This is a genomic window from Arthrobacter stackebrandtii, assembly GCF_017876675.1.
GTDB classification, from domain to species: Bacteria; Actinomycetota; Actinomycetes; order Actinomycetales; family Micrococcaceae; genus Specibacter; species Specibacter stackebrandtii.
On record NZ_JAGIOI010000001.1, the window covers coordinates 3,777,605 to 3,835,275 of the forward strand.

Annotated in this window: 47 protein-coding genes (2 of these 47 running past the window's edge); 32 read left to right on the forward strand and 15 right to left on the reverse strand. The window is 66.7% G+C overall.

Annotated features, from left to right (window positions below):
- A protein-coding gene (locus JOF48_RS16545) for an SDR family oxidoreductase (protein WP_209682447.1) crosses the window boundary here: on the forward strand, positions 1-820 show its 3' portion. Its footprint begins 32 nt before the window's first position; only the last 820 of its 852 coding nucleotides appear in the window; the start codon falls outside the window, past its left edge; its stop codon occupies positions 818-820.
- 229 nt (positions 821-1,049) lie between these two features.
- Positions 1,050-3,383 (forward strand): RNA polymerase recycling motor ATPase HelR, encoded by a 2,334-nt coding sequence (gene helR / locus JOF48_RS16550; RefSeq protein WP_209684690.1) that lies wholly within the window; start codon positions 1,050-1,052, stop codon positions 3,381-3,383.
- 82 nt (positions 3,384-3,465) lie between these two features.
- Here the strand turns inward: helR and cyoE are convergent, their stop codons facing one another.
- On the reverse strand, positions 3,466-4,458 hold the full coding sequence (gene cyoE, locus JOF48_RS16555) for a heme o synthase (protein ID WP_209682450.1): 993 nt from the start codon (positions 4,456-4,458) through the stop codon (positions 3,466-3,468).
- A gap of 222 nt (positions 4,459-4,680) precedes the next feature.
- Here cyoE and JOF48_RS16560 point away from each other — a divergent pair, with 222 nt between their 5' ends.
- Complete coding sequence (locus JOF48_RS16560; RefSeq protein WP_209682453.1) at positions 4,681-7,386, forward strand: DUF222 domain-containing protein; 2,706 nt, start codon at positions 4,681-4,683, stop codon at positions 7,384-7,386.
- A 127-nt stretch (positions 7,387-7,513) separates the two neighbouring features.
- Here JOF48_RS16560 and JOF48_RS16565 read toward each other — a convergent pair whose 3' ends face one another.
- Together JOF48_RS16565 and JOF48_RS16570 are read right to left on the reverse strand one after the other, a co-directional pair.
- Complete coding sequence (locus tag JOF48_RS16565) at positions 7,514-7,936, reverse strand: pyridoxamine 5'-phosphate oxidase family protein (protein WP_209682456.1); 423 nt, start codon at positions 7,934-7,936, stop codon at positions 7,514-7,516.
- A 41-nt stretch (positions 7,937-7,977) separates the two neighbouring features.
- Positions 7,978-9,051, reverse strand: a complete 1,074-nt coding sequence (locus tag JOF48_RS16570; RefSeq protein ID WP_209682458.1) for a LacI family DNA-binding transcriptional regulator — start codon at positions 9,049-9,051, stop codon at positions 7,978-7,980.
- 305 nt (positions 9,052-9,356) lie between these two features.
- On the opposite strand from JOF48_RS16570, the gene JOF48_RS16575 reads away from it, so the two are divergent.
- The 3 genes from JOF48_RS16575 to JOF48_RS16585 are packed head-to-tail and all read left to right on the forward strand — an operon-like array spanning position 9,357 to position 12,621.
- Positions 9,357-10,490 (forward strand): Gfo/Idh/MocA family protein, encoded by a 1,134-nt coding sequence (locus JOF48_RS16575; RefSeq protein WP_209684692.1) that lies wholly within the window; start codon positions 9,357-9,359, stop codon positions 10,488-10,490.
- A gap of 2 nt (positions 10,491-10,492) precedes the next feature.
- On the forward strand, positions 10,493-11,716 hold the full coding sequence (locus tag JOF48_RS16580) for a dihydrodipicolinate synthase family protein (protein ID WP_209682461.1): 1,224 nt from the start codon (positions 10,493-10,495) through the stop codon (positions 11,714-11,716).
- Complete coding sequence (locus JOF48_RS16585) at positions 11,713-12,621, forward strand: sugar phosphate isomerase/epimerase family protein (protein WP_209682464.1); 909 nt, start codon at positions 11,713-11,715, stop codon at positions 12,619-12,621. Before JOF48_RS16580 ends, JOF48_RS16585 begins: the two co-directional genes overlap by 4 nt.
- Before the next feature lie 3 nt (positions 12,622-12,624).
- Here the strand turns inward: JOF48_RS16585 and JOF48_RS16590 are convergent, their stop codons facing one another.
- Both JOF48_RS16590 and JOF48_RS16595 read right to left on the reverse strand, forming a co-directional pair.
- Positions 12,625-13,755 carry a PQQ-dependent sugar dehydrogenase gene (locus JOF48_RS16590; RefSeq protein WP_209682466.1) on the reverse strand — a complete coding sequence of 377 codons (1,131 nt, stop codon included), beginning with the start codon at positions 13,753-13,755 and terminating at the stop codon, positions 12,625-12,627.
- A gap of 50 nt (positions 13,756-13,805) precedes the next feature.
- Positions 13,806-14,564: a helix-turn-helix transcriptional regulator gene (locus tag JOF48_RS16595; protein WP_209682469.1), complete on the reverse strand. Its 759-nt coding sequence runs from the start codon at positions 14,562-14,564 to the stop codon at positions 13,806-13,808.
- Positions 14,565-14,737: 173 nt separating this feature from the next.
- Here JOF48_RS16595 and JOF48_RS16600 point away from each other — a divergent pair, with 173 nt between their 5' ends.
- Positions 14,738-14,932, forward strand: coding sequence for a DUF1059 domain-containing protein (locus JOF48_RS16600; RefSeq protein WP_209682472.1), 195 nt, complete (start codon positions 14,738-14,740; stop codon positions 14,930-14,932).
- Between the two features lie 183 nt (positions 14,933-15,115).
- On the opposite strand, the gene JOF48_RS16605 is transcribed toward JOF48_RS16600, so the two are convergent.
- Positions 15,116-15,751, reverse strand: a complete 636-nt coding sequence (locus JOF48_RS16605) for a uracil-DNA glycosylase family protein (RefSeq protein ID WP_209682475.1) — start codon at positions 15,749-15,751, stop codon at positions 15,116-15,118.
- Between the two features lie 250 nt (positions 15,752-16,001).
- Here JOF48_RS16605 and JOF48_RS16610 point away from each other — a divergent pair, with 250 nt between their 5' ends.
- A complete protein-coding gene (locus JOF48_RS16610) occupies positions 16,002-16,802 on the forward strand; it encodes a nucleotidyltransferase domain-containing protein (protein WP_209682478.1) in 801 nt (266 codons plus the stop codon).
- Positions 16,803-16,961: 159 nt separating this feature from the next.
- On the opposite strand, the gene JOF48_RS16615 is transcribed toward JOF48_RS16610, so the two are convergent.
- Positions 16,962-17,231, reverse strand: coding sequence for a GlsB/YeaQ/YmgE family stress response membrane protein (locus JOF48_RS16615; protein WP_209682481.1), 270 nt, complete (start codon positions 17,229-17,231; stop codon positions 16,962-16,964).
- A gap of 184 nt (positions 17,232-17,415) precedes the next feature.
- Between JOF48_RS16615 and JOF48_RS16620 the strand changes: the two genes are divergently transcribed.
- The 9 genes from JOF48_RS16620 (at position 17,416) to JOF48_RS16660 (ending at position 26,842) form a co-directional block, all read left to right on the forward strand.
- Positions 17,416-19,230, forward strand: a complete 1,815-nt coding sequence (locus tag JOF48_RS16620; RefSeq protein WP_209682482.1) for a long-chain-fatty-acid--CoA ligase — start codon at positions 17,416-17,418, stop codon at positions 19,228-19,230.
- Between the two features lie 68 nt (positions 19,231-19,298).
- The gene (locus JOF48_RS16625; protein ID WP_209682485.1) at positions 19,299-19,679 is read left to right on the forward strand and encodes a VOC family protein; all 381 of its coding nucleotides are present in this window, start codon (positions 19,299-19,301) and stop codon (positions 19,677-19,679) included.
- A gap of 99 nt (positions 19,680-19,778) precedes the next feature.
- A complete protein-coding gene (locus JOF48_RS16630; RefSeq protein ID WP_209682488.1) occupies positions 19,779-20,822 on the forward strand; it encodes an LLM class flavin-dependent oxidoreductase in 1,044 nt (347 codons plus the stop codon).
- A 151-nt stretch (positions 20,823-20,973) separates the two neighbouring features.
- Positions 20,974-21,351: a PadR family transcriptional regulator gene (locus JOF48_RS16635; protein ID WP_209682490.1), complete on the forward strand. Its 378-nt coding sequence runs from the start codon at positions 20,974-20,976 to the stop codon at positions 21,349-21,351.
- Positions 21,348-22,298 carry a permease prefix domain 1-containing protein gene (locus JOF48_RS16640; RefSeq protein ID WP_209682493.1) on the forward strand — a complete coding sequence of 317 codons (951 nt, stop codon included), beginning with the start codon at positions 21,348-21,350 and terminating at the stop codon, positions 22,296-22,298. Before JOF48_RS16635 ends, JOF48_RS16640 begins: the two co-directional genes overlap by 4 nt.
- Positions 22,299-22,493: 195 nt before the next feature.
- Positions 22,494-23,663 carry an ABC transporter ATP-binding protein gene (locus tag JOF48_RS16645; protein WP_245346585.1) on the forward strand — a complete coding sequence of 390 codons (1,170 nt, stop codon included), beginning with the start codon at positions 22,494-22,496 and terminating at the stop codon, positions 23,661-23,663.
- A complete protein-coding gene (locus tag JOF48_RS16650; RefSeq protein WP_425353744.1) occupies positions 23,581-24,297 on the forward strand; it encodes an ABC transporter permease in 717 nt (238 codons plus the stop codon). The genes JOF48_RS16645 and JOF48_RS16650 overlap by 83 nt, the downstream gene beginning before the upstream one ends.
- A gap of 107 nt (positions 24,298-24,404) precedes the next feature.
- Positions 24,405-25,646 (forward strand): pyridoxal phosphate-dependent aminotransferase, encoded by a 1,242-nt coding sequence (locus JOF48_RS16655; protein WP_209682498.1) that lies wholly within the window; start codon positions 24,405-24,407, stop codon positions 25,644-25,646.
- Between the two features lie 152 nt (positions 25,647-25,798).
- Positions 25,799-26,842, forward strand: coding sequence for an LLM class flavin-dependent oxidoreductase (locus JOF48_RS16660; RefSeq protein WP_209682500.1), 1,044 nt, complete (start codon positions 25,799-25,801; stop codon positions 26,840-26,842).
- 98 nt (positions 26,843-26,940) lie between these two features.
- Here the strand turns inward: JOF48_RS16660 and JOF48_RS16665 are convergent, their stop codons facing one another.
- Positions 26,941-27,942 carry a pirin family protein gene (locus tag JOF48_RS16665; protein WP_209682503.1) on the reverse strand — a complete coding sequence of 334 codons (1,002 nt, stop codon included), beginning with the start codon at positions 27,940-27,942 and terminating at the stop codon, positions 26,941-26,943.
- Positions 27,943-28,235: 293 nt separating this feature from the next.
- Between JOF48_RS16665 and JOF48_RS16670 the strand changes: the two genes are divergently transcribed.
- Both JOF48_RS16670 and JOF48_RS16675 read left to right on the forward strand, forming a co-directional pair.
- Positions 28,236-29,627 (forward strand): inorganic phosphate transporter, encoded by a 1,392-nt coding sequence (locus tag JOF48_RS16670; RefSeq protein WP_342591283.1) that lies wholly within the window; start codon positions 28,236-28,238, stop codon positions 29,625-29,627.
- Positions 29,624-29,878 (forward strand): hypothetical protein, encoded by a 255-nt coding sequence (locus tag JOF48_RS16675; RefSeq protein WP_209682508.1) that lies wholly within the window; start codon positions 29,624-29,626, stop codon positions 29,876-29,878. The genes JOF48_RS16670 and JOF48_RS16675 overlap by 4 nt, the downstream gene beginning before the upstream one ends.
- Before the next feature lie 159 nt (positions 29,879-30,037).
- On the opposite strand, the gene JOF48_RS16680 is transcribed toward JOF48_RS16675, so the two are convergent.
- Complete coding sequence (locus JOF48_RS16680) at positions 30,038-30,496, reverse strand: hotdog fold thioesterase (protein ID WP_209682510.1); 459 nt, start codon at positions 30,494-30,496, stop codon at positions 30,038-30,040.
- A gap of 115 nt (positions 30,497-30,611) precedes the next feature.
- Here JOF48_RS16680 and polA point away from each other — a divergent pair, with 115 nt between their 5' ends.
- Entirely contained in the window at positions 30,612-33,266 is a 2,655-nt protein-coding gene (gene polA, locus JOF48_RS16685) for a DNA polymerase I (protein ID WP_281068088.1), read from the forward strand.
- Positions 33,267-33,281: 15 nt separating this feature from the next.
- Positions 33,282-34,625, forward strand: a complete 1,344-nt coding sequence (locus tag JOF48_RS16690) for a GNAT family N-acetyltransferase (protein WP_209682514.1) — start codon at positions 33,282-33,284, stop codon at positions 34,623-34,625.
- Here the strand turns inward: JOF48_RS16690 and JOF48_RS16695 are convergent.
- The gene (locus JOF48_RS16695) at positions 34,622-35,392 is read right to left on the reverse strand and encodes an ABC transporter permease (protein ID WP_209682517.1); all 771 of its coding nucleotides are present in this window, start codon (positions 35,390-35,392) and stop codon (positions 34,622-34,624) included. The genes JOF48_RS16690 and JOF48_RS16695 overlap by 4 nt on opposite strands.
- A gap of 280 nt (positions 35,393-35,672) precedes the next feature.
- Between JOF48_RS16695 and rpsA the strand changes: the two genes are divergently transcribed.
- Positions 35,673-37,151, forward strand: a complete 1,479-nt coding sequence (gene rpsA, locus JOF48_RS16700) for a 30S ribosomal protein S1 (RefSeq protein WP_209682520.1) — start codon at positions 35,673-35,675, stop codon at positions 37,149-37,151.
- A 233-nt stretch (positions 37,152-37,384) separates the two neighbouring features.
- The gene (locus JOF48_RS16705; RefSeq protein ID WP_245346587.1) at positions 37,385-38,089 is read left to right on the forward strand and encodes a DUF805 domain-containing protein; all 705 of its coding nucleotides are present in this window, start codon (positions 37,385-37,387) and stop codon (positions 38,087-38,089) included.
- Between the two features lie 5 nt (positions 38,090-38,094).
- Here JOF48_RS16705 and JOF48_RS16710 read toward each other — a convergent pair whose 3' ends face one another.
- On the reverse strand, positions 38,095-38,808 hold the full coding sequence (locus JOF48_RS16710) for an IMPACT family protein (RefSeq protein ID WP_209684695.1): 714 nt from the start codon (positions 38,806-38,808) through the stop codon (positions 38,095-38,097).
- An 86-nt stretch (positions 38,809-38,894) separates the two neighbouring features.
- Between JOF48_RS16710 and JOF48_RS16715 the strand changes: the two genes are divergently transcribed.
- From JOF48_RS16715 to coaE, 3 genes are read left to right on the forward strand one after another with little or no spacing between them, the layout of a single operon-like run.
- Positions 38,895-42,032, forward strand: a complete 3,138-nt coding sequence (locus JOF48_RS16715; protein ID WP_209682523.1) for an ATP-binding protein — start codon at positions 38,895-38,897, stop codon at positions 42,030-42,032.
- Between the two features lie 51 nt (positions 42,033-42,083).
- Entirely contained in the window at positions 42,084-43,499 is a 1,416-nt protein-coding gene (locus tag JOF48_RS16720; protein WP_209682526.1) for an FAD-binding oxidoreductase, read from the forward strand.
- A gap of 49 nt (positions 43,500-43,548) precedes the next feature.
- Positions 43,549-44,589: a dephospho-CoA kinase gene (coaE, locus tag JOF48_RS16725; protein WP_209682529.1), complete on the forward strand. Its 1,041-nt coding sequence runs from the start codon at positions 43,549-43,551 to the stop codon at positions 44,587-44,589.
- Between the two features lie 80 nt (positions 44,590-44,669).
- Here the strand turns inward: coaE and JOF48_RS16730 are convergent, their stop codons facing one another.
- Positions 44,670-45,128 (reverse strand): DUF4190 domain-containing protein, encoded by a 459-nt coding sequence (locus JOF48_RS16730; protein WP_209682532.1) that lies wholly within the window; start codon positions 45,126-45,128, stop codon positions 44,670-44,672.
- Between the two features lie 160 nt (positions 45,129-45,288).
- On the opposite strand from JOF48_RS16730, the gene uvrB reads away from it, so the two are divergent.
- Complete coding sequence (gene uvrB / locus JOF48_RS16735) at positions 45,289-47,370, forward strand: excinuclease ABC subunit UvrB (RefSeq protein WP_209682534.1); 2,082 nt, start codon at positions 45,289-45,291, stop codon at positions 47,368-47,370.
- Between the two features lie 122 nt (positions 47,371-47,492).
- Positions 47,493-47,837, forward strand: coding sequence for a VOC family protein (locus JOF48_RS16740; protein ID WP_209682537.1), 345 nt, complete (start codon positions 47,493-47,495; stop codon positions 47,835-47,837).
- 46 nt (positions 47,838-47,883) lie between these two features.
- Here JOF48_RS16740 and JOF48_RS16745 read toward each other — a convergent pair whose 3' ends face one another.
- From JOF48_RS16745 to JOF48_RS16755, 3 genes are read right to left on the reverse strand one after another with little or no spacing between them, the layout of a single operon-like run.
- Positions 47,884-49,167, reverse strand: coding sequence for an alpha/beta fold hydrolase (locus JOF48_RS16745; protein ID WP_209682540.1), 1,284 nt, complete (start codon positions 49,165-49,167; stop codon positions 47,884-47,886).
- Complete coding sequence (locus JOF48_RS16750) at positions 49,164-49,676, reverse strand: GNAT family N-acetyltransferase (protein ID WP_209682542.1); 513 nt, start codon at positions 49,674-49,676, stop codon at positions 49,164-49,166. Before JOF48_RS16750 ends, JOF48_RS16745 begins: the two co-directional genes overlap by 4 nt.
- Positions 49,677-49,697: 21 nt before the next feature.
- The gene (locus JOF48_RS16755; protein ID WP_209682545.1) at positions 49,698-52,235 is read right to left on the reverse strand and encodes a DEAD/DEAH box helicase; all 2,538 of its coding nucleotides are present in this window, start codon (positions 52,233-52,235) and stop codon (positions 49,698-49,700) included.
- A 115-nt stretch (positions 52,236-52,350) separates the two neighbouring features.
- Here JOF48_RS16755 and JOF48_RS16760 point away from each other — a divergent pair, with 115 nt between their 5' ends.
- The 4 genes from JOF48_RS16760 to JOF48_RS16775 all read left to right on the forward strand — a co-directional run.
- The gene (locus tag JOF48_RS16760; RefSeq protein WP_209682548.1) at positions 52,351-53,178 is read left to right on the forward strand and encodes a trans-aconitate 2-methyltransferase; all 828 of its coding nucleotides are present in this window, start codon (positions 52,351-52,353) and stop codon (positions 53,176-53,178) included.
- Entirely contained in the window at positions 53,175-53,873 is a 699-nt protein-coding gene (locus JOF48_RS16765; RefSeq protein WP_209682551.1) for a PIG-L deacetylase family protein, read from the forward strand. Before JOF48_RS16760 ends, JOF48_RS16765 begins: the two co-directional genes overlap by 4 nt.
- A gap of 193 nt (positions 53,874-54,066) precedes the next feature.
- On the forward strand, positions 54,067-55,824 hold the full coding sequence (locus JOF48_RS16770; protein WP_209682554.1) for an ABC transporter ATP-binding protein: 1,758 nt from the start codon (positions 54,067-54,069) through the stop codon (positions 55,822-55,824).
- Positions 55,821-57,671, forward strand: partial view of an ABC transporter ATP-binding protein gene (locus tag JOF48_RS16775; RefSeq protein WP_209682557.1) — the 5' portion only. The gene runs 84 nt beyond the window's last position; only the first 1,851 of its 1,935 coding nucleotides appear in the window; it begins with the start codon at positions 55,821-55,823; its stop codon lies off the right edge, out of view. The genes JOF48_RS16770 and JOF48_RS16775 overlap by 4 nt, the downstream gene beginning before the upstream one ends.

A 57,671-nucleotide genomic window follows, 5' to 3' on the forward strand; every position in this document is an offset into this window, starting at 1 on the left:
CGGCACACTGGGCAGGGAACTGCTGCCCCGGCTGCTCGGGGCCGGAAGGACAGTGCGGGTGTTGAGCCGCACCGCAGGAGCCGGCTGGGCCGGCGGCAGCACCGGCGTCGAGCCTGTGATTGGCGACTTGTCCACCGGTGAAGGGCTCGATGCCGCCGTTGCGGGAATTGAAACCGTCATCCACGCCGCCGGCAGTGCCAAGGGAGACGCGGCCAAGGCTGCCCGCATGGTCGATGCCCTGCAGCGGGCCGGGACCGCACGCCACCTGCTCTACATTTCCGTGGTTGGTGCAGACACCACGCCGTTTGAAGGCCGCATCGACCGGGCGACGCTGGGTTACTTCGAGGAGAAGCGCCAGGGGGAGCTGGCCGTTTCCGGTGCGGGGATTCCGTGGACCATCCTGCGAGCCACCCAGTTCCACGACTTCATTGCCGCGTTTGCCGACACGGGGATGAAGCTGCCCGTCATGCCCTCGTTCGCGGTTTTCCGGTACCAGCCGGTCGACGTGCGCGACGTGGCGGAACGGCTCGTGGAGCTGGCGCTGGGTAAGCCGGCAGGCATGGTGCCCGCCATCGGCGGCCCCGAGGTCTTTCCCATGGAAGAACTGCTCAAGGGCTACCTCCGGGCTGTTGGGCGCCGGCGCCTGGTGCTGCCGGTGCACATCCCCGGCAAGGCGGCCAAGGCGCAGCGCAATGGCGCAAACCTCGCATGCGACCGCGCCGTGGGAGTGCGGACATGGGCGGGGTTCCTGGCCGAAAAGCGGGCCGGCGCCAGGGAACCAGGCAGTGCCGGTGCCCGGGGACGCACAGGGACTGCATGATCCCGCATTTTCAGTTTATCCCGGGCAGGGGGCCTTGCCGCAAGGCCCCCTGAAGGGCGCACAATGGGTGGCTGCACTGAAGAAAAGCCCGAGCGAAATCATGATGGAGGCCCACGCCATGGCTGCTGATTCCCACCCTGCCGAAACCAACCCTGCCTACACTGAGTCCCCCAATTCCAACTGCGTCCCCGCCGGAACGGACCCGGCCGGCGTCCCCGCCGTCTCACAGATGGAGAGCCCGTTCAGGCTTCCGGCCGGCAGGGCGGCCAAGGCGGACCCGGCCCTTGTGTCCGCCGATGAGATCCACTTTGCCGCCATGTCTGCGTCGCTGGCGCAGGCCCGGTGCCGGCTTTCCGACCGGCTCGTGGCTGTCCGGAAGGAGCCGGCCAGGATGGGGCAGGAAGCCGTGGAACGGGACGTCGAGGTCCGCCGCCTGTCCTCCCGCCTGCGTGCCCTTGAACGATTCGGCCTGGATGCTTGCCTGGGCCGGATCGACCCCGCCGACGGCTCGGCCCCCGTGTACATAGGCCGTTTCGGCCTCACAGGCGCATCCGGCGGCAGCCTGCTCACCGACTGGCGGGCGCCGGCGGCCGAACCATTCTTCGGTGCCAGCCACGCCAACCCCATGGGCCTGGCCGGGCGTCGCCGCTACCGCTGGTCGCAGGGGTTCATCACCGACTACTGGGATGAGCGTTTCACCCTCGGCGGCGGCCCCGGAAGCCCCCTGCAGGGCACCATCGGGTCTGCAGGCATGGGCACCCCCGCCGCGACGGACGCAGCGCTGGAGGACCTCTCGGCGTTCATCGCCAGCCTGGGCGTCAGCCGCGCCGCCGCCATGCACGACGTCCTCGGCACCATCGCCGCCGACCAGGACGCCATCATACGGTCACCGTCCCGCGGCACCCTGGTGGTCGACGGGGGTCCCGGAACCGGCAAGACGGTTGTGGCGCTGCACCGAGCTGCCTACCTGATCTACGCCGACGCGCGCGTGGGCCGGCACCCGGGCGGTGTGCTGTTTGTCGGCCCGCACCAGCCCTTCCTCAACTATGTTGCGGATGTGCTGCCCAGCCTTGGCGAGGAGGGCGTGCAAAGCTGCACGCTGCGGCACCTCGTCCCCGAAGGGGCCGCGGCCGTGACGGAACGGGACCCCGACGTTGCCCGCCTTAAGCAGGGCGTCGGCATGGTTGAGGCGATAGAGGCCGCCGTTGCGTTCTACGAGCGACCGCCCGCCGGGAACGTACTCATCGAGACGCCGTGGGCCGACATCCGCCTCACCCCCGCCGACTGGGCCGAGGCTTTCTCCGCGCCCGCGGCCGGCATCCCGCACAACGAGGCCCGCGGCGAGATTTGGGAAACCCTGCTGGACATTGTCGAGGCCAAGTTCCACGCCGGAGGCGAAGCGCCGGATGGCGTGATGGGTGACGATGAGGGTTGGGAGGCCTTCAGCAGCGAAACGCGGGACCTGGCCATGCCCGACGGCGCCCGGCCCGCCCCCGGTGCCTTCCGACGTGCCGCGGCGAGCAGCCGGGCGCTGGTGGAAGCCCTGAACAGGGCCTGGCCGCTGCTGAAGTACACCGACATTGTGGGCGACCTGTGGAGGGTTCCTGCATACCTGCGGTTGTGCGCACCCTGGCTGGACCGCGGTGACGTTGGCCTGCTGCAGCGGGCCGATCCCGCGGCATGGACTGTGGAGGACCTGCCCTTGCTGGATGCTGCGAAGACGCGGCTCGGCGACCCGGAGGAAGAACAGCGCAAGCGGCGGCAGCGCGCCGTCGTGCGTGCCGAAAAGGAGTTGATGGACACGGTGGTCGACGACCTGATCGCCGCGGATGACTCCGAGCTGCTGGTCATGACCTCCCTGCGCGGGGGCGACATGTCGGACAAGCTGCTGGGGCAGGAGGCGGTGCCCGTGCCGGAGCCGGACATGCTGGCCGGGCCGTTCGCGCACATCGTGGTGGACGAGGCCCAGGAGCTCAGCGATGCGCAGTGGCAGATGCTGCGGGCGCGGTGTCCGTCGCGCAGCTTCACGGTGGTGGGGGACCGGGCGCAGGCGAGGGGCGGCTTTGCTGAATCGTGGCAGGAGAGGCTGGCGCGGGTGGGGCTGGGGGAAGTGTCGATGGCCGGCCTTGGCGTCAATTACCGCACGCCGCGGGAAGTCATGGAGGAGGCGGCGCCGGTGATCCGGGAGGCGCTGGCGGACGCCAATGTCCCCACGTCCATCCGGAGCAGCGGCCTGCCCGTGCGGCACGGGGCCGTATCGGAACTGGAGACCGTGGTGGAGGGCTGGCTGGCCGCCCACTCGGAGGGCACTGTCTGCATCATCAGTGCTGAGGGCACAAGCACACGTCGAGACGGTCCGCGTGTGCGCACCCTGACGCCCGTACTGGCCAAGGGGCTGGAATTTGACCTGGTGGTGCTGCTGCAGCCTGAATCCTTTGGTGCTGGTGCTGGTGCTGGTGCTGGTGCTGGTGCTGGTGGTGCGGATGCGGCCGGCACGACCCGTGCCGTGGACCGCTATGTTGCCATGACCCGGGCAACGCAGGAGCTGGTGGTCCTTGGCTGAGCCGGCCCCACACCCGCCGGGGCCGGAAGCAACAGGAGGGATCGCCGTCGGGCGTGATTCATCTTCTCCGGCTGTAGACGCCTCAGGGCAGGCGGGGCCCCACTGCAAGCATGACGGAGATGGCGCACATCATGATGAGTGCGTAGCGGAACATGAGGCGGGCCCAATGGTCGTAGTTGCCGGCGGCGCGCAGGCCGCGCACTGCCAGCACGATCCACCCGGCACCCAGCAGCCCCATGACAACCGTGTAGGACCATCCCGTGTAGCCGAACGGCTGGGGCAGCAGCGACACCGCGACATACGCCACCGTGTAAACGAGGATTTGCACCACCGTGTTGGGGATGCCGCGGACCACGGAGATGACCGGAACCTTGGCGCGGGCGTATTCATCGCGCCGGTAGACCGCGATGGAGTAGAACGCCGGCATCTGCCAGAAGAAGAGGATCAGGAACGCAATGGCTGCGCCGGCGTCGAGTGCGTTGCTGGCGCCCACATAGCCGCCCAGGATGGGCGCCGCGCCGGAAATGCTTCCCACGAGTGTCCCGTGGATCGAGAGCCGCTTGGACAGCATGCCGTACAGGACAACATAGGCCAGGAATCCGCCAACGCCCACGGCCACCACCAGCGGGTTGGTCCACGCCACGAGGATCGCCATGCCGCCCAGGAACAACACGGCAGAGTAGATGAGCGCGTTCCGTGCACCCACCCCGCCCGTCACAGTGGCACGCTTCTTGGTGCGTGCCATGAGGGTGTCGATGTCGCGGTCCAACACGTTGTTCAGCACGCACGCGGAGCCGATCACCAGTGTGGTGCCGATGCAAACCGCCAGGAACACCGGCCAGTCGATGCCCCCGGGGCTGGCAAACAGGAACCCGGCCGCTGCGGTCAGGACATTGCCGTACAGAACCCGCGGTTTTGTCAGGGAGTAGTAGCGCAGCAGCGTGGACCGCCATGACGCATCCGTGGCCCGGGCCGCCAGGGCACTGTCCTTGCCGTCGAGCGGGCTGGCTGCGCCACCGTCTTTTTTCGGCACAGGGCCGGGCCCAAGCGGTGTGGACGAACTGCGCGAGGTCATGGGGGAGCTCCAGGGGTGGGTTGTGGCTGCATCCAGCTTATCGCCGAATGTCCGGCCGCCAGGCCTTGGGTGAGTGGTGCATCGTTTACCCGGCAGCTCGGCAAGCAGCTCCTCCGTGCCTGACGGAACTGCTCGATTCCAGCCATGCCCCACCTTCCCCAGGTGGCCCGTGGTGCGACAGCTGTCCCAGTTCCGGCAACAGCCGCGTGCCGGCAACCATGTGTGGCACTCCTTCCATTGGGCCGCCACCGCACTTTAGAAGAAGTGTACTATAACTTTGAGAAAAGTGTTGAGCTTCACAAATTTGTGATCTATAATTGTGGTATGGGCAATTCAGAAGAGTTCCCGACGGATCGGGATGGCGCATCCACCACAACGGCTGTGGCGGACTTCATCGATGCCCTGTCCTTTCCTGTTATTGAACCACTGGCCGCTGACATCCAAAGCCTTGCGGACCTTCCACCCCTTCCGGAGCCGGGTGTCCACGCTGGAGGTGACTCCTTGCAGGGTGGCGGAGCAGGCTGTAGTTCCACCGAACGTGTAAAGAGTGCGGCATCCCAGTTGGACGGAGTTCGTGCGTTGATGGATGCCTGTGGGGATGCAGTTGCAGCACTCCGCCGGCATCAGAACAAGAGTGCCGCATTGATGGCCGTCATGGTTGAGCGGATGGAAGTCACTGCGGTGTTGGAAGGCGGGCTGCTCAACCTTGATTCCTGGCAGCAAGGATGTTCCGTTGACCAGATTTGTGCTGAGTTGGCCGTCATACTCCATGTGGCTGAAGGGGCGGCCCGGCGTTTTGTGGGTCAATCGGTGGAGCTCGTGCGGCATCTGCCGGAGACCTTGGAAGTTATGGCTGGCGGGGAGCTCGGTTGGGAACATGCCGTCGTTATTGCTGAAGAAACCAGTCTGCTGCGCTCGGCCGGACTGCCGCAGGAGGCCATTGATGCTTTCGAGCGGAGGCTGCTGGTCCAAGCTGAAAAGAGGACGTTGGGGAGCTTTCGCTCCACGGCGCGGCGCATGCGTGAACGCAGCCATCCGGAAACCATTGTGCCCCGCACCAAGCGCGCCTATGCGGACAGAAACCTTCGGATCAGCCGTGGTGAGGACGGCATGTCGTGGATGAGCCTCTATGCGCCAGCACCCACCATCGAGGCCATTTGGGATCAATGCACCTACACCGCCCAGGCGGCGCGGGGTCCGCACGAGAAGCGCACCATCGCGCAGCAGCGCGCCGACATTGCGGCGGCCCTGCTGCTCGGGCTGCGTCTGGGGGAGAGCGGCGTCCATGCGCCAGCCCCCGCCCCCGCGCCAGGATTTGACCCGGTTCCGGCGCCCGCACCTGACGCCGAGCCAGGTCCAGACCTGGCACCGGATCCCGGCCTTGCCGCTGATGACGGCTCCCGCACCAATGCAAGTGCCGATGCTGGGGCAGATCGTTCAGGCTCTGCCGGGCCTGCGCCCGTGCGGCCATCCAGCGTAGAGCCTGGGCCCGCGTCGTTCCCCGAAGCCGCTGCCAATTCTGCCGCCGGCACGCAGGAACCCGCTGAAGTCCATTCCAGCGTTTCGGCCAATGACGTGCATGCGGCCAACCCTGCGCAACCAGCCGCGTCCTCAACCGGACAGGGATCCGCCGCTGCGACATCCGGGATGGCCGATTCCGGCCGTGGCGAATGGGTTCCCGCCCCTGAACCCGATCCGTGCCCCGATGGGGCCTATCCGGATCCAAAGCGATATGGGACTGCCTTCTATCCCTGGCAGCTGCCGCTGTTTGACGACCCCAACTACCGGGATCCATCATTCCGGGAGCCGGACCCGCGCAATGAACCCGACTGGCATCCCACCGCGCAGCTCCCCATGCTGAATGCGGCCCAAACATTCCCCATGGGTGCAAGTTTTGGACTGGCCGATCTCTCCGGCACGGCAGCATCCGACGGATCCGGTGCAGCCGCTTCGGCAGCGCAATGCGGCCCCATGACAGCTGCGGGGGAGCCGTGGCCTACATTGCCCCAGGTTCTTCCCGTCGTTCTCATCCCGGCGATTTCCCTGCTGGGGGGCACCAATGAGCCCGCGTGGATGGAAGGGGTCGGTCCCATGAGCATGGAGGTGGCCAAGCACCTGGCATCCCATGCTCCGAGCTTCCTGCGAGTGCTGGTCGACCCGATCAGCAACGTCCCATTGGACATCGCGCCCGAGCGCTATCGGATCACCCAGGCCATGCGGACCATGCTGCGGATCCGCGACGAATACTGCCAATTTCCGGGCTGCCTGGCCAAGGCGGTCAATTGCGACGTTGACCATATCAAGAGATTTGAAACCGGCGGCCGCACCATTTATAACAACCTCGAGAACCTGTGCGCCCATCACCACATCTTGAAGCACTTCAAGGATGACAAGGACCGGTATGGCCGCCCGCGCTGTCTGGCCGAACCTGAACGGCAGACCCTGACATTGCGAGGATGGACCCCCACCATGGAAGAAAGTGGCCGGATCTCCTGGACCTCACCGTCCGGCAGGTACCTCCCGCCGGAAGAATCGGAGATGCTGCCACCCGCGTACCCCGAGTGGCTCAAGAAGTACATCGACGATGTCGTTGCCAGGCAGCCAGGAAACAAGCCGGCGCCGATGCCGGATGCCATGACGCCAGGTGGCGGAGGCGATCAGTCAGGTGGTGGCGGCGGTTCCGTCCGGGGAGTGGCTGGCGTTGGTCTGGCGGGTAGTTCCGGCCAGGCAGCCCCGTTGGTGCAATGGGTGGAGGAAGCTGCAGCTCAGCTTGCAGAGATGGTCGGGGCAGAGGATGGCGAATGGGATGCAGGGAACATGCCGGAGCCCCCTGTCGAGCTGACATCCGACACTGAGGCTGATGAGGTGCTGGATCAGCTGGCGGTTGAGCATGCACTGCGGCATCCGTATTTGGGCCTTGCAGCCTAGGCTTCCCCGTTCGCGAGACCCCAATGCGGGTCTCCACTGTCTCACCGCCAAGTGAAACTGGCTGGCTGCACCTTGCAAGTGCATTGCATCAGAAGGGGCTTCAAGGCAACGGAGCCGAAGGTGGCGATCAGTATCGTTCGGGCTCGCTGCCCAGCTTGAAGCGCACGCCCCGGACACTGGTCGGTGTGATTTCAACGAAGGTGTACTTGAGCGTCTTCAGCCAAGGCGCCAGGGGGAGTTCGATGGCCGCGTCGATTTCACGCTGGGACTCCAGCACCCGGGCGGTGCCCTTCAGTACAACACTCCACGCCTCATCCTCTGCCAGGCCGTCAATCTCAAAGGCGACGGAACTGTTGATCGTCAGTTCGGCAAGCTTGGTGCCTGGATTCGTGCGCATGAGCAGCTTTCCATCATGCGCAAGGTAATTGATCGGGAAAATATCGGGCTCATTGGCGACGCTAAGCGCAAGGCGGCCAAAGCGGGTGTGTTCGAGGAAGCGCCAGGCGTCTTCCGTGGTCATGTTTTGGCCGGGCTGCTCTTCAGTAGTCATGCTGTGATTATGCCGCATTGCGGTGGCCGGCGCCGTTGCGGCTACTGCCCGCCTGCACTCTCCCGAAGCACCACACGTCCTGTGACGCTCGCGGACGTCTGCCCGGCTGGGGAGAGCGCCAGCTCCGCAGCCAGCCGGCCCATCTCCTCGAGGGGCAGCCGGTACGTGGTCAGGCCGGGGAAATGGTCGCGCAATGTCGGAATGTCATCAAAGCCAGCCACCTCCACATCGTCCGGAATCGTGAGCCCGCGCGACCGCAGTGCGGCCATGGCGCCCAAGGCCATGACGTCGTTGGCTGCCAGGATGCACAGCGGGCCGCCGTACTCTGAGCCTCCGGCGCCGCCTGAATCCCCGCCGGAACTGAGAAACCTTCCTTCATTGGAGTCAAGGAGTTCCACCGTGGCGTCGTAGCCGCCCTGGCTGGTGAATGCTCCGTGCACGACGGTGAGCGGCTCAAGTCCTGCTTCCGCCAAGCCGTCGGTGAAGCCGGCGACGCGGATGCGGGCAGTATTGCGTTCACGGGGCCCTGCGAGGATGGCGAATCGCCGGCGGCCGCGTTCCAGCAGCGCACCCACCAAGGCCGAAGCGCCGTCGTGGTTGTCAACGCTGAGCACTTGGGCCTTCGGAATATCGGTTGCGCCGATGGCCACCACGCGGCCGCCGTTGCCGATGTACTGCGCCAGCGCCTTGCTGAGCCGGGGATCCTCATCCAAAAGGCGGGAAGCGGCCAGGATGATGGCGTCGGTGCGGTAGGAAATGAACGCATTCACTGCGGCGAGCTCGGCGTCGCCAGGGGCGCCGTCTGCGGTTTCCAGGTCTGTTCCGGCCAGCAGGACCTGGTGGCGGGCGGCAAGGGCCGCCTGCTGCACGCCGTGGGCGATGGTGGAGAAGTAGGGGTCGGCAATGTCGTGGACAACCAGCCCCACCAGGCCTGTCGACTGGCGCGCCAGGGCCTGCGCCTGGGCATTCGCCACATAACCAAGTTCGGCGGCCGCGGCCTTCACCTTCTCTGCGATGCCTGCCGCAGGAGTGCGGCTGGAACCGTTGAGTACACGCGATGCGGTGGCGAGTGACACGCCGGCATGGCGGGCGACCTCGGAAAGCTTGACTGCCAATGGAGCGTCCTTTGCTGGAAGGGCTGTTGTGTGGGGCCGGAGTGCGGTGGTGCAGGAACCCGTGCCGGGTCTGCAACGGCTCACCAAGACAGGCGCAGGAACCGGAATTCAGCGGACCTTGACCCGACGACAACTTCAGCATATATTGGAAAGCGCTTTCCAAGATAAAAGCCACGCCGGATGCTCCGGCACCGGCCCCCAACAACTTCCGGGAGAACAACGTGACTCTTACTGCTTCCAACGAGCAAACCGCTGTACAGGCCGCTGGCGAAGGCGCCGGCGCACAGAAGGTCATCCGCATTGCCATGAACGGCATCACCGGCCGCATGGGCTACCGCCAGCACCTGCTGCGCTCCATCCTGCCGCTGCGCGAGTCCGGCCTGACCCTCGAAGACGGCACCAAGGTCGCTATCGAGCCCATCCTGGTTGGCCGCAACGCAGAGAAGGTCCGCGAACTGGCCGAGCTGCACAATGTTGAGCACTGGACCACCGATCTGGACGCCATCATCGCCGACCCCACCGTCGACGTCGTCTTTGACGCTTCCATGACCAGCCTGCGCGCCGCCACCTTGAAGAAGGCCATGGCCAACGGCAAGCACATCTTCACCGAGAAGCCCACGGCAGAGACCCTCGAAGAGGCCATCGAGCTGGCCCGCATCGGCCAGGAAGCCGGCATCACCGCAGGCGTCGTGCACGACAAGCTCTACCTGCCGGGCCTGGTGAAGCTGCGCCGCCTGGTCGACGAAGGCTTCTTCGGCCGCATCCTCTCCATCCGCGGCGAGTTCGGCTACTGGGTCTTCGAGGGCGACCACCAGGCCGCCCAGCGCCCCTCCTGGAACTACCGCAAGGAAGACGGCGGCGGCATGACCACCGACATGTTCTGCCACTGGAACTACGTCCTTGAAGGCATCATCGGCAAGGTCAAGAGCGTCAACGCCAAGACCGCAACTCACATCCCGGCCCGCTGGGACGAGCAGGGCAACGAGTACGTGGCAACCGCCGACGACGCCGCCTACGGCATCTTCGAGCTGGAAACCCCGCAGGGCGACGCCGTCATCGGCCAGATCAACTCCTCCTGGGCCGTGCGCGTCTACCGCGACGAGCTCGTGGAATTCCAGATCGACGGCACCCACGGCTCAGCAGTTGCAGGCCTGAACAAGTGCGTTGCCCAGCAGCGCGCCCACACCCCCAAGCCCGTCTGGAACCCGGACCTTCCCGTCACCGAATCCTTCCGCTCACAGTGGCAGGAAGTCCCCGCCAACGCCGACCTCGACAACGGCTTCAAGCTGCAGTGGGAAGAATTCCTGCGCGACGTCATCGCCGGCCGCGAACACCGCTTCGGCCTGCTCTCCGCAGCCCGCGGCGTGCAGCTGGCTGAGCTGGGCCTGCAGTCCTCCGACGAGCGCCGCACCCTGGACATCCCGGAAATCGAGCTCTAACAATGACACTTTCAATCACCCTTCCGCTCGCCACCGGTGAGCTTGAAGCACTCGCGCTGAACCCGACCGGCCCGTGGCACAAGCCCACCGAGCTGATCACCTCGCGCAAGGTCTACGCCGCAGCACACGTGACCCCCAAGGTGCTGGGTAACAACGTCCCCGGTGCCCCGGCCGACATTGACTGGGACGCCACCCTGGCCTTCCGCCGCGAACTGTGGAGCTGGGGCGTGGGCATTGCCGACGCCATGGACACCGCACAGCGCGGCATGGGCCTGGACTGGGCCGCCACGCAGGAGCTCATCAACCGCTCCGCCGCCGAGGCCGCACTCATCGCGACCCCGGAGCGCACCGTCCGCGACCTGCTCGCCTGCGGCGCCGGCACCGACCAGCTGGATCCCGCAACCGTGGAGCCCGGCGAAGCAGGCCTGGCCGCTGTGCTGGCTGCCTACCGCGAGCAAATCGCCGTCGTCGAGGCATCCGGCGCCAAGGTCATCATCATGGCCTCACGCGCCCTCGCCAGGGTCGCCAGCGGCCCCGCCGATTACCTGGCCCTGTACGGTACGCTGCTCTCCGAGGTCAAGGAACCTGTGGTCCTGCACTGGCTCGGCACCATGTTTGACCCCGCCCTGGCCGGCTACTGGGGCAGCGATGACGTCGCCGCCGCAACCGCCACCTTCCAGCAGCTCATCGAGGCGCACGCCGCCAAGGTAGATGGTGTAAAGGTTTCCCTGCTCGACGCCGGACACGAAGTTGCGCTGCGTGCCAGCCTTCCCGAAGGCGTGCGTCTGTACACGGGGGACGACTTCAACTACCCGGAGCTGATTGACGGCGACGGCTCGCACTACTCGGATGCGCTGTTGGGCATCTTTGCCGCCATCGCCCCTGCTGCCTCTACGGCCCTGCAGAAGTACGACGCCGGCCAGCCCGCCGAAGCGCGTGCCATCCTCGATTCGACCCGGGACCTGGGCCTGCACATCTTCGAGGCACCCACGTACTACTACAAGACGGGCATTGCCTTCCTCGCCTGGCTGAACGGCTACCAGGCCGGCTTCCAGATGATTGGCGGCCTGCACTCCGGGCGCGACCTCAACCACCTGGTCAAGCTGTTCCGCCTGGCCAACACGGCACAGCTGCTGCTCAACCCCGAACTGGCTGCCACCCGCATGGCCGGATTCCTGAACGCCGCCGGCGTGGAATCAGCTGTTCTGGAAGGGGCAGACGCATGAGCACCTTTGAGAAGTTGTCCATCAACACGGCCACGATCAAGAAGGCCTCACTCGCTGAAGCCCTCGACCTCAGCGTCGCCGCCGGCCTGAAGCACATTGGCCTCTGGCGCGACAAGGTGGCCGAGGTCGGCCTGGACACCGCAGTTGAGATGGTCAAGGCCTCGGGACTGCAGGTCTCCAGCCTCTGCCGCGGCGGCTTCCTGACAGCAGCCGAACCTGCCGGCCAGGCAGCTGCGCTGGAAGACAACAAGGCAGCCATCCTGGAGGCCAAGGCCCTCGGCACCACCGAAATCATCATGGTGGTGGGCGGCCTGCCCGACTTCAGCGTGGCCCCCGGTGCCGTCGACGGCGGCGGTGAGGCAACCGCCGTCGTCGGTGGCAAGGACCTCGTCGCTGCACGCCAGCGCGTGGCCGACCGCCTCGCCGAACTGGTGCCCTTCGCCCTGGAACACGGCGTCCGCCTGGTCCTGGAACCGCTGCACCCCATGTACGCCGCCGACCGCGCCGTGCTCTCAACCCTCGGCCAGGCCCTGGACTTGGCAGCGCCGCACCCGGTCGAGGCCGTGGGCGTTGTGGTGGACACCTTCCATGTCTGGTGGGATCCGTCGCTGCAGGAGCAGATCGCCCGCGCCGGGGCCGAAGGCCGCATCGCCTCCTACCAGGTGTGCGACTTCAACCTGCCCATCGCAACCGATGCACTGCTGTCCCGCGGTTTCATGGGCGACGGCGTCATTGACTTCGCGTCGATCGGCCAGTGGGTTGCCGAGGCCGGCTACAACGGCGTGGTTGAGGTGGAAATCTTCAACGAGGACATCTGGGGCTTGCCCTACGCCGAGGTGGTCGACACCGTCAAGGCGCGCTACGCCGAACTCGTGGAACCGCACCTGGCTGCCGTCAGCGTGTAGCGCCTAATCCAGCCCCAGCTCCACGATTTTGTCGTCACCCGGTTTGGGATTGCCGCGGCCGTCTGTATTGTTCGTCAGGACAAGCAGGCGGCCGTCGGGCGTTAATACGACGTCGCGGAGCCGGCCCAGCTGGTTGGAAAGACGGGCGCTGGCGGAGGGCTCGCCGTCGAGCGTCACCTGCCACAGCCGTTCCCCGCGCAGGGAAGCCATGTACAGCGTGGTCCCGGTGATGGCGATGCCGCTGGGGCTGGCCTCGGACGTGGGCCACTCGAGTGCGGGGTTGGTGAATTGCGGATCCGTGCCCTGGCCCTCAACGAGGGGCCAGCCATAGTTGTTTCCGGCCTTGATCTGGTTCAGCTCATCCCACGTGTTTTGCCCGAACTCCGAGGCCCACATACGGCCGGTTTCATCCCACGCCAAGCCCTGGACGTTGCGGTGGCCAAGGGTCCAGACCGGGCTGTCGTTGACGGGGTTGCCGCGGGGGATGGTGCCGTCGGGGGCAATGCGCAGGATCTTGCCGCCCAGGGACATGGGATTTTGTGCGTTGTTGCGGTTTCCGGCGTCGCCCGTGCCGATGTAGAGCATGCCGTCAGGGCCAAATTTGATTCGTCCGCCGTTGTGGTTGTTGCCCTTGGGGATGCCGGTGAGCACGTCCACCGCCGGCCCAAGGCTGCGGTTCCCCGCCTGGCCCAGCAGTGGCATCCGCACAATCCGGTTGTCATCCGCCGTGGTCAGGTAGGCGTACACGGAAAGGCAGCCGGTGGCCGGGTCGGGCGTGGGGTGGTCCGTGCAGATTTCCAGCCCGGCAGCCAGGCCCAGCAGCCCGCCCTCGCCCTGGTGCACGACGCCGGGCACGCTGCCGACAAATTGAAGAGTGCCGTCCGGGGCAACGTCGAGGATCTGGCCCGTATCTCGTTCGCTGACCAGCAGGTGCCCGTCGCCCAAGGCCACCATTGACCAGGGGGCCTGAAGTCCGGTTGCCACGTCGGAGGAGACTTCGGAGGGCATGGGGCTGGGGGCGGGGGACTGGCACGAGGACAGCAGCAGTGCCACAGCGGCCAGCCCGGCCGCAATGGCCGAAGGGCGGTGGAATCCGCGCCGGAAGTGCTCCTGCCGGGCTCCACGCTGGTCCATGGGACGAGCCTACAACAAGGTGTGCCGGGCCGGGCGAAAGCGCCCCTTGCTCAATGCGGCACCGACTTCCATGCCGCATCGTCGCTTGCATACCGGGCCGCCGCTGCGGAGCGGTCCACGACGTCCAGCTTCCTGTACACATGCTCCAGGTGCTTGGCCACCGTCCTCGGGCTGCACCCGAGCTGGCGGGCGATGGCCGCATTGGTGGCACCCGAGGCGGCCCTCCGCAGGACGTCCAGTTCTGCCGGAGTGAGCTGCTTCATGGACCGGCCCGGGGCTGCCATGAATTGGGCCCGCAGCTCCGAGATTCGCAGGAGCCCTGAGTAGGTATCGGCAAGGGGCCGGCGCAGAACCGAGAGCAGGTCGCGGTCCGACTCGCTGAAGTCGTGCCTGGTGCGGTTCAGTGCTATTCCGATGACGGTGGGTCCCCGGGCTGTGACGGTAATGGCAATTTGGTGCTCCACCGGGATGGGCCGGAAGAAGTACTCATAGAGATTCAACCGGTGGAACTGTGCTGACGCCATGAAGTCGCTGATTTTGACAGGTGTGCCGTCGATGGAATGCCTGTAGTGGTTGACGAGGGGGTGTTCGTCCACGTACCGGGCAAAGGTCTCTCTTGTGCCAATGCCCAGGCTGCCGCGGGGAAAGTCCCAATAGCTGACACCCCGGGGGCCAATTTCGTTGTATGTGGCCACATCGCAGCCAATCAAGGCGGCCAGGGCGGGAACCACGAACTCGGGGAATTGGGCAGGCCGGGTCAGCGAATCCAGGCCCCCCACCAGGTTCACCACAGTTTCCAGCTGGTGCACTGAAATGTACGTCCCGACCGCCTGATTTCTGCATTGAAATGGCTGTTTTGCGGCACAAAATTCCGGCTGGGACAGCGTGCGCAATGTGCGTATATTCTACCGCCGCGAAGGAGTCTACCGTAATCCGCAAAGGGCCATTCGGGAAGCGCAAACAGGAAAGGAGGTGAAGAGGAATGTCACGAGTGATGATTGACTGCCGGAAGGTTCCGAGCGATATCGGCTGCACCCTGACCGTTGCCGGCACGGAGGAGGAAGTGCTGACTGTTTCAACGGCCCACGCGATCGCCACACATGGTGAGGTGGACGGGCCTGAACTGCAGGAGATGCTGCGCAGTGCCCTTGAGCCGGCCGAGATGTCGCTGGCATAGTCGGACCGGGCAGCTGGACGGCAAGGGGGCCACACGGCCAGGGCCAGCACCAGGTGGCGATGCGGTCATCCGGAGGCATAAAAAAGCTGACCCGCGGCGGCAGTCGGACAAGGCGGGAAAATCGCGTTGTCGGACCGCTGCAGCGGGTCAGCTTTGTGCTCCAGGCGGTGGAACGGGACCGGTTCAGCGGCCCTTGACGGGGATGCCGTTGCGGGTCATCGACTCGGCATACGCCTTTGCGGATTCCAGGAGCCACTGTTCCTGGCGCTCGGGGGAGCCGGCAAAGCTGCGGCCTGAGAGCGAGCGGACCTTGTAGATGCCGAAGCCGCGCTTGTAAAGCATGGGACCCTGGGCCTTGAGGAGCTGGTCGGCCAGGCGGTGGGCCTCGGTGCCGTGGGCCACGAGGGCCGAGGCGCGGGGAACCAGGGTCAGGAACTTCACGAGGGGGCGCAGGCCGGCCTCGATCTGGGGTGCCGTCAGGCGGCCGTTGGGCTCGCCCGGTGTGAACCAGGGGTGGACGTTCCACGGCATGACCAGGCTGGGGCGCAGGCCAAGCTGCCAGTGGATGCCGAGCAGGCGGGTGGCGGCCTGTTCGTCGCCGGCCGTGACAAAGCCGGAAGGGTCCATCTCGCCGACATTGGAGAACAGGCTGATGATCTTGCACTCGTCTACATCGTGGACCGGGTCCACATAGGCCACCTGCTGCCCGGGCCGGGCCTCGGCCAGGGAGTCGCAAAGTTCGGTGATGGGAGCAATGTTTTCGTCGTATCGGCGATTCCAGAGCTGGTCACGCAGTGATTCAGTGGCCACGGATGTCATTGAGGCGCAGTTCTCCTTCGAGGGGTGTTTGGGTAATAGCGGAAGGCCGCCTGATGGGCGGGGGTCCGACCTCCAAGCCTATCAATTTTTACCCGTCAACCAGCCATCCGGGGTTGTGCTAAAGGAGGGCGCAAAACGGTCATTTGTGAGAAACTCAACAGCCCAGGAAGGCCTCCGGGACGGTCTTGAGGGGCGAATTTCGGTGGTCGCGGCCATGGACAATTCCGTGACATTGTGCATCAATGGTCCGATGCATGATGAACGCTTCCTGGACCACGCTGCCGACTCCCTGGCGTCGTTGCCCGGAGTCCAAGCTGTCGCACTGGGTGGGTCAAGGGCCCAGGGGACGCACCGGCCCGACAGTGACTGGGACTTCGCCGTCTACTACAGGGGCCGATTCGACCCACAGGACCTTCGGGATCTCGCAGGGAGAAGCCCCGGTTGGGAGGGCCAGGTGTCTGAACTTGGCGGCTGGGGAGGTGGGGTCTTCAACGGCGGGGCCTGGCTTCGCATCGGTGGCCGGGCCGTAGATGTGCACTATCGGGATCTGGACGTCGTCGAGCGGGAAGTGGGCAGGGCTGCCTGCGGGGACTTTGACATTGAGCCACTGATGTTCCACCTGGCCGGGATTCCGACATACCTGGTCGTGGGGGAGTTGGCCATCCTCCGGGTTCTCCGCGGCACTCTCACATCCCTGAACTATCCGGAACAGCTTCGGCGAAAAGCCCCGCCCACCTGGTCGGAGCGGGCCGAGCTGACCTTGTCCTACGCGCGGTCCCAGCTTGCGCCCCTGGGCTTGGGCGCCCAGTGTGCAGGCATGGTGGCCGTCGCCGCCGTCGAATACGGGCACGCCATCCTCGCATCGCGCGGCGAATGGACCACGAACGAGAGGCAAATTCTCGAGCGCGCAGGACTTGCCGGCGTCAACGCGCTGGTCCGGGGGATGGGCCCTCAGCCTGATTCGCTGGTCCGCGCCACCGACGATGTGAGCCGCCTTTGCCGGCAATTGCTCGAGGATGCAGCGTCCCAAGGGGCCATGTTGCAGATGTGAACGTTGCAGACGGCGGTCCCGGTGACTTAAACGCCGCAGACGGCGGTGCCGGTGTGGCCGGTGAAGGTCACAAGTGACAGGCAAGTGCCGGGCGGGGCAGGACAGGCGACCAAGGCGCAGCCGGTGGGGGCCCAGGGCAGCCGGCCCTGCCGCTGCAGGTCAGGCGGAGGTCTTGTTCCTGCCGGTGATGGCACCGTAGACTCCGGCAACCACGAGCCCGCCGACGATGGCCAGGATCCACGATCCAAGGCTCCAGAAGCGCATGCTGCCGCTGTTGAAGAGCAGGTCCCCGATCCAGCCGCCCACGACGGCGCCGACAACGCCCAGGACGAGGCTGGTGATCCATCCCCCGCCGACGCGCCCAGGCATGACCGCCTTGACGATGGCGCCCACGATCAGGCCCAAAATGATCCAACCAAAGAAACCCATGACTATCTCCTCTATTGATCCGTAACAGATCACCAATGGTGAAAGTGCTGCCGTTCTTGATGTGCCCGGGCCGCCGGGCGTTCCCGGCGGTTCCGTTGACCCCACGCTAGCCAGCCATCCCCCACACGTCCAGCACTGGGCGCGGCAAGTTTCATAATCGCTGCACAGGCGGCAGGATGGGACCATGGAGCCAGAAGCAAACCACGAAGCCAGCAACGCCCCGACCTCCGACGCCGCAGGTGCGGCAGCCGGCAACGCGGCAGGGGCCGCCCCCAATCCTCAGGCAGGCACCGCGCCCGGCCCGGTCCCGCAGCCCTGGGTGAAGAACTACCAGCCCGGCGTCCCGGCGGAGATCGAGCTGCCCACGGAGTCGCTCGTGGAAATGTTCGAGCGTTCCGTGGAGGAGGCCGGGGAACTGCCCGCCATGGAGTTCTTTGGCCGGCGCACCAGCTACCGGTCCCTGGGGGAACAGGTGGCACGCGCTGCCGAGGGCCTGCGCAAGCTGGGTGTCCGCGCGGGAGACCGGGTTGCCCTCATCCTGCCCAACTGCCCGCAGCACGTCGTGGCGTTCTACGCCGTGTTGCGGCTGGGCGCCGTCGTGGTGGAACACAACCCGCTGTACACCTCCCGGGAACTGCGCCACCAGTTTGAGGACCACGGGGCACATGTCGCCATTGCCTGGAACAAGGTGGTCCCGGCTCTTCAGGAGTTCCCGGCCGACGTCACCGTCGAGCACATCATCGCCGTGGACCTGCTCGCCGAATTCCCGGCCGTCAAGCGCCTGGCCCTGCGGCTGCCGGTCAAGAAGCTGCGCGACACCCGGACATCCCTTACCGCCAAGGCCCCCGGCGCCACGCCCTGGAGGCAACTGCTCGCGGCTGGTCCCATCGACCCCGCCCACCAGCGCCCGGCAGTCACGGACCTCGCCGTCATCGGCTACACCTCCGGCACCACCGGCCGCCCCAAGGGCGCCATGCTGAGCCACTTCAACCTCTACTCCAATGCGCTGCAGGGCGAGGCATGGATGCACGGTGCCAGGAAGGGCAAGGAGGTCCTGTACGCCGTCCTGCCCATGTTCCACGCCTTTGGCATGACGCTCTACCTCACGTTCGGCATCCGCAAGCAGGGCCTGCTGGTCCTGTTCCCGAAGTTCGACACCGCCCTTGTGCTGGCCGCCATGAAAAAATCGCCAGCCACGGTCTACTGCGCCGTGCCGCCCATCTACGAGCGCACGGCCCTGGCCGCCAAGGAACGGGGCATCTCCCTGCGCTCATGCAAATTCTGCATCTCCGGCGCCATGAACCTGCCCGACCACGTGGTGGAGCTCTGGGAATCCGTCTCCGGCGGCCTGCTTGTGGAAGGCTACGGCATGACCGAATCCTCCCCGGTGGCGCTCGGCAACCCCTTCGCCGAAACCCGCCAGGCCGGCACCATCGGGGTGCCGTTCCCCTCGACGCTCATGAAGGTGGTTGCGCCCCTCGGGGAGAACGACGGCGCCCGGCCCGCCGAGGAGGTGGCCCAGGGCGAACCGGGGGAGCTGCTGCTCAAGGGCCCGCAGGTCTTCCAGGGATACTGGAACAACCCGGAGGAGACGGCCAGGACACTGACGGTGGATGGTTGGCTGCGCACGGGCGACATCGTCACCGTCAATGCCGAAGGGTTCACCACCATCGTCGACCGTGCGAAGGAGCTTGTCATCACCGGCGGCTTCAACGTCTCCCCGTCCGAGGTGGAAGCCGTGCTGCGCCAGCATCCCGATGTGGCGGACGCCGCCGTCTTCGGCCAGGAGTCGGGGCGCGGCGGTGAAATCGTGGTGGCCGCCGTGGTGCTTGATCCGGGCGTCGAGCTGGACGAAACTGCCCTGCGGGACCACTGCAAGGGGCTGCTGGCACGCTACAAGGTGCCCGTCCGCGTCGTTGCCATCTCCGAAATGCCCAAATCCATGCTGGGCAAGGTCCTGCGCAAGCAGGTGAAGGAGCAGGTGCTTCCGCTGCTGTAGGCCTGTTCGCGGCGGCCGCGGGTGATTACGCTGGAACAGGTGGGGCCACCCGAAAGGAAGTGCGTGAAATGTTTGAAAACAGCAAGGCGTTTGCCGGGTTTTCCGTGGACGACATCGAGGCCGCCCGGGGGTTCTACGGAGGGACGCTGGGCCTTGAACTGGCCCAGGATCAGATGGGCAACCTGCGGCTCCTGCTGCCCGGCGGCGGCTCGGTCCTGGTGTATCCGAAGGGCGCCGCCCATGAGCCGGCGTCGTTCACGGTCCTGAACTTTCCCGTGCCCGACGTCGAAGGTGCGGTTGATGCGCTGGCGGCGGCCGGCGTCGAATTAGAGCACTATGCGGGAACACCTCTCGAAACCGACGCCAAGGGCGTCTTCCGCAGCGGCGGGCCGCTGATTGCCTGGTTCAAGGACCCCGCCGGGAACGTGCTCAGCGTGCTTGAGGGGTAGCGCTACTTGCCGATATCTTCTGATTCAAATATGATCTGTAAAACCGCGTAGTTTCGTGGGCCGGTGCGGATGCCGGAACGGATGAACTTGGAAGGCACCATGGAAATCGGCGCATACAGCTTTGGCGACACACCCCGGAACGACGACGGAACCCACCAGGCCACGGCCGGCGGCATCAGGAACCTCTTTGATGCGATCGTGCACGCCGACAAGCAGGGGCTCGACTACTTCGGCGTGGGGGAGCACCACACCGTGAGCATGCCGGCGTCATCCCCCGGGGCCATGCTGGCCGCCGCTTCCGCGGCAACGAAAAACATCATCCTGGGCAGCGCCGCCAGCATCATCAGCACCGACGACCCCGTGCGGGTGTTTCAGCAGATGGCCACTGCCGACGCCGTCTCCGGCGGCGGGCGCATTGAAATCACGGCGGGCCGCGGTTCGTCGGTGGAAACGTTCCCGCTGTTTGGCTACGAACTGCGCGACTATGACCGGCTGTACTCCGAAAAGCTGGAGCTGCTCCTGGCCCTCAACAACGCCGGGGGCGAGAATGTGAGCTGGTCCGGCAGCGTCAGGCCCGCCATCGACAACCTTGCCGTCGTCCCCCGGCCGGTGCAGGGGCAGCTGCCGGTGTGGATAGCAACCGGCGGCAGCCCGGCGTCGTCCGCCCGGGCCGGTGCGCTGGGGCTGCCCGTTTCTTATGGCATTATTGGCGGCGCACCGCACCGCTTCGCGCCCCTGGCCGAACTGTATCGCCAGTCGGCGGCCCAGGCCGGGCACAGCGGCGCCAACATCAAGGTGTCCGTCGCGGCGCTGGGGCTGGTGGCGCGCACCAAGAAGGAGGCGCTGGAGCGCTTCTACCCGGGCTGGCACAACCTCAGCGTGGAAATGGGCCGGCTGCGCGGCTGGCCCGCCCCGGACAGGGGTGCCTACCTCGCCCAGGCGGATGCTCCCGGAGCCTACTATGTTGGGGATCCGGATGAAGTGGCACGTCGGATTGTCGACCTTCACGGCCACATGGGGCACATGCGCCACTTCCTGCAAAGCGACATTGGCGGGCTGCCCCAGGAGCACTTCCTGGAATCCATCACGCTGCTGGCGCAGGAGGTCAAGCCGCGCGTGGACCGGCTGCTCGCCAGGAAGTAGCACGGAGGCTCTGCCCGCTCTGGGTATCCGGAACGCGCCCCGGGGGCGCCCGCTTCGTTCGTCCGTGCCATCGGGGCTGCCTGCCCTTTGTTGACATTATTTCTGCCGGAACTCTTTCAATCACAGTAGTTGATCAGATACAGTAGTTGTCATGGTGAAGAACCCAGACATCAGTCCGCAGCATACTGAGCCGTTTGCCGCGGACCTGCTGCGGGGCCACACGGACACAATCGTTCTCGGGGTGCTCCGGGATGCGGAAAGCTACGGCTTCGAGATCTACAAGACCATCCGGGATGCCACCGGGGGAGCGTATGAAATCAAGGAAGCCACCCTTTACGCCACATACCGCCGGCTGGTGAAGGACGGACTCGTCGAGGCCAGCTGGGGAGATGAAACACAGGGTGGGCGCCGGAAGTACTACCGCATCACCGACGCCGGCCGTGCCGTCTACCAGCAAAACGTGCAGCACTGGACGGCCACGGCGAACATCATCAACAAGCTTCTGAACGTGAAAGGCGGCACACCATGAGCAGCGCCGGCAACCACAGCATCCACCGCCTCCTTGACGAGGCCTTTGGCGGCGTGTCAATGACCCCCGAAGTCCAGGACCTCAAGGAGGAGATCCGCGGCAACCTCGCCGCCCGGGTCGACGAACTGGCAGACGGCGGCATGGAAGGGCATGCCGCGGCTGCCCAGGCCATGGACGAACTCGGCGACATTCGGGAACTCGTGGGCGAGGTGGCCGGCCCGGGACCGCAGGCAGGGGCGAGCGCCCCCGCCGCGGCGCTGGACTTCCGGTCGCTCCACCGCGTGCGGCCGAAACCCGCCTACGTGGTCGGGGTTGTCATCGCCTCCATCGTGATTGCTGCCGGGCTGTTGTTCATGGTCCTGGGAGCCACCGGGGTGCTGCCGCTGCCCATCGGGCCCGTCATCGGCCTTGCAGGCCTTGCCTCGACCGGGGCGGCCTGGATAGTGGGGGACACCCTGGCGCATGAGACCACAACCAACTATCCGGTCTCCAAGGACCGGGCCGGAGGCTACTTTTTCGCCACTCTGCTCGGCGTTTACGGCCTGGCCATTGGAGGACTCGTGGCCCTGGGCGCACTGCCCGTCTGGGTGGTTGTCTTTGCCGCACTTGGCGTCGTGGCGGCGATCGTCCTGTTCGCCTTCCTCGGCGCGACCCAGACCAACAGAAAGAAGGCGTGGGTCCGCGAGGCGGCCCGGGAATACCAGGGCCAGGACAGGTTCTCGCAGGATCCGGTGGCGGCGGCGCGGTTCGGCATCTACTCGGCCGTCATTTGGATCGTTGCCTTTGGCCTCTTCGCAGGCCTTGGCTTCATGGTGGGCTTCGGCATTTCCTGGCTGGCCCTGCTGGCCGGGCTGGCAGTCCACATGGTCGTCCTGGCCCGCATGCTGTTCCCGTCCGGAGGGCCGGGCGCCGGCGCCGGGACTGCCGGAAAAGTGCCGCACAGCTAAGGCACGACATGGGCGCAATCAACGCCTGCGCAATTGAAGGAAAATACCCAAAACGGCGGCCCGGATGTTCGAGCATCCGGGCCGCCACCAACCATTGAGTCTCCCACCACGGGGATTCGCCACAGCGAACTCAAGGCACAACCACAGTTTACTGCCGCGGCCCTGCGCGGGAGGCTCCCAAGCAAGGAGCCAACCATGGCACACACCCAAATCCAGCCCGCCGTCGAAGCCGTGGAGCTGAGAAAAAGCTACCCCGGCGGCCGCGGAAAACCCAGAATACAAGCTCTTGACGGGCTCAGCTTCCGCGTCGAACCCGGCACCATCTTCGGGCTGCTGGGCCCCAACGGGGCCGGCAAGTCCACCACCGTGAAAATCCTCTCCACCCTCTCCACGGCAGACTCCGGCACGGCCACCGTAGCCGGGCACGACGTCGGCTCCCACCCCGGGCGCGTCCGCCGCGCCATCGGCTTCGTCGCCCAAAGGCCCGTTTCCGACCCCATGGACACCGGGCGCGAAAACCTGGTCCTCGCCGGCCGGCTGCAGGGCTTCTCCGCCCAAGAAGCCAAGGCCAGGGCCGCCGAGCTGCTCGACCGCTTTTCCCTGACGGACGCCGCCGGCCGCCTGGTCAAGACCTACTCCGGCGGAATGGCCCGGAAACTGGACGTGGCCATCGGCCTGATGCACCGGCCGCAGGTGCTCTTCCTGGACGAGCCCACCACCGGCCTGGAACCCGAGGCCCGAGCCGACATGTGGGCCGAGCTGGAGAACATGGCCGGCGCCGATGAGATGACCGTCCTGCTCACCACCCACTATTTGGAGGAGGCCGACCGGCTCGCCAGCCGCCTGGCCATCGTGGACCGCGGCCGGATCGTGGTCGAGGGCACGCCGGGGGAGTTGAAGGACTCCCTCCACGGCGATGCCGTCACGGTCGAACTGGCGCAACCGGTGCAGGACGGGACCAGGGCGCGGGAGGTGATGGCCGGCGTCGGGCTTCTCCGCGAGGAAAGCGCGGACGGATGTCTCCTGCGCGGCCGGGCGGATTCAGGCCCGGCGGCCCTGCCCGTGCTGCCGGCATTGCCGTTGCCTGCGCCACTGTCTCCCGCCCCAGCCTGGACGACGTTTACCTGCGCCACACCGGCCGCGCCTCCTCCGCCGGATCCGCCAGCACGGGAGCGGGCGCCGGCGCCGCCAACAGCGGAGCGGAGGTGGCGGCATGAGCGCACTCACAGCCATCCCGCACACCGCGGCCCTCACAGCCCGGCAGCTGCGCGCGTTCCGGCGCATGCCCGTCTTCCTCGCCATGAACCTGGTCCAGCCCATCATCTGGCTGCTGCTGTTCGGACAGCTGTTCAAGTCCGTGGTTGAGATTCCCGGATTCGGGGGAAGCTCCAGCTATCTCGTGTTCCTGACACCGGGCATTGTGATGATGATGGCACTGTTCGGCAGTGCCTGGGCCGGGACGTCGTACATCCAGGACATGGACCGCGGCGTCATGGACAGGTTCCTCGCCTCTCCTGCCAGCCGCGGCGCCATGATCGTGGCCACCATGCTCTACCAGTCGGTGCTCACGGTCCTGCAGACGCTGGTGGTGCTGGGGGTGGCCTGGCTTGCCGGTGCCAGGTTCGACGGCGGCTGGCCGGGAATCGCCGTCCTCCTCCTGTCCGCTGTGCTGCTGACGAACGTTTTTGCCGCGTTCTCCAACGGGATGGCGCTGCTCGCCAAGGCGCAGACCGCGCTGATTGCGATCTCGCAGGTCATCGCCTTTCCGCTGATGTTCCTCAGCTCGGCCATCATGGACACCGCGCTTTCGCCCGCCTGGGTGCGGGAGGTGGCGCGGTTCAACCCCTTTGAATGGGCCGTGGCGGCCGGGCGGGGTGCGCTGCAGGCGGCTCCCGACTGGGGTGCGGTGTGGGGACCGCTGGGGCTGCTCGCCGCACTGGCCGTGGTCATGACCTGGCTTGCCGCGCGTGCATTCCGGATCTACCAGCGCGCGCTGTAGCCCGAACGGCGCACGCCGGCCCGTGCATCCTGGATGCGTGGGCCGGGCCATGCCGCCATGCGGACGGGATCGGCATTTGCGGCGGTGCATATGTGAAGATGGAAGGCATGCGCCCCATGCAACATTCCAGCAAACTAGCCAACGTCCGGTACGAACTTCGCGGCCCCATCCTGCATGCGGCCCAAAAGATGGAGGCGGAGGGGCACCGGATCCTGCGCATGAACCTGGGCGACACCGCCCCGTTCGGCCTCGAGGCGCCCGAATCCATTGTGGTGGACATGATCCACCACCTGCGCGGCGCCCAGGGCTACAGTGATTCGAAGGGCATCTTCTCCGCCCGCACCGCCATCTCGCAGTACTACCAGACCAAGGGCCTGATGACCATTGGCGTGGACGACATCTTCGTGGGCAATGGCGTCAGCGAACTGATCTCCATGACCCTGCAGGCGTTCCTGGAGAACGGCGACGAGGTCCTCATCCCGGCCCCCGACTACCCGCTCTGGACCGCCTCCGTCACGCTCACCGGCGGCGTCCCCGTCCACTACCTGTGCGACGAGGACAACGAGTGGTGGCCGGACATGGCCGACGTCGAGGCAAAAATCACGCCGCAGACGCGCGCCGTCGTCATCATCAACCCCAACAACCCCACGGGCGCCGTCTACCCGCGCCACATTCTGGAAAAGTTTGTGGAACTGGCCCGCAAGCATGACCTGGTCATCTTCGCCGATGAGATCTACGAGAAAATCATCTACGACGGCCGCAGCCACATCCACATGGCTTCCCTGTCCGACGACGTCGCAACCCTCACCTTCAGCGGCCTGTCCAAGGCATACCGCATGCCCGGCTACCGTGCCGGCTGGGTGGCACTGTCGGGACCGCGCGCCGCAATGGCCGGGTTCAAGGAGTCCCTGGAGCTCATTGCCTCGCTCCGGCTGTGCTCCAATGTCCCGGCCCAGCACGCCATCCAAACCTCGCTCGGCGGCTACCAGAGCATCAACGACCTCACCAAGCCGGGCGGACGGCTCCGCGAGCAGCGCGACCTCGCCTCGCGCCTGCTCAATGGCCTTCCAGGCGTCTCCTGCGTGCCCGCGGCCGGCGCCATGTACCTGTTCGTCAAGCTGGATCCGGACATGTACCCGATCGAATCCGACGAGAAGTTCGTCATTGACCTGCTGGAGGACCAGAAGATCCTGGTCTCGCACGGGACGGCCTTCCACTGGCCCACGCCCGACCACTTCCGCTTCGTCATCCTGCCTTCGGTCAGCGACATCGAGGAGGCCGTCCGGCGCATCTCGGCATTCCTGTCCGTCTACCGCAGCAAGGCCGCCCTCGCCGCGGTCCAGCACTAGCCTCCTCGCAGCAGCAACGGTCCCGGGACCCGGACAAGTGCCCGGGCCCGGGTCGGCCGCAGCGGCACGGACCGGCTGCGGGAATAGATTTCCGGCCCTGCCAGTTCCCCAACTAGATGCAAATGCATATTCTTTAGGAAAGGGAGGCAACCATGGCACATGGCAACCTTGAGCTCGGACTGGACACCTTCGGCGACATCACCAATGATGCCAACGGCGATCCCAAGCCCGCCGCACACGTGATTCGCGACGTCGTCGAGCAGGCTGTCCTGGCCGACAGGCTGGGACTGGACTACTTCGGCGTCGGGGAACACCACCGCGACGACTTCGCCATCTCCGCCCCGGACATGGTCCTCTCAGCCATTGCCGGGCAGACGGAGCGCATCCGCCTGGGCTCGGCCGTGACGGTGCTCAGCTCCGATGACCCCATCCGCGTCTTCCAGCGATTTTCCACGCTCGACGCCGTTTCCTCCGGCCGCGCCGAGGTCATCCTGGGCAGGGGGTCCTTTACTGAGTCCTTCCCGCTGTTCGGCTTCGACCTGGCCAATTACGAGGAGCTGTTCGAGGAGAAGCTGGAGCTGTTCAACGAATTGCGCAAGCAGGGCCCCGTCAGCTGGAGCGGCAACACCCGCCCGGCCCTGCACAGCCAGATGGTCTACCCGCACACCGAGTCCGGCACGCTGAAATCGTGGGTGGCGGTCGGCGGAAGCCCCCAGTCGGTGGTCCGCGCCGCACACTACGGCATGCCGCTCATGCTGGCCATCATTGGCGGGGAGCCGCTGCAGTTTGCCCCGTTCGCCGAGCTGTACCACCGTGCGCTGAAGGAATTCGGCCAGCCGGAACAGCCCATCGGCGTCCACTCACCCGGCCACATTGCCGAAACTGACGAGCAGGCCCTGGAGGAGCTGTGGCCGCACTACGCCGCCATGCACAACCGCATCGGCCGCGACCGGGGCTGGCCGCCCCTGAGCCGCTCGGAGTTCAACGCGACTGCGGGCCCGCGCGGCGCGCTCATGGTGGGGTCGCCGGAAACCGTGGCCAACAAGATCACCACGGTGGCCAAGGCGCTGGGGCTGTCCCGGTTCGACCTCAAGTACAGCCACGGCACGCTCCCGCACGAGGCCATGATGAAGAGCATCGAGCTCTACGCCACGGAAGTTGCCCCGCGCGTGCGCGAAAACCTCGCCAAGGGCTGACACCCCGCCCGCGGACCATCACGAGGCCGCCCGCCGCGGAACCGCAATGTGCGCCCCAGGGCACAGGTTGCGGGTTCGCGGCGCATCCGGTTGCGGCGTCAGCTCGGGTTGGACCGCGGCTTCAGCGCCACGGTGGGCAGGACCGGGGCCGGCAGCGGGGCATCCACCTGCCCGGCGGGCAGGCTGAAATTCGTGACGTCGTCAAAGACGCCAGCCGGCTCCGCGCCGATCACTGCCTGCCAGGCCGCCCGGAACGCCACAATCTCCTCGTGGCTGCGGCCCACAAAGTTCCACCACATGACGATCGACTCATTCAGCGGCGCCCCGCCAATGAACAGCAGCCGCACCGGCGCATCCCCGGCGCCCAGCACCACCTGGCCCAGCCCTGTCCCGAGGTACCCGAGCTCGTCCGCGGCAACGGGGGAGCCGTCCAGCGCCAGTGTCCCGGCGTCCACCAGGAAGCCGTGCTCAAAGCGCGGGTCGAGGTCGAGCGACAGGGAGGCTCCGGCGTCGAGCATGATTTCAGCGCCCACCATGGGCGTGAACGTCTCCACAGGGGACTGCTCCCCGGCAGCCCGCCCCATGAAAACACTGACGACGGCGCCCGGCAGCACCTTGGGTGTGGGGCTGTAGTGGGTGAATCCGGGTTCGGTGAACCGTGCCCCCTCAGGCAGGGCCGCCCACAGCTGCACGCCGTGCAGGACCGTGGTGCCTTCGGTGGAGTACTCCGAGTGGCTGATGCCCCGGCCGGCCGTCATGAGGTTCAACTCGCCCGGGCGGACCATGGCGTGGTGCCCGGCGCTGTCGGCGTGCTGGATCTCGCCGGAAAACAGCCAGCTGATGGTCTGCAGGCCCGTGTGCGGGTGCGGCGGAACGGCCATACCGGGGGAGTGGGCCACGTTGTCCGGGCCATAGTGATCAACAAAACACCAGGCGCCGATCAGGGAGCGGCGCCGCTGGGGCAGGGTGCGCCGCACGGTCATGGCGCGCGGCCCGCCGAGGGGGACGAGCCGGGGCGAGAGGATCTCCACGGCAGCCGCGGAATCGCCGGGATTGCTGGGGCAAAGCAGCTCTGCGGGGTTGTTTTCCACGTTGCTCATGGCAGGGTTCCTTTCAATTTCTTGGCGGGCCCGCGGCGGGCGGGCGCGGCGGTGCACCCCGCCCGAACGGGCTCTTGCGCTCATGCTAGCCCCTCCGGGCGCCGCCCCGGTTCACCCGGCGTTAACCTTCCGTTAACCAAAGGCCGGGGCCGCGTACACCATGGGAGGCAAAATCGTCGTAGGATGACAACGGTTGGGTGCGCCTGCATGCCGAAAGGCCGGATCGAGCGGCACGCACCCTTACAACCAAATTTTCGCTGTCTTGCTTTTGCCCCCTCTAGATTGGATCGCGGGTGGATCTCACCTTCATGGTCGTGCTAGTCATAGCACTGGCCCTTTTCTTTGACTTTACAAACGGCTTTCACGACACAGCCAACGCCATGGCAACCCCCATTGCCACCGGTGCCATCAAGCCCAAGACGGCTGTGGCCCTGGCCGCGATCCTGAACCTTGTGGGCGCCTTCCTCTCCACCGAGGTGGCCAAGACCATTTCCGGGGGCATCATCAACGAGGGCGGGCCCAACGGTGTCGCCATCACGCCGGAGATGATCTTCGCCGGGTTGATGGGCGCCGTGTTGTGGAACCTGTTCACCTGGCTGCTGGGCCTGCCGTCCAGCTCCTCCCACGCACTGTTCGGCGGCCTGATCGGCGCCGCCATCGTCGGCACCTGGTCCCTGGGTGCCGTCAACTTTGCCGTCGTGGTCTCCAAGGTCCTGCTTCCCGCCATCCTTGCCCCCACGATTGCCGGACTTGTGGCGTTCCTTTGCACCAAGCTTGCCTATGGCATCACGCGCCGCTCCGATCCGGACTCCGGCGACAAGCTGACCCAGAAACGCGGCGGCTTCCGCCGCGGCCAGGTCTTCAGCTCCTCGCTTGTGGCCCTGGCGCACGGCACCAATGACGCCCAGAAGACCATGGGTGTCATCACCCTGGTCCTCGTGGCATCCGGTCTCCAGCAGGCCGGCACCGGCCCGCACTTCTGGGTCATCGCCACCTGTGCCCTCGCGATCGCCGGCGGCACCTACGCCGGCGGCTGGCGCATCATCCGCACGCTCGGCTCCGGCCTCACCGACGTCAAGCCCGCACAGGGTTTCGCCGCGGAGACCAGCACCGCCGCCGCGATCCTGGCGTCCAGCCACCTTGGCTTCGCCCTCTCCACCACCCACGTCGCCTCCGGTTCCGTGATCGGCTCCGGCCTCGGCCGCAAGGGTTCCACCGTCCGCTGGGGCGCCATCGGCAAGATCGCCATTGCCTGGCTGTTCACGCTGCCGGCCGCCGCCCTCGTGGGTGGCCTGGCCGCCCTGCTGATCCGCACCGGCACCGTCGGCTTCGTCATCGTCGCCGTCCTGGGCTTGGGTGCCATCCTGACCATGTTCATCATCTCCCAGCGTGAGGTCGTGGACCACAGCAACGCCATCAGCGATGTCGACGCCGTGGGCGAGGCCCTGCACATTCCTTCCAAGAAGGAGCGCGACCGCCTCGCCGCCAAGGCCCGCGCCGCACAGAAGGTCGCCGAAAAGGCTGCCCGCAAGGCTGCGGAGACGGACGCCATCCGTGCCGCGGCACAGAACGCCCTGGACCGCGCCGACACGGCCGTCCTGAAGGCCATGACCAAGGCGGCCGAGCACGCCACGGATTCACCCAAGCCCAAGGCCAAGGAATCCGCCAAGAAGGGGAAGAAATGATTGACTGGTTTGGATTTGTCACGGTCGCGCTGACCACCCTGATCAGCGCCGGCTTCGTCGTCACCATGTACTCCCTGGGCGTGCGCTTCACTGCCGTCAGCGGGGACGACGACGGCCGCATCAACCACTTTGCCAAGTGGGGCTCCTACGTGTGCTTCGGCTTCTGCGTGCTCGCCGTTGCCGCCGGCATCATCCTGATTGTGCCCGCGCTGAGCAAGGCCGCCGGCACGATCCTGGGCAACATCTTCTAGGCGCCGCACCTTGCCGGGTGCTTCGTCCGTGAACGACGCCGGGCACCTGCCTTCCGCTTGAACCGGAAGGCAGGTGCCCGGCGTCGGCCATTTAACGAAGCGCTGGGGCAGGCAGGCGGGGGAGCGGCGCCGGCGGGTGCGGCCCCATGAAGGGCCGGCTCAGGAAGCCAGGATCATGTTGGTGATGCGGCAGGTGGACAGGCGCTGGCCGGCCTCGTTGGTCATGACCACCTCGTGTGTGGCGAGGGTGCGGCCCAGGTGGACCGGGACGGCGGTGCCGGTGACCAGGCCGGCGGAGATGCCGCGGTGGTGCGTGGCATTGATCTCAATGCCCACCACCTTGGCGCGCGGTCCGGCGTGGAAGGCTGCGGCGAAGGAGCCCAGTGTTTCGGCCAGGACCACGTGGGCGCCGCCGTGCAGCAGGCCCGTCACCTGGGTGTTGCCGTCCACCGGCATGGTGGCCACCATTTTCTCGACGGACATGTGGGTGAACACGATCCCCATCTTCTCCACCAGGGTGCCCACACCGTGGTGGCCCAGCAGGGAATGGTACTCGGCGGGGATGCCCGCGGCGAGAAGTTCGGTTGATCGGGGGTGCGGTGTGAATTTATCGCTCATGGTGACTAGGCTTGCACCTGTGAGTGATTCTGCCAAGACGGCCCCCCAGACCACTGTTGCAACCACCCCGAACGCCGGACCCGACAGCGGGATCCCGGACGGTCAAACACCCCGCATGCTGGTCATCGACGGCCACTCCATGGCCTTCCGCGCCTTCTACGCGCTGCCGCCGGAAAACTTCGCCACCGACACCGGCCAGCACACGAACGCCGTGCACGGCTTCACCTCGATGCTGCTGACCATGATCCGCCAGCAAAGGCCCACCCACGTGGTGGTGGCCTTTGACCTGGACACGCCCACGTTCCGCTCCCTTGAGTACACGGAGTACAAGGGCGGGCGCAACAAGACCCCCGAGGAGTTCTACGGCCAGATTGACCTGATCATCAAGGTCATGGAGGCCATGCGCATCCCCACCATCTCCGTGGACGGCTTCGAGGCCGACGACATCATCGCCACCCTCTCCACCCAGGGCGAGGCCGCCGGCTGGGACGTCCTCGTGGTCTCCGGCGACCGTGACGCCTTCCAGCTCATCACCGACAAGGTGCTGGTCCTGTACCCGAAAAAGGGCATCTCCGACATCCCGCCCATGGACGCCGAGGCCGTGGAGACAAAGTACTTTGTGCCGCCCAACCGCTACTCTGACCTTGCCGCGCTCGTGGGCGAAACCGCCGACAACCTGCCCGGCGTGCCCGGCGTGGGCCCCAAGACGGCTGCCAAGTGGCTCAAGCAGTACGGCAGCCTGGACGGCATCATGGAAAACATCGACTCGATCGGCGGCAAGGTCGGCGAGTCGCTGCGCGCCCACGTGGACGACGTCGTGCGCAACCGGCGACTGAATCATTTGCTCCGTGACATGGAGCTGCCGGTAGCCATCAACGACACCGTGCTGCAGGCCCCGGACCGCGAGGCCGTGGAGGAACTCTTCGACGCACTCCAGTTCAACACCCTGCGCAAGCGCCTCTTCGACCTGTTCGGCGAGGAGGAAGCCGCCGACGACGGCGAGGGGCACGAGGTGCCCGCCCACCAGGTGGTATCCGATGCTGCCGCGCTCGGGGCCTGGCTGGGCGCCGGGGCCAACGGAGAACTGGCCGCCGTGGACGTGCTCAGCGAAAAGGCGGGCCTGGCACACGAGGCCGTGGCCGTGGCGCTGGTGCGCAAGGAATCCGCCGTCGTGGTTGACCTCGGCACCGCGGACGCGGAGCTGGAAACCGCACTGGCCGCCTGGCTGTCCTCGGATGCACCCAAGGTGGTGCACGAGTACAAGGAGGCGCTCAAGGCGCTGTCCGTCCGCGGACTGGACCTGGGCGGGGTGGTGGATGACACCTCGCTGTCCGGATACCTGATCCAGCCCGACCGCCGCAGCTACGAGCTGCCTGAACTCAGCCAGGTGCACCTGAAGGTCACCTTCGAGGCCGGCGGCAAGGACTCCGGCCAGCTCGACCTCGGCCTGGAGGGGGATTCCCGCTTCGCCGACGCCGTCCAGCGCGGCTACGTGGCCCTGCTGCTCAGTGAACACTTCGCCCCCATGCTTGCCGAGCGCGGCGCCGACGGACTGCTCACCGGGCTCGAACTTCCCCTGGCGGCCGTGCTGGCCCAGATGGAACTGACGGGCATCGACATCTCGCAGGAGCGCCTCGCCACGCTGCTCTCCGACTTCACGGCGGCCATGAACGCCGCGCAGGAGGCGGCCTTTGCCGCGATCGGGCACGAGGTGAACCTCGGCTCGCCGAAGCAGCTCCAGGAAGTCCTGTTCGAGGAGCTGGGGCTGCCCAAGACGAAGAAAATCAAGACCGGCTACACCACCGACGCCGCCTCGCTGAAGGCGCTGCTGGAGAAGACCGGGCACGAGTTCCTTGCCCAGCTCATGGCGCACCGCGAGGCGTCCAAGCTCAAGCAGATGGTGGAGACGCTGAAGAAATCGGTGGCCGACGACGGCCGCATCCACACCACCTACGCGCAAAATGTTGCCGCCACCGGGCGCCTGTCCTCCAACAACCCGAACCTGCAGAACATCCCCGTGCGCACCGAAGAGGGCCGCCGCGTCCGCGACATCTTCGTGGTGAGCGAGGGCTACGAGTGCCTGCTCGCGGCGGACTACTCGCAGATCGAAATGCGCATCATGGCGCACCTCTCCGGCGATGCCGGCCTGATCCAGGCCTATGCCGAGGGCGAGGACCTGCACCGCTACGTGGGATCGCACGTGTTCGGCGTCGCCCCCGAAGACGTCACCTCCGCCATGCGCTCCAAGGTCAAGGCCATGTCGTACGGCCTGGCCTACGGGCTCACCAGCTTCGGGCTGTCCAAGCAGCTGGAGATCTCCGTGGACGAGGCCCGCACCCTCGTCAAGGACTACTTCGACCGGTTCGGCGGCGTGCGCGACTACCTGCGCGGCGTCGTGGAACAGGCCCGCATCGACGGCTACACCTCAACCATCGAGGGCCGCCGGCGCTACCTGCCGGATTTGGCCAGCACCGACCGGCAGCTGCGCGAGCTCGCGGAACGGGTGGCGCTGAACTCGCCCATCCAGGGTTCCGCCGCCGACATCATCAAGCGGGCCATGCTGGGCGTCGACGCCCAGCTGAAGGCCAAAGAGCTCAATTCCCGGATGCTGCTCCAGGTCCATGATGAATTGATCCTGGAGATCTGGCCCGGTGAGCTTGACGCTGTCAAGGCACTTGTCATTGAGCAAATGGGGGCCGCCGCACAGCTGCAGGTGCCCCTGGAAGTCCAGGTCGGCGTCGGCGCCAGCTGGAACGACGCCGGACACTAGGGACCAGGAGAATCCATGAGCAGCGAACACAGCACGCACAGCCGCAACCCCCGGTCATTCCCCTACGAACTGCGCACCTTTCCCTCGCGCCTGGCGGAGGGGAAGGTGCCGGAGGAAGTGGCTGCCTGGCAGCAGGCCGTCTCCCTGGGCTTCCACGGGGATGCCACCTCGGCGGAAGAAGCGGCAAAGTACGTCGCGTCCGAGGAGGTGGACGGGCGCATGTGCACTGGCGCCTACCTCAAGGATTCGGCCGCGCCGGCAGGTGCCTGGGGCATTGAATACCCCGTCGCCACCTACGCCTACCACCGCAAGGGCCTGAATGTGGGGGCAGGCACCCTGCTGCCGGTCCACCAGATCACCGCCGTGACCGTGCGGCCCAGCCACCGCCGCCGGGGCCTGCTCCGCGCCATGATGGGCTCGGACCTGGCCCAGGCGAAGGCGGCCGGCATTCCCATCGCGGCGCTGACGGCGTCGGAAGCCACCATTTACGGGCGTTTCGGCTTTGGCGTCGCCACCCACGCCTGCGACATCGAGGTGACCGTCAAGGGCGGGCTCGAGTTCATCGTGCCCGCAGCGGCGTCCCAGGGCGTGGTGGAGATTGCCGACCCCACCGTGGTCCGGGACTTGCACGACGGGATTTTTGCCCGGGTCCACGGCGCCAGCTACGGCTCGATCGGACGCCACGACATGTACCGGCTCTCCTCATCCGGGCAGGGCAACTACGGTGCCCTGGATCCGGTGAAGAACATCCGGGCCGCACTGCACTACGACGCGGAGGGAGCTGTTGACGGCTATGTGACCTACAAGCCTGTCCAGGACAGCGGCCGTTCCGCCGTGGAAATTGTGGACCTGCTCGCCGCAACGGACGCCGCCTACCTGGCGCTCTGGAACTTCCTTGGCTCCCTGGACCTGATCGACGTCGTCAAATGGGGCATGGCGCCGGTGGTCGACCCGCTGGAATGGGCCATGGCGGCCAAGCGGCTGTACAAGCGCACCGGCACGGAAGACCACCTGTGGCTGCGCATCCTGGACACGCCCGGGGCCCTCGCCGCACGCGAGTACGCCGTGGACGGACAGGTCGCCATCCATGTGGGGGACCCGCTGGGGCACGCCTCCGGCATCTTCCGCATCGAGATCGTGCACGGCAAGGCCACCGTGACCCGCTGCCCGGAGGACGGTTCCGTCACGGCCGGGCTCAGCATGGGCGTCAGCGAACTCTCCAGCCTCTACCTGGGCGGCGTCAGTGCCCGCACCCTGCAGGCAGCGGGCCGCATCCGTGAAGAGGAAGCCGGCGCCGTCGCGGACTTTGACTCGCTTTTCGCCGCGAGTGTTTCGCCGCACTGCCTGACCTCCTTCTAGGGCCCAGGCAGGCCGCCCCGGCCGGCGGCATGCCACGCCCCGCGGCAGCCAAGCCACAGCGTGACTGAGGCGGCGCAGGCGTTCACGAGCAGGAGGGAGACCAACACCAGCAGCTGGATCAGGCCTGCATCGAGGGGCTCCGCGCCGCCCAGGATCATGCCCACAAACGCGCCGGGCAGCGTCACCAGCCCGGCGGTGCGGGTCTGGTCGATGGCGGGCAGCACCGCCTCGCCCGCCACGGGCCGGGCCACCATGGAGCGGGCGGCCGGCCATTGAAAACCCAGGGCCACCGCGGCCTCGACCTCGCCGTTGCGCAGCGCCAGCTCGTCACGGATCCGCCGCCCGGCGAGGGTGACGGTGGACATGGCCCCGCCGATCTGCTGGCCAACCACGGCAATGACGGCCAGCGCGCTGAGCGGCAGCACGCCAAAGGCCAACAGGAGCGCCGCCGTCGGAACAACGCCGGCGGCCAGTGGCACGGCCGCCAGCCACCACCGCCCCTCCGGCGCCACCCTGCGGCCCGAAGTCCACACACCCACCACGAACATCAGCGCCACAAACGCAAAAGCCAGGGTGCCCCTGCCGGACAGCCAGCCAATGGCGAGGGCGACGGCGGCGAGCTGGATGAGTGCCCGGGTGCCGGCCAGCAGCATCTGTGCCGGGGAGCGCCCCAGTGCAGTGCGCCACACCACGGCGGCCAGGCACAGCAGCACGGCAAGCAGGATCCAGGCGCGGGGGCCCAGGACCAGGAGTGTTGAACCGTTCACAAGTGCCATTATGGCAACCCCGGGCACGGTGCGGCAGGCGAGGGGCGGGGCCGGAGATCCGCTTTGCGATACCACGGCCAAACAACTAGACTGAACGGGCATGTAATGCGTGCACGGAACACCCACAGGTGGCCGGAACGCGCGGAACAGGCAGAAAATCTGCAGGAACCCCTGCAACCACAATAATTTTTGGATCCACCATGTGGGCATGTGCGCGGTCCTCCGCGCCGCGTCCACGGATCCGACTAAATCCAACTATCCACATCGGAGCCCCTACTACATGACCATCACCACCCCCGAGAAGACGAGTACCCCTGTTGTTGCAATCAACGACATCGGTACTGCTGAAGAATTTCTCGCCGCAGTAGATGCAACCATCAAGTACTTCAACGACGGCGATCTCGTCGAAGGTGTAGTTGTCAAGGTTGACCGCGACGAAGTTCTGCTCGACATCGGTTACAAGACCGAAGGTGTCATCCCCTCCCGCGAGCTGTCCATCAAGCACGACGTTGATCCCGGTGACGTTGTCGCCGTTGGCGATCAGGTCGAAGCCCTGGTCCTCACGAAGGAAGACAAAGAAGGCCGCCTGATCCTCTCCAAGAAGCGCGCACAGTACGAGCGCGCCTGGGGCGACATCGAAAAGGTCAAGGAAGAAGACGGCGTTGTCACCGGTACCGTCATCGAAGTGGTCAAGGGTGGTCTTATCCTCGACATCGGCCTGCGCGGCTTCCTGCCCGCATCGCTCGTCGAGATGCGCCGTGTGCGCGACCTCGCTCCTTACATCGGCCAGCAGATCGAAGCCAAGATCATCGAGCTGGACAAGAACCGCAACAACGTGGTCCTGTCCCGCCGTGCCTGGCTCGAGCAGACCCAGTCCGAGGTTCGCTCCACGTTCCTCAACAAGCTGGAAAAGGGCCAGGTTCGCCCCGGCGTTGTTTCCTCCATCGTCAACTTCGGTGCATTCGTTGACCTCGGCGGCGTAGACGGCCTCGTCCACGTTTCCGAGCTGTCCTGGAAGCACATCGACCACCCGTCCGAGGTTGTCGAAGTTGGCCAGGAAGTCACTGTCGAGGTTCTCGAAGTTGACCTGGACCGCGAGCGTGTTTCGCTCTCGCTCAAGGCTACGCAGGAAGACCCCTGGCAGACCTTCGCCCGCACGCACGCGCTGGGCCAGGTTGTTCCCGGCAAGGTCACCAAGCTGGTTCCCTTCGGTGCATTCGTTCGCGTTGAAGACGGCATCGAAGGCCTCGTTCACATCTCCGAGCTGGCTGTCCGCCACGTGGAGCTGGCCGAGCAGGTTGTCTCCGTTGGCGACGAACTGTTCGTCAAGGTCATCGACATCGACCTGGAACGCCGCCGCATCTCGCTGTCCCTCAAGCAGGCCAACGAGGGTGTCGACGTCGACTCCACCGAGTTCGATCCGGCACTCTACGGCATGGTTGCCGAGTACGACGAAGAGGGCAACTACAAGTACCCCGAGGGCTTCGACCCCGAGTCGAACGAATGGCTCGAGGGCTACGAGAACCAGCGCGCCGTTTGGGAGCAGCAGTACGCTGACGCCCAGGCCCGCTGGGAGTCCCACAAGAAGCAGGTTGCCGAGCACGCCGCAGAAGATGCAGCTGCCGACAACGCCGGTGAAGGTGGCGAGTCCGCAGGGACTTCCTACTCCTCCGAGCCTGCTGCAACCGACTCGGGCGCCGGCACGCTGGCTTCCGACGAGGCTCTCGCCGCACTGCGCGAAAAGCTGACCGGAAACTAATTTCCGCCTCCGGCCCCTGGCCGGCAGCATGGACGGGTCCTCCACCTTCGGGTGGGGGACCCGTTCCCTTTTAATGCCCGCTTGAATCTGCCGTGGCAGCGGCGGCGCAGACCAACGTAAGAATCACACGGCCCCCTTGGGTCCCACGGCCTCGTTCGCACGCGCCGGGCACCGGCAACTGCGGGCAGCCGATATGATCGATGGAAGGGACTCAAACAAGGGAAAACCACACCATGACCATTCCGGATCCGGGAAACCAGGAACCCAAGGTGCTGCCGGGCTATTTCGGCCCCGCCGACGCACCGCCGACATACGTCCAGCCGCAGGTGCCGCGCATGCCGGCCCCGCAGGCGCCGACACAGCACGATCCCCGGTTCCAGCAGCCGCTGAACCCCGCCCCTCAGATGCCCGCGCCGGTGCAGCCGTATCCGGCCCCGCCCATGCAGTACGGTGCGGGTCCCTATGCGGCCGGCCCGTACAACGGCGGTCCGTACAACGTCGGCGCGTTCGGTGCCAGCGACCCCGAGTCGCTTCCGCTGCACGGCGCCACCCTCATCCAGTCAGTGGGCCGTTTCTTCCGCAAGTACGCCACGTTCACCGGGCGGGCCAGCCGGGCGGAGTTTTGGTTTGTGCAGCTGTTCATGGTGCTGGCCTTCTTCATCCTGGCCGTCTTGGGGTCCGTCATCGGCAGCGACACGGCCGCCGTGCTGATCATCATCGGCTGGTTCGGTACACTCGTGCCGTGGCTGGCCCTCGCGGTGCGCAGGCTCCACGACGCCAATCTCAGCGGCGGCCTGGTGGCCCTGTGGCTCGTGCCCTATGTGGGCTTCGCAGTGGTCCTGATTCTTGCACTGATGGCCGCCAAACCGGAAGGTGCGCGCTATGACAAGCGCTCCATGGTGCCGTCGCCCCATGCCCAGCAGCCGTACGGCCACTAGCAGTTCTAGCGCGGCAGCGGCGTGTCCACCCACTCGAGCCCGGCTGCGGCCAGCGTGCAGCGTCCGGCCGTGAGTGCAGCCAGCCGTTCAACAGCGGCGCTGATGGCCTGCTCGTCGTCGGGCATGGCCAGCCCCACCTGGGTGTTGACGGCGTCGTAGCCGTTGCCGGTCATGACATAGCCGGCTGCGCGCAGCTCGTTCTCGAGACGGCCCGCCTCCGCATGCGGCACGGCCACGGTGAAAAGCTTCAACCTGTCCCGGCGCACCAGCGGAACCGCGTCAACCGCGGTGCTGACTGACTCCGAGTAGGCGCGCACCAGCCCGCCGGCCCCAAGCAGGATCCCGCCAAAGTACCTGACCACGACGGCGCACACGTCGCTGAGGTCGGCCTGGGCCGCGTTGGTGGCGGCACCGGGCCGGGTTTCACGCTTCATCAGTGAGTCCAGCATGGGAATGCCGGCCGTGCCGGAGGGTTCGCCGTCGTCGTTGGAGCGCTGCACACCGCGGTCTGGGCCGATGATGAAGGCGGAGCAGTGGTGCCTGGCGTCGTAGAACTCCTTGCGCAGTTCAGCCACGAGGTCGCGGGCGGCGGCCTCGTCCTCCACACGCCGCAGGACGGTGATGAAGCGGGACCGCTTGATGCTGATTTCATGGCGGAAATCGGGCCCTGCAGCAAGTGTTGTGTATGAGTTGGTGCCGGGCGTCGCTTGGGTATTCATCACGCTGCCATCCTATCCGCGGGGGCACGCCGGTGGGATAATTGGGAGGTTCGCAGGGGTCCTCCAACAGCCGAGGGGCGGGTACTGTGTTGCGGCTCTACTTCTTGGGGGAGCAGCGGGTCAGTCACGAGGCGGAGACTGGGGCCCCGTCCCTTGTCTCTGGCCGCGCACTGGAGGTGCTGGCCTTCCTGGTGGTGAATGCCGGTCGGCCCCAGGAGCGGGGGAAGCTGGCCGGGCTGTTCTGGCCGGGGTCGGCGGACCGGCAGGCCCGGACCAACCTGCGCAGGGAATTGCACGGCCTGCGCCAACTCCCCGACGTTGCCGGCTGCATCCACCTGGACGGCACCGCCCTGGTCTGGCGTGAGGGTTTAGGGTGCGCCTCCGACGTGCATGACTTTCGCTTCCTCGCCAGCCTGGCCGCCCGGTCTGGCGCGGGCGGTGAGCAGGATGGACTTTTGCGCCATGGCCGCGATGCCATGGAGGCCTATGCGGGGGAGCTGCTGCCGGGCCTTCACTCCGAGTGGGTGCTGGCCGCCCGGGAGTCGATGCACCGTGGGTGCGTGGAGCTGTGCGACCAGGTGGCCGCTGCTGCGACAGGCGTCGATCCGGAGCTGGCCCAGGCGGCCGCCCGCCGGCGCCTGCAGCTGGAACCGCTCGAAGAAGCAGGCTATCAAAAGCTCATGGAGCTGCAGACGGCCGCCGGCGACATCTCCGCGGCCGTGCGGACCTTCCACCGGTGCTCCGCCGCACTGGAACAGGAGCTGGGCGTGGAGCCCGGGCCGCGGACTCGCGCACTGGCACGCGACCTCCTGGGCCGTGTCCCCGATGAGCGGCCTGCGGGCGGCCGCGACGCCATGACGCTCCTTCCGGGCGTCCGTTCGTCAAACCGGCCCGTTGGCAGGGAAAGCCAACTCTCACTGCTGCAGGCGCGTTGGGAACGGGCCTGCGCCGGCAACCCGGGCCTGGTTGTTGTCACGGGTGACGCCGGGGTGGGCAAGACCCGGCTGCTGGCCGCTCTCATGGACACAGTGGCGGACGGAAATGCCACAACTGCCTACGCCCGCTGCTTCGACGGGGCTGGCAGTGCCCCGTTGTCCCCGGTATCCACCTGGCTGGAGAATGCCCCCTTCCACCTGTTCGACGGCGCCGAAGGCCCCCACCATGCCGTTGTCAGGATGCATGCCGGACCGGAATCCCCGGAAACTTCCGGTCCGGCCAATGGCCGCCACTGGGCAGGGGCAGCCCTGGCCGGGGCCTGGCGGCGCCGGCACTTCCACGAGGAACTGGTGCGGGCCGTCCTGGCGTCGGCGCGCCCCGCACTTCTGGTGCTGGATGACCTGCAATGGTGTGATGAGGAAACCCTGGATTGGCTGTCGGTGCTTTTCGGGACTGCCCCGGATTCACCGGTGTTGGTGGTCGCCGCGGCCCGGACCGAAGGCCCTGCAGCCGAAACCCGCACGCCTGACGCCCTCAACGCGCTGCGCAACGGCGGATGGGTCCAGCAGTGGGTGCTGGCGCCCCTCGACGCAGCCCATGCAGCGGAACTGGCTGCCTCCATCCTCGGGCGGGAGATCTCCGGCAGTGAGGCTGCACTGCTGCATGCAGCAACAGGGGGATATCCGCTCCACGTTGCTGAGACCGCACGCGGCATGGGCGGAGCCACGATGGCCGAGGTATTGGCTGGCGGTGCAGACGGGGCGGGAGTGCTGCGCCGCCGCTTTGACCAATGTTCAACCGATGCCCGTTCCGCCGCATCCCTGGCGGCGGCGTTTGGCCGGGGGTTCAGCCTGGGCACGCTGGCGGCGGCCTGGCCGGGCAGTGAACAGTCCCTGGTGTGGGCCGTCGATGAGCTGTGGCGCCTGCGCATCTTGAGAGAGCAGCACGGCGGCTACGACTTCAGCCACGACCTGCTGCGCGACTGCGCCTACGCGCTTGTGTCGCCGCCGCAGCGCTGGCAGCTCCACCAGGCCCTCGCCCGGGCCCTGGAAGCCCGGAACTCCGTCAACCTTGACCCCGTGGCGGCCCAGCTGGCCGAGCAGTGGCGCAGCGCAGGCGAAGCCGACAAAGCGGTGCACTATTTTGTGCGGGCCGGGAATGCGGCAATGCGCATCTTCGCCAATGCCCGCGCCGTGGCGCACTACCAGGCCGCCCTGAACCTGCTCGCCGGGCAGGACCACGGCGGAGATGGTGCCGAACGGGAACTGGAGGTGCTGCTGCACCTGCCCCAGCCACTCACGGCCCTGCGCGGCTATGCGTCCCCCCAACTGCACGCCACCCTTGAACGCATCACCGAGCTGGCAGCGGATGCGGGCCGTCCCCGCGTGGCTGCCTCCGCATTTCTCGGGCTCTTCGCTGTGGCGTTTGTGCAGGGCCGGACGCAGCAGGCCCATGCCCTGGCCGGCCGGGCACTGCTGCTGGCGGGGGACCTGCCCGTGCTTGCCGGCCAGGCACATTTTGCCATTGCAGGCGCCGCGACAAGCCTTGGCCGAATCGACGAAGCCCTGGGGCATTTCTCGCTCGCCCTGGACAGCGCCCCCGATGAACAGTCCTACATCCTGGGCACCCGTATCGAGGTGCACGCCCGGGCCTGGGATGCCCATGCGCACTGGCTCGCAGGCGACGACGGCGGCGCACTTGTCCTGGCACGTGAAAGTGTGGACCGGGCCACGAGGGCGGGGCACCCCTACAGCCTGGCTGTCGCACTGGCCTTCCGTGCCGTGCTGTTCCAGATGCGCATGGATCCATCGGGCGGGGCACCCGGGGAGCGGGCACGCCTTGGAGTGCTTGCCAGGGAGCTGGAAGAACTGTGTGCGCGCCGGAGCTTCGCCTACTACGGAGATTGGGGAACCATCCTGCGGGGTTGGGCTGCCGGCGGGATGGACGGCGTTGAAGTGATCCGTGGCGGCATCGCCAGGCTGCAGGCGTCCCAGGCCTTCGCCCGCATGCCGTACTGGCACAGCCTTCTGGCCCAGGCACTGGCCGCGTGCGGACGGCACAAGGAGGCGGCTGCCGTTCTGGACGGTGCGGAATCGGCCGCAGTCCAGCGGGACGACCTGTGGTGGCTGCCGGAGATCCTGCGCCAGCAGGCACTCCTTGCCGGTCCGGCTGCGGCCGGCAGCCTGCTGGACCGTGCCGGGCGGCTGGCCGTGGCACAGCAGGGCCACATGCTGGCAGACCGGGTGCGCCAGACGGCGGCGAACGCGGGGCGAACGCCTGGGTTCTAGCGTGGTGCCCAGAAGCGGCAGCCGGCCGCCCGGTCATAAGGAGCCACAACCATGTCACTGAAGGATATTCCGGCCCCGCGCCAAGGGGCTGCAGATCTTGGCGGACTCGCCGCCGCCCTTGGCGGCACGCTCATCGAAGCCGGTGACGGCGGCTATGACGCTGCCCGCGCCGTGTACAACGGCATGATCGACAGGCGGCCGCTCGCCATCGCCCGCTGTGCAGACGCCTCCGATGTCGCCGCCTGCGTCCTTTTCGCAACCGCCAACGGACTCGAAATTGCCGTGCGCGGGGGCGGCCACAACGCCGGCGGTTTTGGCGTGTGGGACGGGGCGCTTGTCATCGACCTCTCCCTCCTGCGCAGCATTGACGTGGACGCCGCCGGACACACCGTCAGGGTTGGCGGCGGCTGTACGTGGGGTGAAGTGGACGCCGCCACCGTGCCGTACGGCATGGCAACACCATCCGGGTTCATGGCGTCCACAGGCGTTGGCGGACTGGCCCTGGGCGGCGGCGTCGGCTACCTGTCACGCCGGTACGGGCTGACGGTTGACAGCCTGCTCAGCGCCGATGTCGTGCTGGCCGACGGAACCCTCGTAACGGCAGACGCCGACAGCCACCCTGACCTGTTCTGGGGGCTGCGCGGCGGCGGAGGCAATTTCGGTGTGGTGGTGTCGTTCCGCTTCGCCTGCCACGACGTGGGTGAGAACGGGACCATTGTGGGTGGGCCGGTTTTGTACGACCTGGACGATGCACCAGAGGTGATGCGGTGGTACCGGGAGGTGCTGCCCACCCTTCCGGAGGAGCTCAGCGGCTGGATCGGCCTGCTCACCATTCCGCCGGCGGCACCGTTCCCGGAGGAACTGTGGGGGCGGAAGTCATGTGCCATTGTCTGGTGCTACACAGGCCCTGCCGACAAGGCCGACGCCGCCACGGAGCCCGTGCGCGACTTCGGTTCACCGCTCCTGGTGGGCCTTGCCCCCATGCCGTTCTCCGCCCTGCAGTCGGCCTTCGATGCGCTGTACCCCGCCGGGCTCCAGTGGTACTGGAAAGCCGACATGTTCAAGGACATCAGCGACGCCGCGATCGATGTCCATGCCAAGTACGGGGTACTGCTGCCCACCGGGCATTCGACCATGCACCTGTACCCCATTGACGGGGCGGCCATGCGTGTCGACGCCGCTGCGACAGCCTTTCCCTATCGCGGCGGCGGATGGGCAGGAACCATTGTCGGTGTCGACCCGGATCCGGCCAACGCGGCCGCCATCACGGAGTGGGCCAGGAAGTACTGGGAGGAGCTGCACCCGACATCGGCCGGCGGGGTGTACGTGAACTTTCTCGGTGAGGAGGGCGACGCCCGGGTGCGCAGCGCCTACGGGGACAATTACGCCCGGCTGGCCCGGGTCAAGGCCCACTACGACCCGGACAACGTCTTCCACATCAACCAGAACATTCCGCCGGCGGCCTGATCCCCGGGCGCAACGCTGTCGCGCGCAGTGCGCCCGGTAGTGTGGAGGCATGCTTTCCATTGGACTGACCGGCGGCATCGCGGCCGGAAAATCACTGCTGGCCGCCCGGTTCCGCGAGCTCGGGGCCGTGCTGATCGACGCCGACCGGCTGGCCCGCGATGCCTTGGCGCCGGGAACGCCCGGCCTTGCTGCGGTGGCGGCACGCTTCGGCACCGAGACATTGTTGCCCGACGGCTCGCTGGACCGGCCAAGGCTGGGGTCCATCGTGTTTGGTGATGCCGACGCGCGCGTTGCATTGAACGCCATTGTCCACCCGATCGTGCGTGCCGCCGCTGCGGAATTGAAGGCGGAGGCGCTGCGGGGTGCCGGCGGGCGGGCCGCTGGCGGGGACGCTGCCGTGCCGGGGGACGGCGGCGTCCGGTCCGCCATAGTTGTCGAGGACATACCGCTGCTCGTGGAGACGGGGCAAGGTGCCAGGTTCCACCTCGTGGTGGTGGTGCAGGCGCCCGAGGAGGAGCGCGTGGCACGGATGGTGCGGGACCGGGGGATGTCCGAGGTCGAGGCCAGGTCGCGGCTGGCCGCCCAGGCATCCGACGCCGAGCGGGCCGCGGCGGCGGACGTGCTCATCATCAACGACAGCAGCCCGGAGGAGGCTGTCGCCCAGCTGGATGCCCTGTGGCACGGCAGGCTGCTGCCCTTCGCGGCGAACCTGGACGCCGGCCGCCCCGCGGAGCCGGCGCAGGCCCGCCAACCGGGAGCAGCAGGTGTGCGTGAGGGGGCAGGGGGCGCGGCCGCAACTGCGGCCCTGGCAGGGAGAATTGCCGCGCGGCTGGAGGCAGCGGTTGGCGGGTCGGCGGAACACATTGGCGGGCCGGCCGGCGTCGGACAACCGGGGGAGGCGGAGAGTGCCCGGCTGCTGCTGGAAGTCCGGCTCAAGGACTCGTCTGGTGCGGACGATGTACTGCCGGGACTTGCGTCGGCGGGGTGGTTCCCGGCGCCGGGGTCCGGGGCCCGGCCGGGGGCAGGAGCAGAGCCGGTGGTGCTGCGTTCGGCGGATCCGGGCCTGGCTGCAGCCGTTGTGGTGCGCTGAACGCCGGCGTGCAGCGACAACGCCGTTAAACGAAGGAAGGGCCGCACCTGGCGGGTGCGGCCCTTGCCTGGGGACGAAGCTTACGGGAGGGTGGCCGGGCAGGCGACCAGTTCCCCGGCAATCGTGACCGTCTCTTCACCGTTGGAGCAGCCCTCGAGGATCTGGGTGCTCAGGTCCGAGATGTAGCTGATCAGCCAGATGCCGAAGATGATCGTGCCGATGATCGCCACGACGCTGATGATGATGCCCACCAGCGCGGGGGTGTTCTTGAAGCCGGCCTTCTTCGACTTCACCTTGCCGATGATGCCCAGGATCAGGCCCACCAGGCCCAGGCCCACGAAGGGCAGGATGATGGAGATGATGCCCAGGGTCTTGCCCGGGTCAACGGCGGGTGCGCCGTAGGGGCCCGGCTGCCCCTGGTTGTAAGCCGGCGGCTGCTGGCCGTACGGCGCCGGCGGCTGGGGGGCCGCAGGTGCGGACGGGTAGGCCGGGGGAGGCGTGGGCTGGTTGGCCGGGTTTTCGGGGGTGTTCTGAGTCATGGGTTCCTCTCGAAGGGTGTTTGTGGTGCATTTTGATGATGTTCGAACCCCATTTTGGCATGTTTGGGCACGTTTGGCGCTGAAGCCGCCGCGCATGACGTCATCAACGTGAGGCAGGCCACGTGTGGCGCCAGGCGACAACAGGGGTAGCGTTAAGCCCATGAGTCTTGCACAGGAGATCAACCGCGTTGTGGCCCCCTTCGAAGTCATCAGCGAATTCCAGCCGGCCGGCGACCAGCCCGCCGCGATCAAGGAGCTGACGGAACGCATCAACGCGGGGGAGAAGGACGTGGTCCTCCTGGGTGCCACGGGAACGGGCAAGTCGGCCACGACGGCGTGGCTGATCGAGCAGGTGCAGCGCCCCACGCTTGTACTGGTGCAAAACAAGACGCTGGCCGCGCAGCTGGCCAACGAGTTCCGCGAATTGCTGCCCAACAATGCCGTCGAGTACTTTGTCTCCTACTACGACTACTACCAGCCCGAGGCGTACGTGCCGCAGTCGGATACGTTCATCGAGAAGGACTCTTCCGTCAACGAGGAAGTGGAACGCCTGCGGCACTCGGCCACGAACGCGCTGCTGACCCGGCGCGACGTCATCGTCGTCGCCACGGTGTCCTGCATCTACGGCCTCGGCACGCCGGAAGAGTACGTGGCCGGCATGGTGACACTGACCCGCGGGGACCAGATGAACCGCGACGACCTGCTGCGCAAGTTCGTCAGCATGCAGTACACCCGCAACGACATCGACTTCCACCGCGGCACCTTCCGTGTGCGCGGTGACACCGTGGAGATCATTCCGATGTACGAGGAACAGGCCATCAGGGTCGAGTTCTTTGGCGACGAGATCGAGAACATCTACACCCTGCACCCGCTGACCGGCGAGATCATCCGCGAGGAAAACGAGATGTACGTCTTCCCTGCCTCGCACTATGTTGCCGGGCCGGAACGCATGGCGCGTGCCGTGAAGCAGATCGAGGACGAGCTGGCCGCCCGCACCAAGGAGCTGGAGAGCCAGAACAAGCTGCTTGAAGCCCAGCGGCTGCGCATGCGCACCACCTATGACCTGGAAATGATGGAGCAGATGGGCTTCTGCAACGGCATCGAAAACTACTCACGCCACATTGACGGGCGCGAGCAGGGCAGCGCGCCGCACTGCCTGCTCGACTACTTCCCGGACGACTTCCTGCTTGTCATCGACGAATCCCACGTGACAGTGCCGCAGATCGGTGCCATGTACGAAGGCGACATGTCCCGCAAGCGCACCCTCGTGGACCACGGCTTCCGCCTGCCCTCCGCCATGGACAACCGGCCGCTGAAGTGGGATGAGTTCCTGGAACGCATCGGCCAGACCGTCTACCTGTCGGCGACGCCGGGCAAGTACGAGCTGGGCGTGTCCGACGGCTATGTCCAGCAGATCATCCGCCCCACCGGCCTGATCGACCCGGAAATCATCGTCAAGCCCTCGCAGGACCAGATCAACGACCTCCTGGGCGAGATCCGCAAGCGCACGGCGAAGAACGAACGCATCCTTGTCACCACCCTCACCAAGCGCATGGCCGAGGACCTCACCGACTACCTGCTCGGCAACAACATCAAGGTCCAGTACCTGCACTCGGACGTGGACACGCTGCGCCGCGTGGAACTGCTGCGCGAGCTGCGCATGGGCGTCTTCGACGTGCTGGTGGGCATCAACCTGCTGCGTGAAGGGCTAGACCTGCCCGAGGTGTCCCTTGTCAGCATCCTCGATGCCGACAAGGAGGGCTTCCTGCGTTCGGGGACCTCGCTGATCCAGACAATCGGGCGCGCAGCCCGCAACGTCTCCGGCGAGGTGCACATGTATGCGGACAGGGTCACCGCCTCCATGCAGTTCGCCATCGACGAGACCAACCGGCGCCGCGAAATCCAGGTCAGCTACAACAAGCAACACGGCATCGACCCGCAGCCGCTGCGCAAGAAAATTGCCGACATCACCGACCAGCTGGCACGCGAGGACGCCGACACCGCGGCCCTGCTGGAGGAAGCCCGGCTCAAGCGCGAAGGCGCCGCCAAGGGGACCAAGAAGAAGGCGTCCGACGGCGCATCCCTCCCGGCTGCTGCCCTCATCACCCTCATTGAGGAGCTCACCGCACAGATGCACGCCGCCGCCGCGGAACTGCACTTTGAGCTTGCGGCCAGGCTCCGCGACGAGGTGGGCGACCTGAAGAAGGAACTTCGGCAAATGCGCGAAGCAGGCCACGCGTAGCGCCCCGCCCGCCGGAATCCGGAAGGTGCGCGCAGGCATTGTGTGACACCGGGGGCAGGGCCAGAATGGTGGAATCAACCCATTCCAGCCCTCGCCCTGAGGGCCAGACAGGACGGCACGGCATGTCCAACCCCGTGAACTATTTCGAAATCGGCACGCCGGATCCGGCAGCCGCCGGTGCCTTCTACTCGGGCATGTTCGACTGGCCTGTGGGCCCGCCGTCGGATGCCGCCTACAGCATGGTCGACGGCGACCACGGCGGGCTGTGGGACACCTCCGCCATGGGCGGGGGCAGCTGGGCCATCTTCTATGTCCAGGTGGACGATGTTGCCGCAAGCCTGGCCAGGGCGGTGGAACTTGGTGCCACCGTCGCTGTGCCGCTCGTGGACAACGGCGCCATTGAATTCGCGCACCTTCTCGATCCGCAGGGCAGCCGCTTCGGCATCTGGCGCCCCAAGGCACCCTAGCGGCCCGTTCCCGGCGCCGGTGCAGCCGCCCCGGCGCCGGCAGCCGTTACGCCCGGACCATGCCCAGCAGCCGGGCGAAGATGCCCTCGCCGTCGTCCGCGATGCCGTCGTGGTGGAAGTCGGCCGTCTCCCACACCTGGAGGTTCTTGACCTGGGAGGCGGTGGCGGTGGAGATGTCCCGGTCCACGTAGATGTCGTCGCTGTAGACGGCGGCGGCCACGGGCACGGTGTTCCGGGCCAGCTGGTCGAGGTCGTACAGTGCGCCCCAGCCCTCGGTGCGTCCGGCCAGCACCCCCGCCAGTTCGTTCAGCGGCACGAGTGCGGGATCCTGCTCGAAGTACCACGGGTAGACGGCCTCGCCCGTCAGCAGCGGCTCGGCAGCATCCGGGTGGAAGTCGGGGTGCCCGCGCAGCACGCGGGCGGCGGCCCAGTTGCTGGCCTCGCCCTGGACGTAGATGGATTCGTGCATGAGCGCGTACAGCGGGTTTGCCGCGCGGCAGACCAACAGGGACACCTGCGCCAAGAAGCCGTCGGAGAGCCGGTCGCCGTCGGGCGTGGGAACAAAGGCGTCCTCCAGCAGGTAGTGGAGTGCGTCGAACCGGGTGTTGCCGCCAAAGAAGTTGCCCAGCATCTGGACACGCTCCGGGGTGAGGCGCTCACCGGTGGGCAGCTGTTCTGGGACGGACGCCACGTGGCGCATCAGGCGGGTCAGCAGGGGGCGGTCGCCCGGGTACTTGGCAAAGTACTCGGCATTGCGGCTGCGCAGGCGCGCAAACGTAGCCTGGTAGACCTGGTCGGCCGGGCCCGTGAGCGGGCCCAGGCCCCCGGTGACCAGGGCTTCCTTGACGCCTTCCGGCGCGAAGGACAGGTACGTCAAGGCGCAAAAGCCGCCATAGCTCTGGCCAAAGAGGCTCCATGCGGGCGAGCCCAGCTCGGCCCGGATGAGCTCGGCATCGGCCACGATGCTGTCGGCCCGGAAGTGCGAGAGGTAGTCGGCCTGTGCCGAAACGTCCCCCACAAGGGGCAGGGTCTGGCGGTTGGCCGGCGTCGAAAGGCCGGTGCCGCGCTGGTCCAGCATGAGCACCCGGAAGTGCTTGGTGGCCTCGGCGAGCCAGCCGCTGAGCCCGGCGGGGCGGTTGCCGCGCCCGCCCGGCCCGCCCTGCAGGAACAGCAGCCACGGAAGCGAGCCGGCCTCACCACGGGCATCTTCGAGCTCGCGGGCATAGACCTCGATGGTGGGGCCGGACGGGTTGGCGTGGTCCAGGGGGACATCGAAACGGTGGTCGCGCATGCGCACGCCGCGGATCACCCAGGAGTCCGATGACCTCATGCCTTGACCCCAACGTGGCTTGCTGCCGGTGCGCCAAATGTGGTGAGGGCATCGCCGTCGAGCCGGTACACGTGCCAGCCGTCCATGGGGCCCGCGCCAAACGACTTGTAGAAGTTGATGGAGGGTTCGTTCCAGTCCAGCACACTCCACTCGAAGCGGGCGTAGCCGCGTTCAACGGCGATCTGCGCCAGCTTTTGCAGCAACTTCCTGCCATGGCCGCCGCCGCGGGCCTCGGGCCGCACGTAGAGGTCCTCGAGGTAGATCCCGTGCGTGCCCTCCCATGTGGAGTAGTTCAGGAACCACAGCGCGAATCCCACAATGGGCTCGCCTGCGGTGTCCGACTCCACCACGTGGGCAAAGATCTGTGGGTTGTCGCCGAAGAGATTTGCGTGCAGCATCTCAACGGTGTTCTTGACGGCGTCGGGCTCTTTTTCATAAACAGCCAGGTCGTGGATCATGCCAAGGATGGCGGGGACATCGGCGGGCACAGCGGCGCGTAGCAAACTCATGGAACGAGCTTATCGCGCACCTCACATCCTGCTGAATTCCTTGAAAATCACGACGGCGGCCCCGGCTTCGTTGGAGGCCTCAAGATCCACTGTGGCCGCCATGAACCAGTCGTTGTTGCCTTCGGGATCAACGACGGTTTGGCGGACGGCCCACTCCGAGGCGCCCGGATTGATGTGCAGCAGGGAGGGGCCGCGCGCTGCCGGGCCGGACTCCAGCCATTCGTGCTCGTCCCAGTACGCATCCAGCGCATCGGCCCAGCGGTCGGCATCCCAGCCGTGGTCGCCGTCGAGCGCCCCCAGGGCCTCAAAGTCGTCGTCGGCGGCCAGCTCCACGCGGCGGAACAACTCGTTGCGGACCATGACCCGGAAGGCGCGGGAATTGTCTGTCAGGCGCGGCGGTGCCGGCGGAAGGGCCGTCTCCTCCGGTGCGGTTGAGTCTTCGCCGCTGGTCATCTTCTCCCACTCATCCAGCAGGCTGGAGTCGACCTGGCGGACCAGCTCGCCGAGCCAGGAGATGATGTCCTCGAGGTCCTCGCGCAGGGCATCCTGCGGGACTGTCTGGCGCAGCGCCTTGTAGGCGTCGGTCAGGTAGCGCAGCACGATGCCCTCGGAGCGGGCCAGGGAGTAGTACTGGACGTATTCGCCAAAGTTCATGGCGCGTTCGTACATGTCGCGGATGATGGACTTCGGGCTCAGCTCGAAGTCGCCCATCCACGGGGCGGCCTTGCGGTAGACCTCGAAGGCGTCGGAGAGCATCTCCAGGAGCGGCATGGGGTAGGTGATCTGGTCGAGGATCGCCATCCGCTCGTCGTACTCGATGCCCTGCGCCTTCATGTCCGTGATCTTCTCGGTGCGGGCGCGCTTGAGCTGGGCCGAGAGGATCTGGCGCGGTTTCTCCAGGGTTGCCTCGATGACGGAGATGACGTCGAGCGCGTAGCTGGGGGACTCGGCGTCGAGCAGGTCCAGGGCAGCGAGGGCGAAGGGGGAGAGTGGCTGGTTCAGGGCAAAGTTCATCTGCAGGTGGACCGTGAGCCGGACGGTGCGGCCGTCGTTTTCGAGCTCGTCCTCGGGGATGCGCTCCACGACACCGGCGCCAAGGAGTTCCCGGTACATGCCGATCGCCTTGCGGATCAGGGCGCGCTGCCTGGCCGGAGTCTCGTGGTTCTCCGTCAGCAGCGCCTTGGCGGCCGCGAAGGGGTCGCCCGGGCGTTCCAGCAGGTTCAGCAGCATGGCGTGCGTGATGGTGAAGCTGGAGGTCAGCGGCTCCGGCACGGATTCGGCCAGGCGCGTGAACGTGGGCTCGCCCCAGGACACGAAGCCCTGCATGGGCTTCTTCTTGACCACCTGGCGCAGCTTCTTCTGGTCGTCGCCGAACTTCGCCACGGCCTTGGCCATGGCCTTGGTGTTTTCAATGACATGTTCTGGCGCCTGCACAATGACGGTGCCTGCGGTGTCGTAGCCGGCCCGGCCTGCGCGCCCGGCAATCTGCTGGAACTCGCGCACCTGCAAGACGCGCGTCTTCACGCCGTCGTACTTGCTCAGGGCGGTCAGCAACACGGTGCGGATGGGCACGTTGATGCCCACGCCGAGGGTGTCGGTGCCACAGATGACCTTCAGCAGCCCGGCCTGGGCCAGCTGCTCAACCAGGCGGCGGTACTTGGGCAGCATGCCGGCGTGGTGGACGCCGATGCCGTGGCGCACCAGCCGGTTGAGGGTCTTGCCGAATCCGGCGGAGAAGCGGAACCCGGCAATGAGCTCGCCGATCTTGTCCTTTTCCTCGCGGGTGCACACGTTGATGCTCATGAGGTTCTGGGCGCGGTCAATGGCCTCGGCCTGGCTGAAGTGCACCACATAGACGGGCACCTGCTTGGTGGCCAGCAGCTCCTCGAGGGTCTCGTGCACGCCGGTCTGGACGTAGTAGTAATGCAGGGGGATGGGGCGTTCGCCCGAGGAGACGGTGGTGGTGTCCCGGTTGGTCAGCTCCGTCAGCTCACGCTCGAAGCGGCTGACGTCACCCAGGGTGGCGCTCATGAGCAGGAACTGCGACTGCGGCAGCTCCAGCAGGGGCAGCTGCCAGGCCCAGCCGCGCTGCGGGTCCGAGTAGTAGTGGAACTCGTCCATGATGACAACGCCGACGTCGGCGTCCTCGCCCTCGCGCAGCGCAATGTTGGCCAGGATCTCCGCCGTGCAGCAAATGATGGGGGCGTCCTGGTTCACGGAGGAATCTCCCGTGATCATGCCGACGTTCTCGGCCCCGAAGATCTCGCACAGGGCAAAGAACTTCTCGGAAACAAGCGCCTTGATGGGGGCCGTGTAGTAGCTGGCGGCACCACGGGCCATGGCGTTGAAGTGCGCCGCGATGGCCACCATGGACTTGCCCGAGCCCGTGGGGGTGGACAGGATCACGTTGTTGCCGCTGACCAGCTCCAGCGCCGCCTCTTCCTGCGCCGGGTACAGCTCCAGCCCCCGGTCCAGGGTCCACTCCAGGAACGCGTCCAAAACGTCGTCGTCGGAGGAGGTTTGCGGGTTCAGGGTGGCGAGCTGTTCAAGAAGATTCATGGTCATCCCAGCTTAGGCGTTCGTGCCGACACGGAAGAACCGAAGGGCATGCAGGCCGGCCCCGGCCAGGGTGCGGCGCGCCGGGGCCGGCCGCCGCGTGTGGCAGGATGGCGCCATGGGCGAACAAGAATTCCTGTGGGAACCGGCCAAGTATGTGGAGTTTGGCGACCACCGCAACCGGCCGTTCCTGGACCTCACCTCCCGCATCGGCGCCGCCGCGCCCCGGGCTGTCGTGGACCTGGGCTGCGGCCCGGGCAACCTGACGGCCACGCTGTCCGCCCGCTGGCCCGGCGCCTCCGTGCTGGGGATCGACAGCTCCGCCGCCATGGTTGCGGAGGCGCAGAAACTTGCCACCCCGCACGACGGCGTTGCTTCCGCAGCTGCCTCGCCGCACAGTGCGCCGGGGCTGGCGTTTGCCAGGGGAGACATCGCCGACTGGCACCCCGGCCCCGACACCGACGTGGTGGTTTCCAATGCGGCCCTTCAGTGGGTGCCCGGCCACCTGGAACTCATGTCCGGCTGGCTCGCGGAGCTGCGCCCGGGCGCGTGGCTGGGAGTCCAGGTGCCCGGGAACTTTGGGGCGCCGTCGCACATGTTGATGCGGGAGCTGGCCGCCAGCCAAAGGTGGCGCAGGCAGCTGGACGGCGTGCTGCGGCACGACGACGCCGTGGCGGAACCGGGGGACTACCTGGAGCTGCTGCTGCGCGGCGGCCTGCGCGCGGATGTCTGGGAAACCACGTACAACCAATTGCTGCCGGGCGAGAACCCGGTGCTGGAGTGGGTGCGGGGCACCGGGCTGCGCCCCGTCCTTGCCGCCCTCGGTTCGGACAGCGCAGAATTTGAGCGGGAGTATTCGGCCCTGCTGGCCCAGGCCTATCCCCGCGGGGAGCACGGCACGATCTTTCCTTTTCGACGCATTTTCATGGTGGGAGAAAAACAATGACCGGCTTTGAGGAATTTCCGCAGGACTGGCAGCGTGCGCTCGTGCTCGTGGCGCACCCGGACGACCCCGAGTACGGGATGGCTGCGGCCGTTGCCGAGTGGGTGGCTGCCGGCAAGGAGGTCAGCTATGTCCTCGCCACGCGCGGGGAGGCAGGGATTGCGGGCCTGGCGCCCGCGGAGTCGGGGCCGCTGCGTGTGCAGGAACAATGGGACGCCTGCGCGCATGTGGGCGTCACGGATCTGGTGTTCCTCGACCATCCCGACGGGCGGATTGAGGAGGGGTTGGGGCTGCGGCGCGACTTTGCCCGGGAAATCCGCCGGGTCAAGCCGGACCTGGTGCTGACGCTGAACCACCGCGACGAATGGGGGCAGGGACGCTGGAATACGGCCGACCACCGGGCCGTGGGCCGTGCCGTGCTGGATGCCGTGGGCGACGCCGACAACGACTGGATCTTCCCCGAGCTGCTGGAAGAAGGCCTGCCGCGGCACAAGGCGCGGTGGGTGGCTGTCATGTCGCCGCGGCCCACACATGCCCAGGCCGTCTCGCCCGGCAGCATTGAGAAGGCCGTGGCGTCACTGGCCGAACACAAGGAGTACATGCGGGCGCTGAGCGACATGCCCGTGGAGGACCAGGCGCGCGCGCAGACGGAAATGGTCACGGAGGGCGGGAAGGTGGCCTTCGAGCTTTACGGCTGAGCCACTTCCCGAAAGCCCGGTTCACTGCCCGGCCCGCCCGCCGGCGCAAGGCGCCCAACGCCGTCGTGCCTGGCGAAAAACGTCGTCGCGCTGTCAGTGAACACACAGCCGCCGAACGCTGCCAAACACCGTCCGGCAGGAGTACGTTGTTAGCGGTAGCAATTCATTGTCCGGGGCAACAACAGGAGGATCTGTGCTGTTTAGATTGATCGCCCGCAATTTGGCGCCCCACAAGGGTGCGCTGGTTGCCGTGGTGGTGCTGCAGTTCCTCTCCACCATCGCCTCGCTCTACCTGCCCACGCTCAATGCGGACATCATCGACGACGGCGTGGTCAAGGGCAACATTGGTCTCATCATGAACCTGGGCCTCTGGATGCTGTTGATCACCGCGGGCCAGGTGCTGTGCGCCATCACTGCCACCTTCCTCAGCGCCCAACTCGCCATGGGTGTTGGGCGCCAGATCCGCCGCGACCTTTTCAACAAGGTGGAGACGTTCTCCTCCCAGGAAGTCGGTACGATCGGCGCCCCGTCGCTCATCACGCGCACCACCAACGACGTCCAGCAGGTGCAGATGCTGACGCTGATGTCGTTCACCCTGATGGTCATGGCGCCCATCATGTGCATCGGCGGCATCGTCCTCGCCATGGCCCAGGACGTGCCGCTCTCCGGCCTGCTCCTGGTCATCCTGCCCGTGCTGATCGTTGCCATCGGCCTGATTGTCCGCGTCCTGGTCCCCACCTTCCGCAAGGTCCAGCACCAGCTTGACGACATCAACGGCGTGCTCCGCGAGCAGGTCACCGGCATCAGCGTCATCCGCGCCTTTGGCCGCCGTGACTACGAGGCCGACCGCTTCGCCACCGCCAACGGAAACCTCACGGCATCCCAGCTGCGCGCCGGCCGCCTCATGTCCCTGATGTTCCCCACCATTTTCTTCGTCGTGAACGTCACCAGCGTCGGAGTGCTCTGGTTTGGCGGGCAGCGCATTGACGCCGGCGACATGCAGATCGGCGCCCTGACCGCGTTCCTGAGCTACATCATGCAGATCCTCATGTCCGTCATGATGGCCATGTTCATGTTCATGATGATCCCGCGCGCGGCTGTCAGCGCCGAACGCATCACCGAGGTCCTGGATACGGAGGCCAGCGTGGTCGACGCCCCCGGCGCCGTCGAGGTGGGCCGGCTCGACGGCACCCTGCGCGTCACCGACGCCGCGTTCAGCTACCCCGGCGCCCAGGCCCCCGTGCTCTCCGGCGTCACCTTCACCGCCGCCCCGGGAAGCACGACGGCGGTCATCGGCTCCACCGGCAGCGGCAAGTCGACCCTCGTGAACCTCATACCCAGGCTGTTGGATGCCACCGTGGGCACCATTGAGCTGGGCGGGCACAACATCAGGGATGTGGCCCTGTCCGGCCTGCGCGGCTCCATCGGCCTGGTCCCGCAAAAGGCGTACCTGTTCACCGGCACGGTGGCCAGCAACGTCCGCATGGGCAACCCGGAAGCCACCGACGAGCAGGTGTGGCAGGCCCTGGAAACCGCCCAGGCAGCCGACTTTGTCCGGGACATGCCGGGCGGGCTGGACGCGCCCATCGAACAGGGCGGCTCAAACGTCTCCGGCGGACAGCGCCAGCGCCTGTGCATCGCCCGGGCCGTCGCCGCCCGGCCCTCGGTGTACCTTTTTGACGACAGCTTCTCCGCCCTCGACTACGCCACCGACGCGAAGCTGCGCGCGGCCCTGAAACCCGTCACCCGGGACGCTGCCGTGCTGGTGGTGGCCCAGCGCGTGGGCACCATCCGGGATGCGGACAACATTCTGGTGCTCGACGAGGGCAGGGTTGTGGGGCAGGGCACGCATGAGCAGCTGCTCCTCGACTGCCCCACGTACCAGGAAATTGTCACCTCGCAAATGAGTGCCGACGACGGCAGCAACGGATTCCAGGAGGTGCAGGCATGAGCATGATGAGGGGCCGCGGCGGCCCGCCGCAAAAGGCCATGCAGTTCGGGCCAAGCCTCAAGCGCATCCTCGGGCTCATCGCCCCGGACAAGTGGCGCATCACGGCTGTGATCACCATGGCCACCATCTCCGTGGGGCTGTCGGTTGTGGCGCCCAAGATCCTGGGCCACGCCACCGACATCATCTTCAACGGCGTGGTGGGCAAGATGCTCGAGCAGTTCCCGGCCGGCACCACCAAGGAACAGGCCGTCGCGGCCCTGCGCGCGTCCGGTCAGGGGCAGCTGGCGGACATGCTCTCCGGCATGAACGTGGTCCCCGGCCAGGGCCTGGACCTGGCTGCACTGGGCGCGGTGCTGACCATTGTACTGTGCCTGTACATCGCGGCATTCTTCTTCAATTGGTCACAGGGCTTCATGACCACCGGCATTGTCCAGCGCGCCATGTACCGGCTGCGGCGCGACATTGAAGACAAGCTCGACCGGCTGCCCATGTCGCACTTTCAGCAGGAATCGCGCGGGGACCTGCTCTCCCGCGTCACCAACGACATTGACAACTTTTCGCAGACACTCAACCAGACCCTGACCCAGGTGCTCATCGCCGTGCTGACGGTGGGCGGGGTCATCGGCATGATGTTCTCCATCTCGCCCCTCCTGGCCGGCATCTCCCTGCTCACGATCCCGCTCATTGCGGGCATGACCTTCATGATCGCAAAACGCTCCCAGGTGCAGTTTGCCGCCCAGTGGCGCAGCACCGGAGAACTCAATGGCCACGTGGAGGAAATGTTCACGGGCCACGAGATCATCAAGGCCTTCGGCCAGCAGCAGCAGGCCATTGACAAGTTCGCCACCTCCAACGACGAGCTCTACGCCTCCAGCGCAAAGGCGCAGTTCATTTCCGGCATCATCATGCCGGGCACCAATTTTGTCTCCAACCTCAACTACGTGGTGGTGGCTGTGCTGGGCGGCATCCAGGTGGCGCAGGGCGTCATCACGATCGGCAGCGTGCAGGCATTCATCCAGTATTCGCGCCAGTTCAGCCAGCCGCTGTCCCAGCTGGCCAGCATGATCAACCTGCTGCAGTCCGGTGTCGCCTCCGCCGAGCGGGTGTTTGAGCTGCTCGACGCCGAGGAGCAGCGCCCCGACCACGTCCCGGCCGCGGCACTGGCGAAGCCCCCTGCCGGCAGGGTGGCCTTTGACAATGTCAGTTTTGGCTACAGGCCGGAGCAGCCGCTCATCAAGGATCTGTCCTTCACGGCGGAACCGGGGGAGACGGTCGCCATCGTCGGACCCACGGGCGCCGGAAAGACCACCCTTGTCAACCTGCTCATGCGCTTCTACGAGATTGACGGCGGCACCATCACGATCGACGGCGTCAACACGGCACTGCTGACCCGCGACGACCTCCGCAGCCAGTTCGCCATGGTGCTCCAGGACGCCTGGCTGTTTGGCGGAACGATCCGGGAGAACCTGGCCTACGGCAGGCTCGACGCCACGGAGGCGGAGATCATCGAGGCGGCCGAGGCCACCCACGTCGACCATTTCGTCCGATCCCTCCCCGACGGCTACGACACCGTGCTCACGGACGACGGCGGCGGACTCAGCCAGGGCCAGCGCCAGCTCATGACGATTGCCCGGGCCTGGGTGGCGAACCCCGGCATCCTGATCCTGGACGAGGCCACCAGCTCGGTGGACACCCGCACCGAGGTCATGATCCGCCAGGCCATGAACAAGCTGCGGGCCAACCGGACCAGCTTTGTCATCGCCCACCGGCTCTCCACCATCCGCGATGCCGACCTCATCCTGGTCATGGACCAGGGCAGCATCATCGAACAGGGAACCCACGAGGAA

Excerpts from the sequence above, each read along its gene's own strand:
- helR (WP_209684690.1), top strand. The coding sequence starts at position 1,050 with ATGGAGAGCCCGTTCAGGCTTCCGGCCGGCAGGGCGGCCAAGGCGGAC.
- cyoE (WP_209682450.1), bottom strand. The coding sequence starts at position 4,458 with ATGACCTCGCGCAGTTCGTCCACACCGCTTGGGCCCGGCCCTGTGCCG.
- JOF48_RS16565 (WP_209682456.1), bottom strand. The coding sequence starts at position 7,936 with ATGACTACTGAAGAGCAGCCCGGCCAAAACATGACCACGGAAGACGCC.
- JOF48_RS16575 (WP_209684692.1), top strand. The coding sequence starts at position 9,357 with ATGAACGGCATCACCGGCCGCATGGGCTACCGCCAGCACCTGCTGCGC.
- JOF48_RS16580 (WP_209682461.1), top strand. The coding sequence starts at position 10,493 with ATGACACTTTCAATCACCCTTCCGCTCGCCACCGGTGAGCTTGAAGCA.
- JOF48_RS16585 (WP_209682464.1), top strand. The coding sequence starts at position 11,713 with ATGAGCACCTTTGAGAAGTTGTCCATCAACACGGCCACGATCAAGAAG.
- JOF48_RS16590 (WP_209682466.1), bottom strand. The coding sequence starts at position 13,755 with ATGGACCAGCGTGGAGCCCGGCAGGAGCACTTCCGGCGCGGATTCCAC.
- JOF48_RS16600 (WP_209682472.1), top strand. The coding sequence starts at position 14,738 with ATGTCACGAGTGATGATTGACTGCCGGAAGGTTCCGAGCGATATCGGC.
- JOF48_RS16605 (WP_209682475.1), bottom strand. The coding sequence starts at position 15,751 with ATGACATCCGTGGCCACTGAATCACTGCGTGACCAGCTCTGGAATCGC.
- JOF48_RS16610 (WP_209682478.1), top strand. The coding sequence starts at position 16,002 with ATGCATGATGAACGCTTCCTGGACCACGCTGCCGACTCCCTGGCGTCG.
- JOF48_RS16615 (WP_209682481.1), bottom strand. The coding sequence starts at position 17,231 with ATGGGTTTCTTTGGTTGGATCATTTTGGGCCTGATCGTGGGCGCCATC.
- JOF48_RS16620 (WP_209682482.1), top strand. The coding sequence starts at position 17,416 with ATGGAGCCAGAAGCAAACCACGAAGCCAGCAACGCCCCGACCTCCGAC.
- JOF48_RS16625 (WP_209682485.1), top strand. The coding sequence starts at position 19,299 with ATGTTTGAAAACAGCAAGGCGTTTGCCGGGTTTTCCGTGGACGACATC.
- JOF48_RS16630 (WP_209682488.1), top strand. The coding sequence starts at position 19,779 with ATGGAAATCGGCGCATACAGCTTTGGCGACACACCCCGGAACGACGAC.
- JOF48_RS16635 (WP_209682490.1), top strand. The coding sequence starts at position 20,974 with ATGGTGAAGAACCCAGACATCAGTCCGCAGCATACTGAGCCGTTTGCC.
- JOF48_RS16640 (WP_209682493.1), top strand. The coding sequence starts at position 21,348 with ATGAGCAGCGCCGGCAACCACAGCATCCACCGCCTCCTTGACGAGGCC.
- JOF48_RS16645 (WP_245346585.1), top strand. The coding sequence starts at position 22,494 with ATGGCACACACCCAAATCCAGCCCGCCGTCGAAGCCGTGGAGCTGAGA.
- JOF48_RS16650 (WP_425353744.1), top strand. The coding sequence starts at position 23,581 with ATGCCCGTCTTCCTCGCCATGAACCTGGTCCAGCCCATCATCTGGCTG.
- JOF48_RS16655 (WP_209682498.1), top strand. The coding sequence starts at position 24,405 with ATGCGCCCCATGCAACATTCCAGCAAACTAGCCAACGTCCGGTACGAA.
- JOF48_RS16660 (WP_209682500.1), top strand. The coding sequence starts at position 25,799 with ATGGCACATGGCAACCTTGAGCTCGGACTGGACACCTTCGGCGACATC.
- JOF48_RS16665 (WP_209682503.1), bottom strand. The coding sequence starts at position 27,942 with ATGAGCAACGTGGAAAACAACCCCGCAGAGCTGCTTTGCCCCAGCAAT.
- JOF48_RS16675 (WP_209682508.1), top strand. The coding sequence starts at position 29,624 with ATGATTGACTGGTTTGGATTTGTCACGGTCGCGCTGACCACCCTGATC.
- JOF48_RS16680 (WP_209682510.1), bottom strand. The coding sequence starts at position 30,496 with ATGAGCGATAAATTCACACCGCACCCCCGATCAACCGAACTTCTCGCC.
- polA (WP_281068088.1), top strand. The coding sequence starts at position 30,612 with ATGCTGGTCATCGACGGCCACTCCATGGCCTTCCGCGCCTTCTACGCG.
- JOF48_RS16690 (WP_209682514.1), top strand. The coding sequence starts at position 33,282 with ATGAGCAGCGAACACAGCACGCACAGCCGCAACCCCCGGTCATTCCCC.
- rpsA (WP_209682520.1), top strand. The coding sequence starts at position 35,673 with ATGACCATCACCACCCCCGAGAAGACGAGTACCCCTGTTGTTGCAATC.
- JOF48_RS16705 (WP_245346587.1), top strand. The coding sequence starts at position 37,385 with ATGACCATTCCGGATCCGGGAAACCAGGAACCCAAGGTGCTGCCGGGC.
- JOF48_RS16710 (WP_209684695.1), bottom strand. The coding sequence starts at position 38,808 with ATGAATACCCAAGCGACGCCCGGCACCAACTCATACACAACACTTGCT.
- JOF48_RS16720 (WP_209682526.1), top strand. The coding sequence starts at position 42,084 with ATGTCACTGAAGGATATTCCGGCCCCGCGCCAAGGGGCTGCAGATCTT.
- coaE (WP_209682529.1), top strand. The coding sequence starts at position 43,549 with ATGCTTTCCATTGGACTGACCGGCGGCATCGCGGCCGGAAAATCACTG.
- JOF48_RS16730 (WP_209682532.1), bottom strand. The coding sequence starts at position 45,128 with ATGACTCAGAACACCCCCGAAAACCCGGCCAACCAGCCCACGCCTCCC.
- uvrB (WP_209682534.1), top strand. The coding sequence starts at position 45,289 with ATGAGTCTTGCACAGGAGATCAACCGCGTTGTGGCCCCCTTCGAAGTC.
- JOF48_RS16740 (WP_209682537.1), top strand. The coding sequence starts at position 47,493 with ATGTCCAACCCCGTGAACTATTTCGAAATCGGCACGCCGGATCCGGCA.
- JOF48_RS16745 (WP_209682540.1), bottom strand. The coding sequence starts at position 49,167 with ATGAGGTCATCGGACTCCTGGGTGATCCGCGGCGTGCGCATGCGCGAC.
- JOF48_RS16750 (WP_209682542.1), bottom strand. The coding sequence starts at position 49,676 with ATGAGTTTGCTACGCGCCGCTGTGCCCGCCGATGTCCCCGCCATCCTT.
- JOF48_RS16755 (WP_209682545.1), bottom strand. The coding sequence starts at position 52,235 with ATGAATCTTCTTGAACAGCTCGCCACCCTGAACCCGCAAACCTCCTCC.
- JOF48_RS16760 (WP_209682548.1), top strand. The coding sequence starts at position 52,351 with ATGGGCGAACAAGAATTCCTGTGGGAACCGGCCAAGTATGTGGAGTTT.
- JOF48_RS16765 (WP_209682551.1), top strand. The coding sequence starts at position 53,175 with ATGACCGGCTTTGAGGAATTTCCGCAGGACTGGCAGCGTGCGCTCGTG.